The organism is Mycobacterium sp. E1214 (assembly GCF_001666755.1).
Classification (GTDB): domain Bacteria; phylum Actinomycetota; class Actinomycetes; order Mycobacteriales; family Mycobacteriaceae; genus Mycobacterium.
Genome location: NZ_LZJC01000067.1, coordinates 1 through 57,671 on the forward strand (window position 1 = coordinate 1; position 57,671 = coordinate 57,671).

A 57,671-nucleotide genomic window follows, 5' to 3' on the forward strand; every position below is an offset into this window, starting at 1 on the left:
GTGTTGTCCTTGTTCGCCCGCAGCGCGTCGAGTTCCGTCGCGTACACCTGCTCCACCCGGGCGCCGCCCCCGCCGCCCTAGGACGTGGCAAACCCGCTCGGCGAAGCGCACACTGGCAGGAACGGCACGAGCGGGCGAGGAGGTCGCGTGGGCGAGCACGGTGCATTTGGATTCGATCCCGAAGACTTCGACCGGGTGATCCGGGAGGGCAGCGAGGGGCTGCGCGAGGTGTTCGAGCGGCTGGGCAAATTCGTCGGCGCGCCCGGCCCGCGGTCGGGGTGGTCGGTCCTCTTCGACGACCTGTCGCGGCGGCCTCGCCCGGCGCCCGAGACCGCCGGTGAAGCCGGTGACGGGGTGTGGGCCATCTACACGGTGGACGCCGGCGGCGGCGCCCGGGTGGAGCAGGTGTACGCGACGGAACTCGACGCGCTGCGGGCGAACAAGGACAACACCGACCCCAGCCGCAAGGTGCGGTTTCTGCCCTACGGCATCGCCGTCAGCGTCCTCGACGGCGACACCGACGACCGGCCTGAGGGCCCGCGCGCCGACTAATTCGCCAATTCGCCGGCCGATTTCGGCCGGTTAGGTAACTTCTGTTCGTGCCCGAGTTGCCGAACCGCCAGATCGTGCTCCGCCGCCGCCCGTCGGGACTGGTGCAGCCCGCCGACACCGAGACGATCACCGCGCCGGCACCCGAACCCGCCGAGGGCGAGGCGCTGCTGCGCACCACCTACGTCGGCATCGATGCCGCCGCCCGCACCTGGCTCGACGATCAGCCCAGCTATCTCCCGCCGGTCCAGCTCGGTGAGGTCATCCGGGCGGCGGGGATCGGCGAGGTCGTCGCATCCCGGTGCGACGCCTACGCCGTCGGCGACGTGGTAACCACGCTGACCGGCTTCCAGGAATACGTGCTCATCCGCGACGACCTGTTCAGCACGCCGATCCCCGGTGAGGACGACCAGTTGGCGATCATGTCGGTGTACGGGCCGACCGGCGCCACCGCGTATTTCGGGATGACCGACATCGGCAAGCCCACCGAAGGGGAGACCGTCGTGGTCTCGGCCGCCGCGGGGGCCACCGGGTCGGTCGCCGGGCAGATCGCGAAGATCGCGGGCGCGCGGGTGGTCGGCATCGCGGGCGGCCCGCAAAAGTGCCGCGCGGTGGTGGAGGACTTCGGCTTCGACGCGTGCATCGACTACAAGAACGAGGACGTGCCGGCGGCGCTCAAACGGCACTGCCCCCAGCGCGTCGACGTCTATTTCGACAACGTCGGCGGCCCCATCCTCGACGCGGTGCTCGGCCGGCTGGCGTCACGCGCGCGGGTGGTGCTGTGCGGCGTCATCTCCAGTTACCTGACCGGCGAGCACCCCGGCCCGGCGAACTACGTCAACCTGCTGGCCAAGACCGCGCTGATGCAGGGCTTCAACGCCCTCGACCAGTGGGGCCGGTTCGACGAGGCCTTCACCGCGCTGCGGCAATGGGAGTCCGAGGGGCGACTCAAGCACCGGCAGACCGTCTTTGAGGGCATCGACTCGTGCGTCGATGCCCTCAACGGCCTGTTCACCGGGGTCAACATCGGCAAGACGCTGGTCAAGCTCAGCGAACCCGGTTCCCGGTAGCCGGGGCGGGCGAGCTCAGCCCTCCCCGAGCGCGCGGTGCAGCGCCTTCTTGGCTTCCGTCAGCGCCTCCAACACCGTGGCCTGCGCCTGGGCCAGTTGCTGCTTCTGCTCGTCGGTGCCCGTCCAGGCGATGGTGCGGGCCAGCCCGGCGATCTCGAACAGTTCCTTGCGGATTTTAAGGGCGTCGCCGAATTTGGCGGCACGGCCGAGGAACGCGTGCGCGGTCTCGCTGCTGACGCCCCGCCAGGCCAGGATGTTGCGGCCCAGCTCGGTCAGCGTCGCCACTCCGTTTTCCACCGTGACGGCGCCGCGACCGGCGAGGATGCCGATTGCCAGCTCTGCCACGTCCTGCGGGGGAGTGAACGCGCCCTGCGTCGCGTCCGTCACCCGCTGCACCACCTGTGCCGCGTCGGCGGGACCGTCGAGCAGCAACGCCGCGGTGACGAACGCCGCCCGCTTGAGCCCGTGACGGCCGTGCTTGCCGAATCCCGGGCCGTGCTGCCCGAACGCCGGGCCGCCCCAGCCGAACCCAGGGCCGCCGAACCCGGGACCGCCGAAACCGGGGCCACCACCGAAACCGGGGCCGCCGAAACCGGGCCCACCGAAGCCGGGCCCACCGAAGCCGGGACCACCGAAAAATCCACCAGACATTGCAGTTCCTTTCGTTTCATCCGCAGATATCAACCTCCTTGATACCACCGACTGACGCGATGTCAACGACGTTGATGGTCGGTGGGTGTCACCGCAGGTCGACCGGCGCGGCCGCGGGATCGGACCGGCGGGGCGGGATGCGAACGACCCCGGTGCGTGGTTTAGTAACACCGTTTGCGAGAGTTTCCTGGGGGTATCGCGCCCGGTTGCAGGAACGGCTTTCACGATTGGTGGGATGTAGATGGATCGTCGCAGCATGTTGTTGACGTCCGGGCTCGGCATGCTGGGGGCTGCGATGCGACTCCCGCAAGCCTGGGCAACCCCGTCCGCACCGGAGGCGCCGCCGTCGGCCGGGGGCGGTGGCCCCTACATCTTCGCCGACGAATTCGACGGGCCCGCGGGCTCACCTCCCGACCCGAGCAAGTGGACCATCCAGACGTGGCAGGACGATGTGTTCCCGCCCGTCGAGGGCATCTACCGCGACGACCGCCAGAACGTGTACCAGGACGGCCACTCCAACCTCGTGCTGTGCGCCACCCACGACTTCCTCAGCAACACCTATTACAGCGGCAAGCTGCGCGGCACCTTCCGCAGCATGATCAACCAGACGTGGGAGGCGCGGATCAAGCTCGACTGCCTGTTCCCCGGCCTGTGGCCGTCGTTCTGGGGGGTCAACGAGGACCCGCTGCCCGACGGTGAGGTCGACATCTTCGAGTGGTACGGCAACGGCCAGTGGGCCCCGGGCACCACGGTGCACGCGGCGTCCAACGGCAAGACCTGGGAGGGCAAATCCATCCCCGGACTGGTTGACGGCAACTGGCACACCTGGCGGATGCATTGGGGCGAAGAGGGATTCGAGTTCTCTCGGGACGGCGCCGAGTACTTCAAGGTGCCCAACAAGCCGATCCACGTCGCCGGCGGCGCTCCCGACGATTTCCGGTGGCCGTTCAACATCCCCGGCTACTGGATGACCCCGATGTTCACTCTCGCCGTCGGCGGCGTGGGTGCCGGTGACCCGGCGGCGGGCCAATTCCCCTCCTCGATGCTGGTCGACTACCTCCGAATCTGGTGACTACCGCTCGGCTTTGAGCACCTGCACCAGGTTGAACTGCCAGCGTTCGACCAGCCGGAACCCCAGATCGTGGGGGACCCCGAAGGCGGGCGTGGGGCCGTAGACCGGACCGGGCGGCAGCGCCGGGCCCTGCTCGTGTGCCGGCAGCGACGGATCCGCCTGCGTGATGATCCAGACAACCCCGCAGTGGCTCAACGGGGTTGCGACCACCTCTGGGATGAGGTTGGTGTCGAAGACGTCGTTGCGGTCGGTCGCCCGCTGCCACAGCGTGAGGTCGACCAGCTTGCGGTACGCGTCGGGGCGCGCCGCCAGCAGCGGGCGCATCGGGGCGGGCATGAAGGTGACGGTGTCGTTGACCAGTAGGCAGTCACCGGCGGCCGCCTTGGCGGTGATCAGGTCGGCCACCTGACTGTAGTCCATGCCGTATTTCGCGTACGGATTCAGCTGTGTCCGAACGTAGTTGGGTGCCGCGGCAACGGCGAACAGGCCGACCAGGGCGGCGGCCCGCCAAGGTCTCGAGGCGACGGCGCCGACACACACCCCGAGGACGAGCGCCACCGCAGGACCGGTGAAGGTGAGGTAGCGCGGCGTGTAGATCGGATGGACGACGGTGGAGAAGACCACGATCACCGCGGTGGGCAACGCCGCCCACGCCGCCCCCAAGAGCAACAGCTGTCGCTCTCCCGCCCCGACGCCGGTCGCCCACAGCCACCGCGCGATCGCCGCGGCGATCACCAACGCCGCGAGGACCGCAAAAAGAGGGTCACGTTCGAAGTACTGCTGGACGACGACGTCTTCGATGGTCCGGTGTCCGACGGGCGCCACCCATTTGATCTGCGGGGTCTGCCTGACGACCCGAATCACGAACGGCACCAGGGCGACTAGCGTCAACGCTGCCGTCGCCGCGAACGGAGCGAGGCTGCGCCGATACCTCACGACGTAGCCGGCGTGCACCAGGATCAGCAGGGCCAGATAGACGTCCAGCAACATCGATGCCGCCAGAAAAATGCCGTAATAAGCCCAGCGCCAACGGCTTTCCTGTCGCGTCAGCCCGACCAGCAGTATCGTCAACCACACCGCTGCGGCCATCGAGACGGCGTACGGGCGCGCTTCCACCGCCGCCCATGTCGAACGCGGCAGGATCGCGGTGAGCACACCGGCGCTGACCGCGACGCTGCGCGACGAGAACTGCTTGCCCAACACCACAATTCCGGCCGCCGCGGCGCCCATCGCCAGCGCGCTCGGGGCGCGGGACCAGAACTCGGTGGGTGGAACAATCTGAAACCAGCCGTGCATGAACAGGTAGTACAGGCCATGGACGGCGTCGACATTGCCGAGCATCCGCCACAGTTGGCCGACCGAACGGCTGTAGGCGGCCGAGACGGTGGCCGCCTCGTCGTACCAGAACGACGGCCGGGCCGCACCGGCCAGACCTATTGCGGCGCCGAGGACTCCGATGAGCAGCGGGTCCAGCAGCGCGGGGCTTCGCCTGGTCTCGCTGAACACCTCGTCATGGTGCCAGAAGCGGGGTGTGGGTCAGCTAAGCAGCCAGACGTGCCAGAACCCGTCGGGGCCCAGGCGGCAGTCGTACCGGCTGTACAGGTGGTCGTTGTGCGTGAGCTCGACGTGCGGGGCGTCGGCCATGCAGCCGGCGTCGCTCGAGTAGATGCCGTCAACTTCGATTTCGTCGGCGTTGGCCGTGCCCGCTCCGGCGGTCAGAAGCCCGCCGAACGCCAGCAAGCCGGCAGCCATAACTCGGTTCATTTCGGGGTCCCCTCGGCCGTCTCTGTCCCGTGCGAGGCGACTATATCCAGCCGGTGAGGCCGACGCGCGGTAAACGATCCAACTCCAGTTATTCGAACGTATGATCGAACGATGGCTCCGTTCGCGTCGATCGGCTACAACGGCCAACCCCTGCGCCACCCGTTTCACGTGGTGCGGCCGCCGGTCGCGGTGCTGGTCGACCTGACGGTGTTGTTCCCGCGCGAGCCACACCGGTCGGGCCGCTATCAACCCAACGGCCTGCAGTTGCACAAGGTGGTGGAGGGGTGGCTGAGCTGCTGGGGCTTGTGCGAACAGGGCGACTGGTGGGGGCTGGTGACCTATCCCGTGGTTTACGGCGCTCAACGCAAGACCGTGACGCATTGGATTCCCGCGTGGGTGCTGCGCCGCAAGGGGCGATGACGCTTTGCCGGACCCCGCCGCGACCCACGCGGTAACGCGTGACGCTGTCCGTGCCGCTACCTTCGCGCCATGGTCGACGGCGGTGTCCGGCGAAGCGGTGCGCGGGCGACGGCCCAATGCGATGATTGCTGCCCGTGGACGCAAGTTGGGCCCCCGTGCTCACCAAGCTGGTGGCGCTGGCGGCGGTCATCGCGCTCTCGCCCATCACGATCATCCCGGCCGTCTTGGTCCTGCACGCGCCCCGGCCCCGGCCGACCAGCCTGGCCTTCCTGACCGGCTGGTTGCTCGGCCTGCTCGCGCTGACCGCGGCGTTCGTCAGCGGCTCGGAGTTCCTCACCGGCTTTCACTCGACCCCGCCGAAGTGGGCGTCCTGGTTGCGCGTGGTCCTCGGCGCGGCGCTCCTCGCGCTGGCGGGCTTTCACTGGTTCACCCGGCACCGCCACCGCCGCATGCCGCGCTGGATGCGGTCGTTCTCCACTCTCACGCCGGGACGCGCGGGCGCGATCGGCGCCGCGCTGGTGCCGCTGCGGCCCGAGGTACTCATCCTGTGTGCCGCCGCGGGGTTGGCCGTCGGCAACAGCACCCTTGGCGCCGCCGCCCAGGTGGCGGCCGCCGGCCTGTTCGTCGTCCTCGCCGCGTCGTCGGTCGCGGTCCCGGTCGTCGCCTACGTCGCCGCCGGGGACCGGCTCGACGCGACGCTGCAGCGCCTCAAGGCGTGGATGGAGGCCAATCACGACGCGATGATGGCCGTGATCTTGTTGCTCATCGGATTGGTCGTGCTCTACAACGGGATTCGCATGCTGGTCTAACTACCGGCGCGCTTCGGCGCCGCGTCGGCACGGCAATGGAAGGATGCCGCCATGGCAGGAAGTTGGGGCACGGTCTTGACCGGGCTCGTCCCCCTCGGGCTGGTCATTTCGCTGTCGCCCCTCACGGTCATCCCGGCGGTGCTGGTGCTGCAGGCGCCGCGCCCCCGGCCGAGCAGTCTCGCGTTTCTGCTGGGTTGGCTGCTGTCGTTGGCCGCGCTGACGGCGGTATCCGTCGCCGCCTCCGGTCTGCTCGGTGGCCTGGACAAGGCACCGCCCCGGTGGTCGTCGTGGCTGCGGGTGGTGTTCGGGGTGGCGCTGATCGGCTACGGCATCTACAAGTGGGTCACCCGGCGCGCCCACACCGAGTCCCCCGGCTGGATGCGGTCTTTCGCCACCATCACCCCGGCCCGCGCGGCCGTCACCGGGGCGGTCCTGGCGGTGGTGCGCCCGGATGTCGCGCTCATCTGCGTACCCGCCGGGTTGGGCATCGGCACCGCCGGGCTGGGTCTGGCCGGTGACTGGGCCGCCGCGGCGTTCTTCGTCGCCGTCGCCGCGTCGAGCGTCGCGATCCCGATCCTCGCCTACCTCGCGGCCGGGAGCCGGCTCGACGACCCGCTGGCACGGCTGAAGGACTGGATGGACCGCAACAACGCCGCGCTGCTGGCGGCCGTCTTGGTGCTGATCGGGGCGATGGTCTTCTATCACGGGGTGCACGCCCTGCGGTAGCCGCCGTCGGCCAGGCCGGCCTCTTCTTCGAACTCGTTGACCACGCCGAAGCTCAACTCGCGCAATAACTCCCGGCCGTAACCGGAGAGCATGCCCAAGTAGCCGCGGTCCGCCCACTGCCGGCAGTGGCGCTCCTCGTGGTGCAGCACCCGATCCAGGGCGAGTCCGCTGGGCCGCGGCGTGCCGTCCCGATCCGCGTACCACGCTCGCCCCGAGCGCACGATCCGGCGCAGCTGATCCTCCCCGTCGGGCACCCCACCGACGTTGACCATGAAGATGTCGCCCCAGGTGGTGCCGGCTCGCGCGCTGAACAATCGCTGAATCCAGTTGCCGCCCAAGCCCATCAGGATGCCGTTGGGCGTGCTGGCCAGGCGGCCCCCGTTGCGATGCACAAACCCGACGTCTCGGCCGTAGGTCCAGTGATTGTCGTTCTGCCGCTTGGCGATTCGCGCCACTTCTGCGGCGGCGTACGGGGTGGCGGGAAAGTCGGTGGGCCCATCGCCCGCCTTGCCGTAGCCGGTGCCCGCGTTCACCACGTAGGTCATCAGCGCCGCCTCGCGGGCGTGCTGACCGGCGATGCCGCGCGGCAGGACGAAGAAGGATTTGCCATCGGGATCCCGGACCTCGGTCAGCGCGTCCAGCACCCGGAAGCTGGCCGGGCTGATCCCGTAGCGCCGGGTGATCTCGTCGACGACCGAGGGGGCAACGCCGCACCGCTCGGCGTTGTCGTGCCATCTCGTCCAATAGCCCTGTGCGTCCATCTCCAAGCACCAATTTAGGGTGTAACCAATGAACAGGCGGCCCTGGCAACGCGCGCGCGGCATCAAGCAGATCACCCGAGGGCTGGGCACGCTGGACCGGGAGGTGTTCGACGCCGTCGCCGCGACCGACACCCCGCTGCTCGACACGGTGATGCCGCCGCTGACCCGGGCCGCCGACCACTCGAAATTGTGGTTCGCGATCGGGGCCGCGCTGCTGGCCAGCGGCAACCAGAGCGCACAGCGCGGCGCGCTGCGCGGGATCGTCACGCTGGGCGTGTCCAGCCTGGTCACCAACCAGGTCGCCAAGCGGATCCGGCCGCGCCCCCGCCCGGTCTATGACAAGGTGCCCGCGATCCGGCGGGTGCGGCGGCCCACGTCGAGCTCGTTGCCCTCCGGGCATTCCGCCAGCGCCGCCGCGTTCGCCGTGGGGGTGGGTCTGGAGAACCCGCTGCTGGGTTTCGGGCTGTCGTTGCTGGCGGGGTTGGTGGGCCTGTCGCGGGTGGCGACCGGCGTGCACTACCCGGGCGACGTGGTCGCCGGGTTCGGTATCGGCTCGGGCATCGCGGTCCTGGGGGGCCGGTTGGTGCCGCCGATCGTCGAAACCGCGCTGCCGCGAACGGAACCCCTGCGGCTGCCGGCCCGCCCGCGGCCCGACGGCGCGGGTGTGGTGCTGGTCATCAACCCCGCATCGGGTGGCGGCACCGGCGCCCGCGTGGTCGACGAGGTGCGAAAGGCGCTGCCGCAGGCTGACATTCGCGAGCTCAAGCCCGACGACGATCCGGCGCAGGTGTTGCGTGGCGCCGCCGCGGATGCCGAGGTGCTCGCGGTCGGCGGTGGTGACGGCACCGTCGCGACCGCCGCGGCGGTGGCCGTCGACGCCGGGCTACCGCTGGCCGTCTTCCCCGCGGGCACGTTCAATCATTTCGCCAAGGACATCGGCTGCGACACCGTGGCCAAGACGGTCGACGCGATCCGCCGCGGCTCCGCGGCCTACGTGGATCTGGTGTGCCTCAACGACTCCGAACTGGTGCTCAACACCGCCAGCATCGGCGCCTACCCGACCTTCGTCGAGCAGCGCGAGAAGCTGGAGAAGCGCATCGGCAAGCCGCTGGCCGGTCTGTACGCGATGTTGCGGACGCTGCGCGGCGACGCGCCCGTGCGAATCCGCTACGACAACAAGACACTGCAGACGTCGCTGTTCTTCCTGGGCAATTCCGTGTACCTGCCCACCGGGTTCGCCCCGTCGCGACGCACCCGCATGGACGACGGCCTGATCGACGTGCGAATCCTCGAGACGGGCCGGCGTTGGGCACGGACCCGGATCTTGACGGCGTTGGCGCTGGGCCGCCTGGAGCGCAGCCCGCTCTATCGCGAACTGCAGGTGCCCGAATTCACGTTCAGCACTGTGGATGGCCCGACCGTCATCGCCCGCGACGGTGAGGTGGGCGACGAATACCGGGAGGCGCGTTTCACCGCGAAATATCGTGCGCTGGCGGTGTTTCGGCCGCTGCCGGGTTAGGGACGCCCTCCTACGCCGGCCGAGGCGTCCGCGCGATCACTCATCTGGCACAGCCGGCATCGTGCGTGATGCCCGTCTGGCGCGCACGAATCTCACGGTGAACAGGCACACGAGTGGCGTCAAAGCCACACCGAAGGCCAGCATTTCCAGGCCGTCACTGTGATGCAGCCGCTGCATGGCCGCCGGCGAGTAAACACCGCGGATGATCGCATCGGGACTGGGATGCGCGGTGGGAGGCAGCGTCAGTTCGGGTGGTGTGTCGCCGGGATGGTTCAGGTGCTCCACCGAGTGCCCACCACGCAGCCCGTTGACGTGCAGCACTGAGCAGGTGTCGGAGGCGCGCATGCGATGCGTCTCGCAGTAAGGACCTGCCAGGTATTGGTACGCGAGCAAGTAAGCCAGCAGGGTCATGCCGTAGATGAATACAAAAAAGCTGCCGAGGAACGCATATCCGATAGCCGTCGATAAGCGCCTGCGCCGCGCCTGGACGACCTGCGCGACACGCCGTACCTGCTCTTCCCCTTGCATCCGTACTTCATCATGACGCGTGAATGCGCGTTGTGCGACGAAGTCCGATCAGACGCGTATCCGTGCGGTACGAAGTGACGGCTCTGTTTCGTTGCTTGGCGTTAGCCAACTTGCTCCGCGTGCCGATCAAGGCATGCGCGCCGCTAGGCGTTCGGGCACAGGTCGCGCAGGGCGAAGATGACCACGTCGGCGGCCTGGCGGCCGTTGATGCCACCGTTGCCTTGGTCGGCGTCGGAGCGCTGCAGCGCCAAGCCTTCCAGCTGCGTCGGCGATGCGCCCCACGACAACTGCTGGCACAGGTCCGCGCCCATCTGCAACAGCGCATCGTCGCCACCGTTGATGGCGTGAATGTTGGCGTTGTGCAGGTCGTTGAGGAACGAGGTTTGGTCGGCTTGTGCCGGACCGGCCCAACCGATCCCGCCGATCACCAACGGCCCGGCGACCAGCGCCCCGCCCACCAGCCGGCCATACAGCGTCCGTCCCGCCATGGCTTTGTCTCCTTTGCCCGCGCCCGATTCGGATGATGCGCTTTTCGCGAAAGCTCATCAAAACACGCCGCGCACACTAAGTCCCGCGAATGAACGGTGAACGACGAGCGGCCGGCCGGCGGGCCACCGTTGTGGTTGCGGCCCGACGTGACCGCGCTGGGCGCGCGGCACATCGGAGCTGCCGCGTGGCAATCGCCGTCGCGGCCTCAGCGCGTGCGGGTCGCGCCGCGCGGCTAACGGGCGACAGGCGCGTCAGGCGTCGGGGCAGAGGTCGCGCTGGGCGTAGCCCACGACGTCGTCGGCCTGCTGGGGTGTCAGCCCCCCGGCGCCTTGTCTTGCGTCGGAGCGTTGCAGCGCAAGGCCTTCCAGCTGTGCCGGCGGGGCGCCCCACGACAGTTGCTGGCACAGGTTCAAGCCGGCCTGTAACAGCGCGGCGTCACCGCCGGACGTGGCGTGGATGCCATCCCGGTGCATATCGCTCAAGAAAGCCGACGCGTCGGCGTGCGCGGGTGTCGCCCAGGCGATCGCGACGGCCGTCAACGGGCCGCCCAACAGCGCCGCGCCGCGCAGCGATGTGGCGATGAGCCGCGGTGAAGCCACAGTGCCGTCTCCTCTGCTTGTCAACAGTTTCACTCAGCGTGTTCACTTTTATGAAACCTTATGTTCATGTTGAGTGCACTCGGAATTTCCTGTGAATGAGCTGCGCAGAGATTTGGTCGGCGCGAGAAAAAGGGCCGCGCTCGCGCGTGGCCCTTTAGAAGGGAGGCGGCTAGTACTTCAGTTGGCCGCGATCGACGGGCACCTGGCAACCCGACAGGGTGGCCGAGCCGCTACCGGCCAGCCAGGCAATTACGTCGGAGACTTCTTCGGGCATCAGCAGGCCGAGCCGCTCGGGATCGGTGACGCCGTGCGGTTGCAGAGGCATCGGGGAGAGGCTGTGCAGGTAGTGCGGGTAGCGGCCCAGGATGTCCGACATGCCTTCGAATCCGGTCATCGGGGTTTTCACCGCGTAGGGGTGCACGGAGTTGACCCGGATCCCATATTCACCCAGCTCGAGGGCCAGGGCGTTGGTCAAACCGACGAGCCCATGCTTGGAGGCGGAATAGTGGCCGTTGCCCGGAGTGGCCTTCAATCCCGTCGATGAGCTCACCACGATGATCGAGCCGCCGTTTCCCGCGGAGATCATCGCCGGCACCGCGGCGCGGATCGTCCGCCATGTCCCGCTCAAGTTGACGCCGATGACGGTGTCCCACTGCTCCTCGGACATTTCCCACAGCCGGTTCCAGCTCAGGACTCCGGCGTTCGCCACCACGATGTCGAGCCGCCCAAGCTGAGCGACACCGTCCGCCACAACCTGCTGCAAGGCCGTCAGGTCACGAATGTCCACCTCGTGAGTCAGCACGTCGCGGCCCGTCGACTTCACCGCGCGCGCCGTTTCAGCCAATTCGTCGGCGGTCGCGGGTGGGTAGGCGATGCTCGGCGACGCCGAACCGCACAGATCGAGGGCGATGACGTCGGCTCCCTCGGCCGCCAGCCGCACCGCGTGCGCGCGGCCCTGCCCCCGAGCGGCGCCGGTCACCAGAGCCACCCGTCCTGCGAGGCTGCCGTCACCTGGTGGCATCGGAATCCTTTCCCGTGGCAAGGAGTCGACCGGGCCATGACATCGCGCCCCGCCGGACACCCGTATCACGGCTCGCCGCCCGATCGGGTTCACTCTCATCTGGCGGCGCGCCGGCTCGGGCGCCTCAGTCGCCGCTAGCGCTCGCCATTCGCGGCTGGCGCGGCGTCGCGCGTCCGATTGACCCAGCTCACAACGGGTTTACGGAAGCTGTTCGAGTTGTGATGGCGTCGTGACGTCACCTTTTGGATACGACGCGGTGCGGCGCGTGTCGTGTCGCGGTGTGACTGCTGACAATTGGCGCGGTCGGGAAACGACTTCGGTACGGCTATGCGGTTCTGCTGCACCGACGATTGCGAACTATGTGAGCGCGAATATAAGGAGAGTTGACGCTGATGGCGATCGTCGATCGGTTCAACATCAAAGTGGTTGCCAGCGCGGGCTTGTGCGGAGCGGCCATAGCGTTGAGCCCGGACGCGGCAGCCGCCCCACTGATCACGGGCGGACACGCGTGCATCGAGGGGCAGGCGGGTGAGGCGCCCTTCGTCGCTGGTGCACCGGCGGCCGGCGGTGCGCCCGCCGCGGCCGGCGCCTGCGCGGCGCCCCTCACCGATATGTCCGGCGTGCCGCTGGCCGTGCCCGGCCCGCTGCCGCTGGTGCCCCCGGTGCCCGTCGTGCCGCCGGTGCCCATCGCGCCGCCGATACCCGTGGTGCCCGCCGGTGCGCCGCTGGTTGCGCTCGCCGGCCCGGCGGATGGGCTCCCAGCCGCCCCGATCATCGACATGTCCGGCGTCAAGGACGTCACGACGGGTCCGGCGCCGTCCGGTGGTCCGGTGCCCGGTCAGCCGGTCCCTGCGGGGCCTGCGAGCTGACACCTCCGAATTCACCGACGGGCCCGCTGGTTTGACGCCAGCGGGCCCGCCTTTTTTGTTGGGCGCAGCGCCATCGTCATCGGCGAAGCAGCAGCCGCTAATGGCTTGCGGAGTGGTCCCGTGGTATCGGCCTTCGGCGCAAGGCGTGCGCCTCAGTCTTGGCAGGCGGCACGGGAGCGCAGCTGAGGTGTCGCGCAGCCGCGCGGGGTTCGATCCGCATGAAAAAGCCCCGCACCCGTGTTGCGCTTGGGTGCGGGGCTTTTCGGGTCGGGCGCTCGCTAATCCTGCACGATCACGGGATCACCGACGTTGACGTGGTTGTAGTACCACTCGGCGTCATCGGGGCTCAGGCTGATGCAGCCGTGGCTGACGTTCTCGAGCCCCAGTGACCGTAGGGCCCACGGCGCCGAGTGCACGAACAGGCCGCGGCTGGTGATGCGGACGGCGTAGTCAACAGTGAGTAGGTAGCCGTCGGGGTCGTCGACGGGAATGCCCACGCTGCTCGAATCCATGGTGATAGAGCGCTCTTTGGACAAAACTGTGTAGGACCCGACGGGCGTCGCGAACTCCGGGCGGCCCATCGACGCCGGCATCACGCCCTGCTCCCCGAAGTGGGGGCGGTGGTGCGGCGCGGGAAGCTGGGTCGGCGGTCCCGCCTCGACGCCGTCGATGCTGACGGTGAACGTGTGCTCGGAGATGCTGGCCGTACCGATGACCGCGGGACCCGTCTTGATCTCGGAGGTGGCCTCACCCACCGTCAGCGCAATCGTGCTGTGCGCCGGCCAATATCGGTCGGGCACCCACTGCACGACCTTGTTGTCGAGCCACTGGAATGTGCCGGTCATGGTGGGCGTCGACTTCACCTCGACGGCCCGCTCGGCGGCGCGCCGGTTGGCAACGGGGGCGGTGAACGTCACGACGACGGGGTGGGCCACCCCGACCGCTTGGCCCCGTGCCGGCGAGATCGACGCGACGGTGAAAGTCGGTGACTGATTCGCCGCGGCCACGCTCAGCGCGGCCGGGCCCGCGACCACACTTGCCGCGATACCGAACACCACAAGAACACACCGAACAACCGCCCGCATGGCTCCCATTCCTTCTAACTGACAGAGTTGTAATACCGATGATGGTAAATCCCCTCTGACCTGCGGAAGCGCAAGGGCGCGTGTGTATTTCGGTAACGCGTCGATCACGGTTCGGCAACGGCGGTTTAGGCGCGGAGACGGGCCGAACGTCGAGGTCAGGCGCTAAGAGCGCGCCCGCAGGTCAAGATCAGGACAAGGTGCGGACCTCGCGGAAATGACGTGTTTCGGCTGCACTGCGTCGCCGTCCGGCGCGCGCTAGTGGTGGACCCCGGCGCTGACCGAGCCGCCGCTGCTACCGCCGGGCGCGCTGCCGGTGCCGCCACTGCGCGGGCCGCCACCGGGCTGGGTGTTGCCGCCGGAACCGCTTGGGCTGCTCGGTGTTTGGCCGTCTGCAGGCGCTCCACTGCCGGGGTGCACGCCGGGATTGTGTGCCGTTCCTTGCCCGGGTGGCGTCTGATGGGCGGCCGGTGATTGCGGTGGGGGAGTCTGCGCTGGGGGCCGGGCGGGTGGCGGTGCCTGGACGACGGGTGGGCTTGCCGGCGGATCGGGCAGATGGATCGGTGGCAGGGGGACCGGTAGCACCGACGGCATGACCAGCGGGGCCGGCGCCGCGGGAACGGGAACGGGGGGCACGGCGGCGCCCGGAACGTCAGGCGGCGGTGCCACCGGTGGTGGCGTCAGCGCGATGGGCGCCGACGGCGCGGGCGTGACCGCCTTGGCGGTGACCACAGGCTCGGGTGCGAGTACCTGCTCGGCCGGGGCCACCAGATTGTGCAGAGGGGCGGGCAACATCCCGACTGTCGTGTGGACCCCGACCGTCAGGGCCACCTCCAGGGCCAGGGCCGCGCTGAAGCCGGCCACCGCAATCGCGCTGCCCACCAACAACTTTGGCCTGCGGACGGCTGTGGCGCGGTTGGGCAGGACGACGGTGGGGGCCTGGGCGCCGTCGTCGTCGACGGCGCTGTACGCGTGGCCATCGGGTCGCCCGCCACCGAGGTGTGGGAAGCCGCCGGTGTCAGGGTCTTGGGCGTAGGCCAGCGCGGTGGTTGACGTGGTGAATGCGTGCGCGGACGCCAGCGCGGCCCCGCGGGCGAGCGCGGTCTCCGGCTGCCCGGGGGCGCTGACCGCCAAATTCGTCGCCTCCTGCAGGCTCCGGGCGAGGGGGCCGACGTCGACGCCGTGGCCGATCACCATCAGGCCACCCGGGCGGCCCGGCCCTTCGCCGAGCCCGGCCACCATGTCGGCGAGTGCGTCGGGGGTAAGGACGGGTGTCGTGTGGACTTCGGAAGCGGACCCGTCAGAGGTTTCGACCACCGCCAGCGTTGCGATGTCGGGTTCCACCAGCAACATCGCTGTGTTCTCGTAACCAATTGCGGCGCCTGCAGATTGAGCCAGCGCAGCGGCGGCCACGAATGCCGAGACGAGCATGACGTTTTCGACCTTATGGGCGGCCAGCGCATCGCGCAGCGCCGCAGCTGCCAGCTGGTCGGTGCAGGCGACCCCCACCGAGGACACTGCGATGCCGGCGCGGTTCGCGTCGTCGCGGGTGCCGACGACGGCGGCGATCACCCGATCGGAGGCGCTGACCGTCGGCGCGTCGTCGACAAGGAATTCGTTCTCGTCAATCGTGGTGCCGTCGGCCGATTCGCCCTGCACGAGGACCAGTCGAACCGAATCGGGCGCCAGCGAAACGCCGAGCACGATGTCCATCTCGCCCTCCCAGGCCGTGGCGACTAGCGAAGGCCCGCGCGGGGTATGGGGCCTTATAGCAATGGTCGGGAGCGAAGCTGTATGTGATGTCTGGTGAACCTAGGTGAACATTAAGAGCTCGGACTCGGCGTCGACGGTTCAGTGGACTGTTTTCACCAGCCGCGCTGCGCCAGCCGATGGGGCTGCGGGACTTGCTCGACGTTGATGCCAACCATGGCCTCCCCCAAGCCGCGCGACACCTTGGCCAGCACGTCGGGGTCGTCGTAGAAGGTGGTGGCCTTCACGATCGCGGCGGCGCGCTGGGCGGGATCGCCGGACTTGAAGATTCCCGAGCCGACGAACACCCCTTCAGCGTAGCGCTGGTCACCGAAGGCCCTGTTGAAGCGTGACCGGTTTTGGTGAATTTTCAGGCGGCTTCAAGCCAGCTAACGTCAAAGGCGGACTCGACGCGGAGGATCGGATGAATGCCCGGATGGTCGCCATTGGGTGCACGCGACTCGCTCCTGGTCCACCTAGTCAAGGACGCGGCGCCTTGGCCAGGAGTCGCATTGGGGCCGACGCGTGTAGCTGAAGGTTAGCCGCTGCTGTACTCCCGAACGTAGCTCGTAGCAACTCCGCCAAATGATCGAAAAGGACGCCGAAGTGTGCAATGGCACAAGACGTTGATCCGCAAATCATAAGGCGAGTTGGTGACGGGTGGCGTCAGGTCCACCAGGAGGCGGCTGCCGCGGTCGCCCGCTTGGCAGGTGTATTGCAAAGCTCGGCTGGGATGGCCGGCACCGACAGCGGGGCGCACGCCTGGGCCTCGAAGTACGACCCACTATGCGGCGGGTGTGACGGTGCCGCGGGGCTCATGGAATGTGCATCCGCAGCGGTGATCGCTGCCGGACAGGTAACCGACCTGCTGTATGCGACTGCTGTCAACCACCAGAATGCGGACGAACAGTCGGCATTCGACAACCGAAACCCTCCCGTCGTTGCACCCGAAAAAACTCCCGTGTTTCTGGAACCGGCTATACCCTCGGCCGAGGGCGGCCACGCGGATGTTCCTACCTGGTGGCACACTATCCAGGCCTACGTACAAGGCGAATTGTGGCCTAATGGTCATCAACACCAACTCCATAACGCCGCCCGCGCGTGGCGTGACTGTGGGGCGTCACTGCGCGCGGCAGCCTTCATGGGGAATAGCGCAACGCCTTATCTGAGCAACCAGAAATCTCCCGAGATACCCGCAGCAGTCGCCAACTGCAATCAAACTCGAGACGCGATGAACTCCGCGGCTGAAGGTTGCGACGTCGCGGCCAAAGCTTGCGACGATTACGCATCGGCAATCGATGCCGCCCATAACAACATCATTCACGAAATGGAATCGTTAGGCGCTACCGTAGCAGTGACCGAAATTGTTGCAGCCGTTTTGATTCCGTTCACCGCAGGAGCCAGTGAGGCCGTGTCAAAGGTCGTCGACGTCAGTCGACTGGCCGCTACAGGAGCGCGAATTGCGGAATTTATCCGTGCGTTTCGTGCGGCGGCCGAATTGTCGGCTCTGCCGACCGTAGCAGCGGCGGGTGCCGCCGCGCGCTCTATCACTGAGTTAGGGCCACTCCTTGCGGCGCGCGCGAGCACCTTCGCGGCCGAAACGGTGGGTAGGGGTGGTGCTGCGATCGACGCTACCGAGGCAACGACGCTCTCAGGGCAGAGTGTCGTGGATAAGCTCGAAAGATACTTGCTTAATCCAGACCATCCCGATGGGGGACCGAAGGCTAAGTGGTTCGAGCAAGCGTTAGGCTTCACCCGGCAGAATGAATCTGAGCTCGCCAAGCAGATTGTCTTCGACCCCAACCGGGCAGTGATCACAGGTGTCACTCAGTATGGCGTCAAATATAATGAAGTGATTCCGATCATTGGAGCGAACGGGAAGGCAATCAATGTAACATTTGCCTGGCTCCGAGGAAATGACGGCGTTGTACGCCTTGTGACAGCGATCCCCACTAGTAGATGAAAGATCGAGACGGATGAGGCCTGAAGAATATGACGTGGTGCAATTGCTTCGGCCCCTGCCGCAATATAACCTTGTCGCTGGCACACAAGGAACCGTCGTTATGGATTACACCAAAAGTTCGAGTAAGGACCTCCCTGCAGCCTTCGAGGTCGAGTTCTCTGACGCCGACGGTATTACGCAGGCCCTAGTCACTCTTTCGGAAGATGACCTCGAAGTGGTGTGGCGTCCAGATCGAAATCCGATGTAGTTCCCCTCGCAGACATTGATTGGGACTACTACCTTCGCGCCGGCCCAAGGTCCTTAAATTTGGCAAACGCTGGGTAGCCTCGCGATTGCCATCCCATACCAGTCACGGCCACATGACGGTGTTATGTTGAACAGTCCTAATATAGTTGCGACGTGCTATTTCAACGTTCTTCCGAAGTGCATCAAGGCCCTCCCGCATCTGACTGTCAGCTTTTAGCCATTTCTGGTGATATTGACGTTCGGCATTGGCGCCTTGACCCGACCAGGCGCCACTCAGCTCAGCTACGCATGAATTCACTTCCGTTGCAATCTGCTCGGCTTGCGAATCGAAGATTGCGAGCCGCTCGACGAAGTGTGCTAGAGCTTCAAAGTCGACCGTGTAGCGCCGGCTCATAACGTTGAGCTCTTTGAATTTAGAGCTGCAAATGCTCTGGCCGCAAGCGTCTCGTGATCTAACATGAGTTCTAGCGAGCGTAGAAGCGAATGAGAGTGCTCAGAAAGCAGTGACGCAACCGCCGTGGCTCCCTGGTGCCACTCTTCCCAGGGCGGCCCGTATGCCGATGCCGCCACACCTTGCCACGACGCAAATAAGTCGCGCCAAGCGCTGGTGATGCTGTCCAGTTCCGCCTGCAGATCCTCGGCTTTGTTCGCAAGAATCTGGGCGGCCGAGGCCATCGTCTCGAGTCTCATCGTCAACTCGCCTGGCACCAGGGCCTCCCTCCGTTAGGCAATTACGAGTCAAGCGAAGGCTGGCCCAACGCACAAATCACTTGCTGCATCGGCGAGATTGAGAGGCACAGCACGGGCCGCGGCAGAGACGATTCACCGCTGCTCAAGATGGAGCCGATGACGGGAATCGAACCCGCGTATTCAGCTTGGGAAGCTGCTTTGGGGCATCTCGCGCCGTTCGCTAGCATCCGCAACTCTCCGACATTCGGCATATGTATGCAGCTAGGCGGAGGTTTGTGGCCGATCTCGGCAGAGTTCCGGCGGGTTGCGAATTAGCTGTGTAGACCCTCGGTGACGGTCAAACCGCGGTCACTCGCAGCAAACCTACGCGGATATCGTCGCCCTGGCAGCATTTACGAGAAATCGAGGTAGGCGGGAGAAACCGGCGGTGCACGGATGAATTGGTACGAAAAAGCTTTACAGGCCGCCGATCGGATCGACTCCGGCCACACGTCGCCGTGGAAGCTCGCAAGCACCTACGCGCTGCTCTCTATCGCACAGAGCCTGGCGTCGCAGCCAGGGACACCGGCCTCCGCCGCGGCCGAGCAGTCAGGCAGCGAGCTTCTGACGGTGAACGAGGTTGCTGAGATGACGCGCCTAACGCCAGCCACGCTGCGGTGGTGGCGGTCTGTTGGCCATGGTGGGCCGAAGTCAATCAAGCTTGGTCGCCGTGTGCTGTACCGCCGCACCGACGTCGAGAAATGGATGCAAGACGCCAGCGAGTAGTCCGCCTCTTCTACCGGAGCTTGGGTCGCCCGCCGACGTCGCCAAGTACTGCATACGACTGTTGATTCGCTGGCGCAGAAGCGCTATCTCGGCACAGGAACGAAGTTCATCAAGTCGGAAACAAGGTGCTTTACCGCTGGTCCGACGCGTTGAAGTGATGGAGTAGAACACTCCACAGCGCACCGACGATCCGCATTGAAATTGGTGCGCGCCGTGCGGTCGGTGCTCGAAGCACCAAGGCGGAGTATGTCCTGCACTCCTACGGTGGGCTTGACGTAGGGGTTAGCAGCGCGCCGCTACCAGTCGAGGATGCGGACGATTTCGTCATACACAGCTTGTAAGAGCGGAGAACTGGATGGCAAGCGCCCAAGTTCGATCCTCTGAAGGTCAAGGATGAGATCCGATGTGACGATCTCCTCGTCTGTCATGTGCAATTCTGAGCGCACCCTGTTGACCCAATACTCTTTCCAAGTCGTATCGGTCTTGCTCGGGTCCTCATCGCCCAGAGCGGTCGCTAACGCCTGCTCTGGAGAGGAGCCAGGCAGGTACGCAAGGTGACTCGCAGCCCAAGTAAGGCACGCGATGAGATTGGGTATGTCGCGACTGTGGTCTGAATCGGAGTGGAGATTCGGTTCGGCCGCGTGGAACTGAAGTCGCCAGAGGGTGTTCAATTCGTCGAGGTCTTCGCCTCGCGCCGCAATGGCGTCCATTGCATCCAAGGATGTGTTGCGCGTCGCAGGCGATTGATCTCCGTCCAGAAGAATCGCTGCTTTCTCGAACCCGCCGATTGCAAGCGAGGGGAGGACGTTCTTGATTACGCCCCCCGCGCCTCCCGGGAACGGCACAACGTCCAGCGTGTCCAATTTCTTGGGCCCGTGGCGGCGGAGTGCAGCTCGTGCGATTTCCGCGGCGAGTTCGTCCTCAACGATAAGTCTCGGGCGAGAGCCGATGATCGTGTGTCCGAGATGGGCAAACGCCTCCGTCGGTGAGCATGAATCGGCAATGAGGAGGACACGGTGCCGCGTCGCGTCATAACCGAACACTTTGATCGCCTCGGGGGGAAGACCTGAAGCTAGCGCCGGCGAGTGGGTCGAGATAATCACCTGATGGCAATGGTGGAGGGTCTCCGCTTCGATAAAGTCCATAAGCTTCCTCTGAGCGCCAGGATGGAGGGATACCTCCGGCTCGTCTAAGAGGATTAGGGATCGCTCGGGGGCGCTCCTTATCGCGTCGACGAGCCGGATCACGGCATACTCGCCGCTACCTGCGTGTGCCTCTGAGTAGGCAGCCCCGTCACCTTCGAGATGCAGGCGCACAGTGTAGCCGTCCGGCCCGAAAAATTTGTGCTCGATGATGTCGATTTTGACCAGCGGCCTGCCGAGGATGGTGGCGATTGCGTTGACGCTGGTCGCATCTAGTTCGCGGACCGGCTGGATCAATCGTCCGCGTTCTTGTTTGGGAAGGCTTCCGCCGCTTAAGGCGCGGGCGATCCACTTAGACCTCAGGACGACTCTGTACCGCTTCTGCGTCGCGTCGGGCGTCCAGTGGCTGAAGGACTGATGGTGAATGTACTTGTCGAATGCGCTGAGTTCCGATCGGAAATCCAGGTAGACGACGTGCTTCTTCACCTGATTCCAACGGTCGCGATTCTTTGAGAGCCAAGCATCGAATCCTGTCGCCGGGATCGACGACATTCCATCTCCCTTAACCCGCTTCGTTGGTTCCCAGTAATCCGGATCTCGTTTTCCTCGCAGCTGTCTGGGGACTTCCGCAGAGCGGTACATCTTCGAACCGCGGTACTTGCGACACTCCGCGCTGACACCCGATTGGTCGAACCTGTATTTGTAGATGAACCGGTGGGTTGCATTGCCGCGGGGGCCACGATCAATGTCGTCGACCTCGGTCGAGAACCAGAACTGCGCGAGGCTCCTACCCTCAGGCGCTGCAGAGATCGCCTGGAGGACGGACGATTTGTTTGCCCCGTTTGGGCCTATGAGCGCAGTGATGGGCCAACTGAGCGTCAGTCGTAGTCCATCTTCAAGGGATTTGTACATAGGAAAGCGAATTTCCTCGATATAAGGCAAAAAATCTGAGGTGTTGGTGAGCCTCGCCGCGATCTTTTTCTGGGTTTCGTTCATGGACGACAGGAAGTGAGGCTAGAGGCTCTCGAGGAGCTGGCGCGCGATGGCCGTCCCGAGCGGAATCGGTACTGCATTGCCGATCTGGCGGGCAATGGAAATCTTTGAACCAACCCACCTGTAGTTGTCGCGAAATCCCTGGATACGTGCCGCTTCGTGGTGTGTCAATGCACGGTGCTCGGTCGGGTGAAGATAGCGACCCTTCTCTGGCTTGAAGAACTCGGTTCTAATCGTGACCGATGGCTCGTCCCAGCGAAGCCGTCCCATGACGTCGCCCGAACCTGTTCGGTGCTTCTTCCAACACGGCGGCAGTAAGTGGTTCGGGATGTCGAAACGGTTCCCGCCTGGGGGGATCTGGGCGAAGCGTTCCAGCGAACGAATTTCGTACTGACGTGTGACGTGGAGATCAGTCGTCGTGAAGGTCCCGGGAAACTCCCTGTCCCAATACTCTGTCGAGCGGCTGGGCAAATTTTTATTCGTGACCGATTCGGCGAGGCCGCCAAACACATCTTTTACGTTGAGCCGCATGTCGGATGGGTGGGTCGGCGCGGGAAATCCCGGGAACGGCAAATCGCGGTGATTGCCTATCAGAATCACACGCTTACGTAGTTGCGCAGCTCCGAAGTCGGCGGCGTTCAGGACAGCGGCCTGGAAAGTGTAGTTGCCCAACCGACCGCTGGGATGACATTGGCGTTTGAAGCGCTTGAATTGATCCGACTTGAGGAAAGCAGGAACATTCTCCAGCAGAAAGTATTTTGGTTCCGCTCTGCGAATCGTATCTGCGTAACGGAGCCAAAGTTGGTTACGTTTGTCTAGGACGTCCTGCTTGCCAAGCGCGGAAAAGCCCTGGCACGGCGGACCACCGATTACTACGTCGGCGGGAGGGACGTCCTCGGTTTTGAGCCAGTGTTCTATTCTCCCGGCGAACACGACGTCATCGCCGTGGTTCTCGGCATATGAAGCGGCGGCCGCTAGGTCACTCTCTACCGCACGGACGGTTTCGAAGCGGTCGGATGCTTGCGCAAACCCCTCACTAAGACCGCCTGCACCACTGAAGAGGTCGAGCACGCGGATCTTGGCACACGAAGACGGCTGAGAGCTCGAACCCACGCGATGAACATAGCCGGCTCCACCGACGAGTTCACAGGATGTGTCAGGATCGAGACGAGGTCGAAAGCTAGTCTCGATGTGTGCTCAATGTAGGCGCACCGACAGACGCAACAACTTCCGCGCGCATGTCGCGGCAGCGAATACGGGATACGGACGCAGAGATCTCCCTGCGCAGGCTTCTACACGCTCGGGGCTTCCGGTACCGCGTAAATCAGCCGCTTCCCGGGCTTCCGCGTAGGCGCGCTGATCTGACGTTCCCAACTCGACGAGTTGTCGTGTTTGTTGACGGTTGTTTCTGGCACTGTTGTCCGGAACATGGAACTCAGCCGAAGCGAAACGGCCGCTGGTGGGCAGCCAAGTTGATCCGGAATGTCGAGCGTGATCGGGAAACCGACGAGCACATGGCGGCGCTTGGCTGGCAGGTCATCAGAATCTGGGAACACGAACTCCCGGAGGCTGCCGCCGACAAGATCGAACGGGTACTTCGAAACAGTACTTTGGCGGTTTCGGACGGTCCCAAGGTGTAGCCGCCGACCGTGCGGTATCAGAGGTTGAGTGCCTGGATAGGCCACTGGGGGAGAATTGAAGAACGAGGATCTGTCGGTAGCGAGCGCTGCTCGGATGGCTTGCGGCTACCGAAGGCAACTTCGAAAAGTTGAGGCCCCGAGGAGGGGACGGAGTCGGCGTGACGACTGACAACGATGTCATTGATCGAATCAAGCTGGCTCCTGACGCGGGGTTGGTGAAGAGTCTTGGCGCCAATCACACGCTCGAATCGGCGATCGCTGACATCGTCGACAACAGCGTGGACGCGGCGGCATCGAAGGTGTCGATCCGGTTGCTCACGAACTCGGAACGCCTCGTCCAAGTTGAGGTCCTTGATAACGGTCATGGAATGGACGACAGGGCGATTACGAGGGCGATGACCATCGGTCATCAACGTGAGTACGTCGAGACCGACCTCGGGCACTTTGAGATGGGGCTGAAGGCTGCATCGTTCGGCCACAGCGATGTGCTCACCGTCTGGTCGACCGCCGCGGGAAGTGCTCATGCCGGCCGCCGGATCCGCCGCGCCGACTTCTCAAAGGATTTCTCGTGCGAAGTTTTGACATCCGACGCAGGTGCGGCGGCGGCCTCGCACCGAGCAGAGACCTTCGGAACCGACGTTGGTACATCCGTCATATGGACCCAGATCCGCAGCATCTACCGCGGACGGAATGAAGCCGAAGCGCGTTTGTGGCTCGCCAATGCAGAGCAGGCGCTCCGATCTCATCTTGGACTTGTGTTTCATCGATTAATTGAGAACGGCCGGTTGCAGATAGAGGTGCTCGCCGACGAGCGGGACCAAATCGGGTTAGGGATCGGCGTGCCGATCACACCTATCGATCCTTTCGGATACGCAACATCAGGTCACCCGGGTTACCCCAAGCAGTTGGTGGCGACAGCAGGTGGAGCAAAGGTACGAATGCAGTGCCACATCTGGCCCGCGAAGTCCGATATAACCGGCTTCCGTATTGCTGGTAAGCAAGGTGGAAGTTTCCAAGGGTTCTACATATATCGAAATGACCGCCTGCTTCAGGCTGGTGGATGGTCCGACACCGCGATTCCCGGCCCCGCCCGTCAATTGGCTCGGGTTGAGCTCGACGACGCGTCGGCTATCGGGTCATTCGTGACGATGAACCCGGAGAAACACGGTCTTAAGTTTGAACCGATTTTTCACGATGCAGTCAGTCATGCGGTGGCCTCAGACGGCACCACGTTTGACCGATTCTTAAGCGATGCCGAGTCCATTTATGTCGAATCGACTCGGAGACGTCGAGTACGCAAGCCTGCCATTACCCCGGATAAGGGGTTTGCGCCCAAGCTCCGGAAGATCATATGTAAAGAGTTGCCAATGATTGAAGGCGACGCCCTAGGCCTGCAGTGGCGCCGCATGCCGGAAGGAGAGTTCCTCGACGTCGACCTGCCGAACAAAACACTTTGGTTGAACAGCCGATATCGCTCGCTTTTTGCGCCGGAGGGCGGCAGCCTCAACGATGCTCCGGTCATGAAGGCGCTGCTCTATCTCCTAACACACCATGTGTTCGAGGGTCAGTACTTGGGCGCGACGGATCGTGACCAAATCGCGCTGTGGAAAAGTGTTCTCGGGGCTGCGGCAGTGGCCGAACAGCAAATGCGTGACAGGCGTCAGGAAGGATGACTGCGATGGGCGACGAGCTCGACGACGCCCGTCATCTCACCTACTCCAACCTCGACACATTATGGAATGCTGGCGCACCACTCGTCTTGCCTGTGCAAGGAAGCCCAGCATGTGAGTTACGAATCGATCCCGTCTCTCGTTGTATCACTCTGAGCACCGGGTACCAAACTCCGGAGCCCGATCTCACAATGTTGAAGAACATCAGCTTCGAAGCTGTCACTGCCGGTGACGAAGACTTGGCGGAAATCACCGTTCGTGTCGCGGGAAACGTTCACGGAGCGTATGGACTCCTTGCAACGATTGCCGACGGTCTGCAAATCGCGAAAGCGCCACTCGCAGTGGCGGTCTCGGCGAGTGTTTCTCGGTATAAGGACGTCCTCGCCGCGCGTACGGGCCTCACTGCTCACGAGCAGGTTGGACTTTTTGGCGAACTCCTATTCCTTGAGTTCCTCATCTGCGGCAGTGGCGGCGCGGGTCCGGCAGTATCAGCCTGGCAAGGGCCGCTTTCGGAGGAGCACGACTTCGTCTTCGACGAAGTAAATGTGGAGGTCAAGACCACGGTTTCTGAGCGGCGCCGCCATATAATTGCCGGCTTGTCGCAGCTCGTTCCCGTCCGGGGAACACCGCTCAGATTGATCTCAATTCAGATCACCCGAGCAGCTGGCGAGGCTGCTCGGACGCTTCCGTCGCTCGTTGCGCATGTACGCAATATGGCGGGTGGGCACGTCGTGCCACTTGATCACCGGTTGGAGGCTCTCGGCTGGAGGGCTGAAGATGCCGACCTTTACCCCACCCACTGGGCTCTACGGACTCGGCCTCGTGCCTACAGCATCGACGGTGACTTTCCCGCTATGACGCCCGAACGCATCGCGCCTGCCATCCCAAACTTCGCGCTTGTGTCGGACGTTACCTACACAGTTGATGTCACTGATCTGGATTACGACTCCGTTCCCGGTGCCCTCAGCGGGTTTGTTGAAGATAAGGAAACCTGACGACGTGGTTTACCAACGCCCCGAGTGGGCCGACTCCTTGAAGAATTTGCTTTCTGGGATGGCCGGTGGTCGGCCGAAGCCTCTGCTCCAAGGCCTTGGTTACTTCGCCGGGGCGGTTGTCACATCCTCCGAGCTAGCGGACTATCTACTCAACGTCGATGAGAACGACACGGCCCTCATACAACTGCGACTCGCCCTGGCGGGATGGGACGCCGACAAGGACGCCCACTTCTTGGACGCCGACGGGTTGCTGACGCCACCTCATTCGGAGGCTCGCAGGCACGCTATATATGCCGCACTTGATTTGGACGACGCCATTACCGGCGCTGTTGCGAAACGTGCCCCGGTCTACGAGAAGCCTGTTATCGAAATCTCGAAGAAATTCGAGCCGTGGTATGCCGAGGCCCGTAAGCTCCGGACGAGCGTCTATTGGGACGACTACGAGACTTACCTCCGCGACACCAAGCACTGGTCTGCCGAGGCCATCGCCTCACTCGACGAGACGACCACCGACGTGGTTGAGCGCCTCAGCGACCCGACACGGACCACCATCAAGCAGACCAAAGGCCTCGTGGTGGGCTATGTCCAAAGCGGAAAGACAGCCAACTTCACGGGCGTGGTGGCCAAGGCCATCGACGCTGGCTATCGGCTCATAATCGTTCTCACGGGAACCATTGAAATACTGCGCGCCCAGACCCAACGACGCATGGACATGGAGTTGATGGGCGTCGAAAACATACTGAAGGGCCAGGATCCGAAAGACCCACAGGTTGTCAAGGAGCTCGATTACCAGCAAGACACCGACTGGATCGACGGACATTTCCTTCAGCACGGACCAGCGCTGGACCAGGACAATGTCGTTCATATCGATCGCGTCACGACACACCGCAGTGACTACAAAAGGCTGCCGCAAGGATTAACGAAGCTCAAGTTCCATAAGTACGAGAAGGCTAAGCCGCTTAACGACCCAGTGAACCTATTCCGTTCGGACGCCTACGTTGCAGTCATCAAAAAGAACCCCGCTCCAATGAGAAAGTTGACCGCCGATCTAAAGCCAATCCAGGGCGATCTTGCGCAGCTTCCGGTGCTCGTCATTGACGACGAGTCTGACCAGGCTTCGGTTGATACTACAAATCCGGCCAAGTGGAACAAGCAGAGCGCAGCTGATCGCCACCGAACGACGATCAACAAGCTGATCACCGACCTACTCCAGCTTTGTCCTCGGGCGCAGTATGTCGGCTACACGGCCACACCGTTCGCCAACGTGTTCGTCGATCCTGATGACGAGCGTGACCTCTTCCCCTCCGATTTCGTCCTGTCACTACACCGTCCGCCCGGCTACATGGGGGTGCAGGAATTCCACGACGTTGGTAAGCGATGGGATGACGAACAGAAAACTATTGCGAACTGCAATGAGTTGGCCTACATACGTCCACTATCGGGTGACGCCGAAAACAACCCGGTTAGGCGCAACGCAGAACTACAGGAAGCTCTTGACGCCTGGGTACTGAGCGGCGCGATCAAGAAGTTCCGGGAGAGCGTGTCCTCCGTACCGTTCCGTCATCACACCATGCTGGTACACGAGTCTGTAAGGCGCGCAGAGCATTTGGCGACGGCAGACGACATCCGAACACTCTGGAAGGCATCGAAATTCACATCGGCGGAGGGGCTCAAGAGACTTCTCCATCTGTACCAGAGTGACTATCTTCCCGTCATGCACGCCCGCGCCAATGGCCTGCCAACGCCCGACTCGTTCGAGGAACTCAAGCCGCATATCGCATCCGCCATCTCTGAGATGACTAAGGACAATGACCCGATCCTAATTGTCAACTCCGACAGGGCGATTCAAGAGCAGCAGAAGAAGCTCGACTTCGAAGCCGAGAAGGTCTGGAGAATCCTCGTCGGGGGAGCGCAACTTAGTCGTGGCTTCACGGTCCAGGGACTCACAGTGTCTTATTTCCGTCGAAAGGCGGGGCAAGCCGATACACTCATGCAGGCTGGTCGATGGTTCGGTTTCCGGCTCGGCTACCAGGATCTGGTCCGCCTCTACATCCGACGTGACGAGCAGGTAGATCTCTATGATGCATTCGAAGCGTTATTGATGGACGAGGAAGCCTTCCGAGATGAGCTCCGCCAGTATGAAGGCCTCGACGACGACGGCATGCCGCTAGTCGAGCCGCGGCAGATCCCGCCCCTGGTCAGTCAACATCTCCCATGGCTCAAGCCCACAGCAAGGAACAAGATGTGGAATGCCATCATCGATTCCAAGGCGACCGCCGGCGGATTCCAGGACCGTTACGGCCTCCCTCCGCGTGGGGCGGTTGACAACGAGGAGAATCTTCTTCGAGTGGGTGTCCCTTTTCTTAAGGCAGCGGTGAACCGCGTCAACCTTGACTACACGCTGGCAAACGGCGAAACGGGCGTGGTACCAGTCAAGTTGGGCACAATCGACGCCACGCGGTTCCTAGATTTGTTCAAAGAACTTTCGTGGCACGAACAGTACAAACAAGTTATCGCACCATTCTCGAAGTTCCTTGAAAACGCGACAACAGACGGGCGAATCAAAGAGTGGGCCATCGTCTGGCCGCAACCTGCAAAGACCGTCGGACAGATAGATCTTGATGGTCTGGACGACGCCCCTGTGATCAAGCGAAACCGGCGCCAAGAGCGAATCGACTTCGTTGGCTCCGACCGTAAGCACAGCGACGCGGCTTTGCCTATAGCGAAAGGGGTTTCGGTCGCAGGACTGCCAGGGGCTGAAGGACGTGGTGTCGTTCTGATCTACTTGGCCGACGACCGGGGCGACGGCTCGGATGCGTTGTCGACGAAGAACGTCGTGCCGCTACTGTCGCTTGCCGCTCCGAAGTCAGCTACACCGCACAAGCGTGACCTCATCCAGTGGACCGTCCGGGTGCAGTCGAAGAAGGATGACGCGGCCGTGGAGATTTAATTCTGACCAGTCGCTGCCGATAGCCCTGAGGCGAGACCGCTCGGGCCTCTGATCGGAGCCAGCCGTGCACCCATAATCGAGTCATGCGAATAGGTGACGTTCTTCGTTATGGACTCCCCGAGGACCCTGTGCCTCAGACCGTCGACGGCATGCCGAACTTCTGGCATATCACCTGCACCGCGGGCGCAACCCGTGCACAACTTGAGCGGGGTATCAACACCATCCAAGAAGTAGCGTCGGACGATGGTGGGAGAATTCCTGCGATCCAGCTCGGTAGCAGCCCCCATAAGGCGGGGGGTCTGCTGCACGAGTAGGTGACAGTTTCTTCACGCGGCCTGGCTGGCCGGTGTGGTCATGATTGCTTCTTATTCGATCGGGGTCAACCGTCCGAGAGCGATTTGGCGGCGGCGTCGATGGTAGGTGCGTTCGATCCAGGAGACGATCGCGATGCGGAGTTGCTCGCGGGTGTCCCATCGTCGGCGATTGAGGACATTCTTTTGCAGCAGACTGAAGAAGCTCTCCATAGCGGCGTTGTCGCCGGCCGCTCCGACGCGGCCCATCGATCCGACCATGTCGCAGCGGCTCAGTGCGTGGACGAATCGTCGACTTCGAAATTGACTGCCCCTATCGGTGTGAAGGATGCAGCCGGCGACCTCACCGCGGCGTGCCACCGCACTGTTTAGGGCCTGAGTGGCCAGTCGTGACTTCATCCGAGAGTCGATCGAGTAGCCCACGATCCGGTTGGAGAACACGTCTTTGATCGCACAGAGGTAGAGTTTGCCTTCGCCGGTGCGATGCTCGGTAATATCGCTGAGCCACAACTGGTTTGGAGCATCGGCAGTGAAGACGCGGCCTGCCAGATCGTCGTGAACGGGCGGGCCGGGCCGGCCGTTCTTGCCGCGCTTCTTTCCAAACGCACTCCACCAGCCGTTGTCGGCGCACATCCGCCAGGCGGTGCGTTCAGCCATCGGGTGGCCGGCGTCGCGGGCCTCTTCGACAAGGAACCGGTAGCCAAACTCCGGGTCGTCGCGGTGGGCGTCGAACAACGCGTTGGCACGTTGCGCGGCAACGTATTCGGCGTCGGTTACCGGATCGGCCAACCAGCGGTAGTAGGGCTGGCGGGCGAGCTTGAGGACCCGGCACGTCACCGCGACGGGAATCCCCTTGGCGGCGAGCTCTTTCACGAGCGGGTAAATCCTTTTCCCGGCAGATTGGACTGCGACAAATACGCCGCCGCGCGGCGCAGCACCTCGTTCTCCTGCTCGAGCAGCTTGATCCGTCGACGGGCCTCCCGCAACTCCGTCGACTCATTCGTCGTCGTGCCCGGCTTAGCGCCGTCATCGACATCGGCCTGGCGCATCCATTTCGACAGCGTGATCGGATGCACCCCGAAATCGGCGGCGATCTGCTCGAGAGTCACCCCGGCATCGCGGCTGCGGGCGACCCGGACAACGTCGTCGCGGAACTCCTGGGGATAGGGCCGTGCCATGTTGACATCCTCTCAGCCCACCCAGTCCGGGCAAGCGAGCTCGGTGTCACCTATTCGTGCAGCAGACCCAAATAAGAGCATGAGTGGGTGTCGTTTTGTAGAAGGACACTGATCGATAGGGAACGCAGCCTCGCCTCTCGAAAATTTGAGGGATGACAAGGGATCCGGGAAGCGTGTAGACGCATCCGCCGCTCGGTCGAACGAAGTACGGGCCTCAGTCGCTTCGGCTAGCTGCTTCCGGCAATTCCGAGCGGACCCTATAACTCGAATCATCCCGCAAGGTCTGGACTACGTCGCTTAGTTCCTCGCGGTCCTGAGATGACAAGTCGCTGCGGTTCATTAGCTTCCTAAGCGCGATCGCCAAATCCGTCCGAACGTTTGTGACGGAATCGGACGCCAGACTGCCGATCGCATCAAAATCAAGAGACGGCAAGAAAGGCAGTAAGGCGGCAGCAAGTTGTCGCATTTCGACATCGGCGCTGTAGACCATAGATTGCCATGGCAAGTTTGGCGCGAAGCCAGCCTTACTCAGACGGAAGGCGGTGTCAGCGGCAGCCACAGAGTCACTTCGACGTCCTGAAACGATGAGCCTCTGCGCCGCCCGCCAAACCTGGTGTTGGCGTTGGGCATCGGTAGCCAGCACGGCGAGAGCCTTCAGCGTCGACCGTCGGAGTCTGTCGGTGGGCCCAGTGACCCTGAACCATGAGCGCGGGTTTCGAAACCTCGCCTCCATGATGTCGAACGCGTTCGTCGCGGCCATTGGCCCTTGCGCCAGAGGCAGTAGCCCATCGAATACTCGGTTGCATACGTTTTGTGAAAGGTCCGGCGCGAGGTGAACGAACGCGACGGCATAGCTCGCCCTGTTAGCTTCTATGTCCTGCTCATCGAGGGCGCGATGTAGATAGTGCATCGCGAGTTCTTCGCGGCGTTGCGGCGGTAGACACTTCGAAATGATCGCAGGTTCCTCGACCCATGCGAGTCTCCCGACCGAATTGCGGGTATATGCCACCGGACTACGTAATTCACGTTCGACAATCGCGTCGGCCGATGCAAGAAGCGAAGGTGACCGGTTGCCTATCGCAACCAGTGCCATCGTCGCATTCATCCTTCGGATACGGTTCTTAGGGATGTCCTCGGTTGCCTCAAGAAGTGCCACCAAGCGTGCTTCAATCACCTGGAGGGCTGTCGATAGAGAATTGGCGTAGTCGACGATTATGCTCGCTACGTCATCGACCTTCTCGAACGCAACGGCGATCCGCTCTGCCACCTGTGGGACATACTCTCGATTTGACGCCCCGAGCTCGACCAGGATGCGAGCAACTTGGTCGTCGACTGGTCTGCCGGTGTGCTCGGGACGGGGGAGAATCTGGTCAATCTCTTCTAGCAGTTCGTTAACGAGCGCGGTCGGAAATCTTGGTGCCAGCTCTTGCAACAGCTTGTAAGAGTTGACGTATGTGTCAGGGCCAAGAAGGGTAAATTCGCCCTTCTTGGCCTCGGTTAGGGCCCTCTGACTTCAGTCGGAAACCTCGTCATCAGGAATCAGATCCGCTTCTTCGGCGACGACGCGTAGGGCAACTGCCCGCTGTCGATTCGGCTGTTGTTCGCTTACGTCTTCGCGGCAGTCGTGAAACCTCGTGAGTTTCTCCGCAACTTCAGCGGCCCGCTTTAGATCGCCGCCCCTGATGAAGTGGCCTATCGCCATCTCGGGCTGATCGAGTTGTGCGTGTAACCGCCCAGTCAAGACGTGCGACTCGAGCTCTTTGCGTACTGCTCCTAGCACGATGCTCCGTCGTCGAAACCGTCCTAGGGCACTCCATGCACGCCGTATCGAGCCGCCTCCGCCCTCCGCTTCCACAAGGCTGGTCAGAGCAGTTAACTGCAGGTTCTCCGCCTGAATTAGTAAGCTCCGCCCATCGGCTGCCCGAAAAGCTTTCTCCTGCTGTTGAAGAGCCGCGAGTTCGTTCAAAAGTACCGAGTCGCGCAGCTGCATGACGTGCGCAGCAGACTCCGCCCAGTCTGCCGCATCCTCCCAAATCTGCGCGTCGGTGCCGCGGTCGATGGCTAGCCGAAACTCGGCTAGCGCCAGACCAAGCTGATTGGTCCAGTACAATTGTCGGGCGTGCCGTGCGTGAATCAACGCCGATAAGTCAGCCGCATACCGGACGCCAGCAGGCTCTGCTTCGGCGAGCATCTGTCGCCAGAGGGCCTCATCTTGAGTTGCGTCCGCAACAGCCAACAAAAGTCGTGTGCTCAACCCGATGTCATGAGATGTGTTGGCATATTGCAATAGCTGGTCCCGTGCAGCTGCGATCGTCGTTTCACGACCGTCGGCTAAACACGACTCCGCTGCATACACAGCCCATACTGTCCCACTGGGGTCGCCTGCTTCGGATGCGGCGATTGCTAGTCCAAGCAGCTTTTGGGCGTCCACATCGCCGTACTGCCAACGCTCTAATGCCTGTACGACATCGATTCGTGCAGCAAGCCACGCCGGTGCGTTGTCGTTCCTAGCAATGCTGTTCCATGCCTGAACTGGTTCGTGTAAGCCTATCCCTCGCCCAGCGGATAAATAATCTGTGACTAGCGGCATCCAGGCATCGGCCGCGCTCACATCACCAGCACGCGTCAGCAGTTCCGCACGCTGCTTCATGAATGGCAATAATTCCTCTGTGTAGCCATTCGTTCCTATTCGCGAAATGAGAATTGAGAGCCTTGCAGCCGCCTCTGCAGGGGCGCTCACCTCCAACGATTGAATGGCGGCGTACTCTTCCTCAAGTCCTAACGCCTTCAATGGACCGGCGATCAACACGACTGGGTCCACCTGGATCGTGCTCACGCGGCTCTCAAGAAACTGCCGTAGATCGCTTAGGCTTTCGCTGACCTCGCGTACGTCTTCGCCAACGCCCCGCAGGTCGTTACCAACGTCGCCGACTGCTTCGCTAATCGCGCGAAGTCTGTAGGCCAAGAGGCCGGTTTTTTGGTCGGTGGGCAAGCAGTTCGGTATCTCGGCTATGAGTATCTGCGCCAGCACTCGGGATCTCACCGACTCTTCTTCTTTGAAGACGTCGCGGGCGATCTCAAACGACAACGATGCTGCGCCAACATCGTCTTGCTCAAACATTGCGGCGACGGCGCGATCGGTCCTAATTAGCTGCCTGAGACGACGCCGATGGCGCATGTTCAAGGGAGGGCAGTCTGGGTTTTCCCGAGCCCGGCGGACGACAAGCTCTTGTGTGGCTGGCTCGCTCATCTTTTTGATAAGCACCAGGACGCCCGGGAGCGCCAGACCTTCAACGATGCTCATCAATCCTCCATCGGCGCTCGTCGCTCACGCTGACGAAGCGGAAGTGGGTCTACGTAGCGGACCGCCGCCCCAATTCAGAAATTTCTGTACGTCAAGGCTACGGACCCGGGCTGACCGGCTAGCAAACGATTTCAGCAATGGGCATCGCTGGGCCACGGTCAAACAACGGTCAAGAACGGCCATCACGGGTAGCCAGACTGGGCATTTTATGACGTTGAACTGCGCTTATGTGGAGCCGATGACGGGAATCGAACCCGCGTATTCAGCTTGGGAAGCTGATGTTCTGCCATTGAACTACATCGGCGCTGTTGCTCAGGAAGGCTAGCATCCGGCGTCCGGCTAGCAGATAGGCTCTTCGGGTGCTGCTCTCCGATCGCGACCTCAGGGCCGAAATGACCGCCGGCCGGTTGGGCATCGAGCCGTTCGAGGACAAGCTAGTGCAGCCGTCGAGCATCGACGTCCGCCTCGACTCCCTGTTCCGGGTGTTCAACAACACCCGATACACCCACATCGACCCGGCCAAGCAGCAGGACGAGCTGACCACGCTGGTCGAGTCCGCCGAGGGGGAGCCGTTCGTGCTGCACCCCGGCGAGTTCGTGCTCGGCTCGACGCTGGAGCTGATCACCTTGCCCGACGATCTCGCCGGCCGGCTGGAAGGCAAGTCGTCGCTGGGCCGACTGGGACTGCTGACGCACTCCACCGCGGGGTTCATCGACCCCGGATTCAGCGGGCACATCACCCTCGAGCTGTCCAACGTCGCGAACCTGCCGATCACCCTGTGGCCGGGCATGAAGATCGGTCAGCTCTGCATTTTGCGGCTGACCAGCCCCGCCGAGCATCCCTACGGCAGCTCGCAGGTGGGCTCGAAGTACCAGGGCCAGCGCGGGCCCACGCCATCGCGCTCTTATCAGAACTTCATAACGTCTACATAGCTTCTGAGGCGCCCCCGCGAGGCCCTCCTGCGCGATACTTAGTTAGCCGTGGTTCATAACCTCCGCCTGGCTACGGTTCATCGCGCAAGACCTTTGGAGGGGTTTGTTTTGGAAATCGTGCTCGGGGTGTCGATGGCACCGGCATCGGTCCAAATGGTGGTCCTGGAAGGCGAAAACGCCGACGGCGCCACGGTCGACGAGGACGTCATCGACGTCACCGCCGCCGACGATGCGCCCACCATCAGTGCGCCCGACCGGGTGATCTCGGCCATCCTCGGCACGCGCGAAGGCGCGACCGACGCCGGCCTTGAGCTGTCGTCGATCGGCGTGACGTGGACCGACCCGCTGGAAGCTGCGGTGCTGCGCGACGCGCTGGCCGCGCACCGCATCGAGAACGTAATGCTGGTCTCGGCGTTCCTTGCCGCCGCGGCTTTGGCTCAAAACGTCGGTGGCGCAATGGGTTACGAGCGCACCGCGGTGCTGTTCGTCGAACCCGACACCGCGACGCTGGCCGTGGTGGAGACGTCGGACGGCTCGATCCCCGACGTCTACCGGCAGCAGATCTACGCCGACTCCTACGACGAGGCGGCCACCCAGCTCGGTGGGATGGTGGCCGGGCTGGAGAGGCTGGAGTGGATCCCCGACGGCGTGGTCCTGGTCGGCTCCGGAGTCGACATCGCGCCGCTCAAGCCGGCGCTGGAATCGACCACCTTCCTGCAGGTCAGCGTTCCCGGAGAACCGGAGACCGCTTTGGCCCGCGGCGCCGCGCTCGCCTCGGCGAACGCGCCGCTGTTCGCCTCTTCCACTGCCGCCCTGGCCTATGCCCAAGATCCCGGGACCGGAGCGGTGGACCAGTATTCGCTGCCTGAGTACCTCTATCTGCCGGTCGGCCAAGCGCCGGGGGACGACGAGCTCGCCTACAGCGCCGTCCCGGACGAGGACGCCGACTCGCCGACCGTCGTCATCGAGAAGCTGTTCGCGCCCGAGGAGAGCCAACCGCGGCGCAGGCCGGTACTGCTGGTCGGCAGTGGGTTGGCGGTGGTCGGCATCAGCGCCGTGTTGGCCCTCGAGATCGCGCTGGCCATCGGCATCCGCACGACCGGAACCGTCGCGTTGCAGCCGACTCCGAATCAGCACCTCATCGTGCCCACCGAGCAGGCGCCGGCGCCCGCAGCACCCGTGCAGGCTTCCGCGCCGAGGCCGAATATCGGCGCGCCCGTCCCGATGGGGGCGCCCCGGCTGTTGGGTCCGGCGGCCGCCGCGCCGCTGCCCGCGCCGTTGCCGGCCGCGGCCATTCCCGCTCCGGCCGCGATCCCCGCCCCGGCGGCTCCCATTCCGGTTCCGGTGCCGGTGGTGATCCCGCCGCTGATGCCCGCTATTCCTGCGCCGCAGGTGCGCGTCCCGTTCCTCAACCCGCCGGCCATTCAGGCGCCGCAACCGGTGCTGCCGCAACCGCCCAACCACTTCCCGCAGCCTGAGCCGCCTCAGCTCGGCGGCTCGGGTCAGCAGTGGCCGCCCAGGCCCAACGGCCCTGGCGGTCCCGGCGAGGGGCACAACCCGCCTCCCGGGGAAGGCGGCCCGGGTGGTCACGGTTCGGTTCCCGGTGAGGGTGGACCGGGTGGTCATGGTTCGGTTCCCGGTGAGGGCGGACCGGGTGGTCATGGTTCGGTTCCCGGCGACGGTGGACCGGGTGGTCATGGTTCGGTTCCCGGTGAGGGTGGCCCGGGTGGTCACGGTTCGGTTCCCGGCAACGGCGGTCCCGGCGGTGGTCACACGCCGACGCCCGGCAGCGGTGGTCCCGGTGGCCACGGCTCGCCGCCCGGTGATGGTGGCCCTGGTGGCCATGCGCCCGCGCCCGGCGGGGGTGGTCCCGGCGGTTTCGGCGGCGGGCACGCGCCGGCGCCCGGTGGCGGAGGTCCCGGCGGTTTCGGAGGTGGCCATGCGCCCGCGCCCGGCGGGGGTGGCCCCGGCGGCTTCGGTGGCGGTCACGGCGGCTTCGGCGGTGGTGGCGGAGGCTTTGGTGGCGGTCACGGCGGCTTCGGCGGTGGCGGTGGCGGCGGGTTCGGTGGCGGTCACGGCGGCGGTGGCGGTGGCGGACACCGCTAGCTGACCGCCATCCAGCGCTCAGCAAGCACTCAGGGCGCGCGAGTAGATTGGCGGCCCGGGTGTGCCGAGGTACGCGGAGGCGGGAGTTACTCAGCCCAGCGGTGCGCGCCTGTTGGCCGTGCGCGGCTTCAGTGGAAGTCGGTGGTGACCGCCGGGAGGGGAGTGCCCGGGTCACCGTCGGGTGATTGCAGCAAATACCGGGGGGTGAGTGCAGCAATGGGGGGCATCGTGCTTGGCGTCTCGATGGCGCCGACGAAGGTGCGGATGGTCCTGGTCGAGGGTGAAAACGCGGATGGCGTCACCGTCGACCAGGACAACTTCGACGTCGACGGGGACGCCACTCGCGCCGGCGCGCCCGCCAACGTCGTCTCGGCCATCATGGGCACCCGAGAAGGCGCCGCCGAGGGCGGCTACCAGCTGCTGTCCACGGGCGTGACCTGGACCGACCACGTCGAGGCGGCAATTCTGCGCGACGCCCTGGTCGCCCACAAGATCGAGAACGTCATGCTGGTCTCGGCCTTCATGGCCGCGGCCGCACTCGCCCAGGCCATCGGCGACGCCGTCGACCAAGCCCGCACCGCGCTGCTGTTCGTCGAGCCGTACACCGCCACGTTGGCCATCGTCGACAGCGCCGACGGCTCGGTGTCGCAGGTACTCCGCAAACCCCTCGCCGACGACGAAGGCCAGGCCGTCGCCGACCTCGCCGATCTGGCCTCGGGCGCGGAATCGCTTGACGCGGGCCCGCAGGGCATGGTCCTCGTCGGCTCGGGCGTCGACATCCCGCTCATCAAACCGGTGGTGGAGTCCGCCACCTCGTTGCAGCTGTGGGTGCCCGACGAGCCCGAGATGGCGCTGGCTCGGGGCGCGGCGTTGGCGTCCGCGCACGCGCCGCTGTTCGCGTCGTCCACAGCCGCGCTGGCCTACGCGCAAGACCCGGGAACGGGCGAGTTCGCCCCGTGGGCCTTCGCAGCCACTCCCGTTGACACGGGTAACGCGCGGCCGAACGTCGCCTACAGCGCCGTCCCGGATGAGGACGCCGACGCCCAGACCGTCATCGGGCTGGACCCGGACGCGCAGCGCCGCAGATCCATCCTGTTGGTGAGCAGCACGCTGGCCGTCGTCTTCATCGCCGCCGTGGTGGCGCTGGAGATCGCGCTGGCGATCAGCATCCGGCCCACGGTCGCGCTGCGTCCCAGCCCAAACGAGAACATCGTCGCGCCGGCCGTGCCCGAACCGGCGCCGCCCGCGCCGGCACGGCCGCAGCTGTCGGCGCCGAGGCCGCTGGCCGCGCCGCACCCGTTGAACCCGCCTGTCGTCGCCCCGGTGCCCGCGGCGCCGCCGGTTCCCGTCCCGGTGCCCCTGGTGCCCCCGCCGGTGTTCGTACCGGCACCACACGTGCCGCTCGTGCGGCCCCCGGTGCCCGGCTTCGGGGGCGGTCACGGCCCGCTCGGTGGGCGCGGTCCGTTCGGCGGGTTCGGGGGCGGCCACGGCCCCCTCGGCGGGCGGGGCCCGTTCGGGCGGCCCTTCGGCGGGGGTCACGGCCCGTTCGGCGGCGGCCACGGCCCGTTCGGCGGCTTCGGGGGAGGCCATGGCCCATTCGGTGGCGGCCACGGGTTCGGTGGTTTCGGCGGCGGCCACGGCTTCGGCCACCGATAGTCACTTCAGCGAGATTGACTTAGGGGAAATGCGGTGGAAGTCGTACTTGGCGTGTCGGTAGCGCCCGAGAGCGTTCGCCTGGTGCTCGTCGAGGGTGTCGGCGCCGGCGGGGTGAGCGTCGATCACCGCGCCTTCGAGGTCGGCGGCGACTCCTCGGCCCGCGCCGCGGCGGAACAGGTCGTCGCGGCTATCGAGGGGACGCGGGACAGCGCGGCCCAGGGGGGATATCGCCTCGCCTCGAGCGGCGTGACTTGCACCGACCCGGCCCGCGCGGCAGCCCTACGAGACGCGCTGTCGGCCCGAAGCGTGGGCAACGTCGTGCTGGTCTCGGCCGTCACGGCCGCCGCCGCGCTGGCCCAGGCGGTCGGCAGCGCCACCAACTGGGCGCGGACCGCGCTGCTGCTCGTCGAGCCGGGCACCGCGACGCTGGCCCTCGTCGACACCCGCAACGGTTCGGTCACCGGCGCCCGCCGCTACCCGCTGCCCGACGGAGACGACGCCGCCCTGGCCCGGCTGGCGACGGTGGTCTCGGGCGCCGAATCGCTGGACGTCCGACCGGACGGTGTCTTGCTGGTCGGTTGCGACGTGGACATCCCGACGATCAAGCCGACGCTGGACGCGGCGACGTCACTGTCGGTGATGACGCCCGAAGAGCCGGACATGGCACTGGCGCGTGGCGCGTCGCTGGCCGCGGCGAACGCCCGGCTGGGCGCGCCCCGCACACTCGCCATGCCGTCCGCCCGGTTCGACCCCACCGCCGCGCCGCAGCGCGCCTACAGCACCGCCGACGCGGACGCACCGACGGGCTCCAACGTCGAAGCGGACGCGCCGCAGGCTGCCGATGCCCGCGGGCCGCGCGGCCGCCGAACGGTGCTGGCCGTCGCGGCGGTGACGCTCGTCTTCGTCGTCGGCGTGGTGGCGCTGGCGCTGGCCTTGACGGTCGGCGTGCACCCGCACTCCGACCCACGCCCCGACACCGGCAGAACGGTCGTCGCGCCGGCGCCGCCGCCGCAGAACCCTGCCCCGCCCGCGTCCCCGTCGGCGGCCGCGCCGCCACCGCAAGCACCCCCGGCGTCCCCGCAGCCGACGCCACACGAGGGGGAGCACCAACGGTTCGACGACTGGCTGCACCGGCACCTGGGGCAGTCACCGTCGGGCCCGTAACGGCGCCCGCCCGCTGCGCCCGGGGCGCGTAAACTTGGGCAACTAGGGGAATACGGGTGGGGATTCAGCGTCGCGGCACGCTGTCGCTCAATGCAGCGGCGACGCCCCCATAGTCACTGCTGGCAAACGACCATGGAGGAGCTATGGACACCGTTCTCGGCGTGTCAATGGCGCCGACGGCAGTCCGTATGGTGCTGGTCGAAGGCGAAAATGGCGATGGCGCCACCGTTGACGAAGACAACTTCCACGTCGCGTCCGATGACGACGCGGCAACGATAAGCGCGGCTGACCAGGTCGTGTCGGCCATCCTGGGCACCCGCCAGGGAGCCGCCGAGGGCGGCTACCAGCTGGCGTCCACGGGTGTGACTTTCACCGACCCCGTCGAGGCCGCCGCACTGCGCGATGCCCTGGCCGCGCACAAGGTCGAGAATGTGATGCTGGTCTCGGCCTTCCTGGCCGCGGCGGCGTTGGCCCAGGCCGTCGGCAATCAGACGAACTACGCGCAGACGGCGCTGCTCTACATCGAGCCCGAGACGGCGACCCTGGCGGTCGTCGACAGCGCGGACGGCTCCATCGCCGAGGTGCGCCGCGAGCCGCTGCCCGCCGACGACGAGGCGGCGGTGGCCCAGCTCGCCAGCATGGTGTCCGGCGCGGAGAACCTGGAGACCCGCCCCGACGGCGTGTTCGTGGTCGGGTCGGGCATCGACCTGCCGCTGATCAAGCCGGCGCTGGAGGCCGCCACCTCGCTGCCGCTGATGGCGCCCGAGGAACCCGAAACGGCCCTGGCCCGGGGAGCGGCGCTGGCGTCGGCGAACGCCCCGCTGTTCTCCTCGTCCACCGCCGCGCTGGCCTACGCGCAAGACCCGGGTACCGGCGCCATCAATCCGTTCGCCGTGGCGCCCGGCTATTTCGACACGCCGGGCGACGCCGGCGAGGAAGCCCTGGCCTACAGCGCCGTCCCGGACGACGTGGACGACGACCTGTTCGCTGCCTCACCCACCGCGGCGACCGAGCTGGTCGGCACGGACTACCCGGAACGCAACTCGTTCCGGCTGGTGGGCAGCGTGGTTGCGGGCATCTTCGTCATCGGCGTGGTCGCCCTGGTGGTGTCGTTGGCCATCGCCATCCGGCCGACGGCCAACGTGCGGCCAAGCCCCAACCAGAACGTCGTCGTCGCGCCCACCCGGCCCGCACCGGCGGCCCCCGCGCCCGCCCCGGAAGCCCCGGCGCCCGCACCGGCGGCTCCCGCGCCCGCTCCCGAGGCGGCCCCGGCTCCGGCGCCCGAGGCTCCGGCTCCCGCGCCCGCTCCCGCACCGGAAGCGCCGGCACCCGTTCCGGTGCCCGAGGCGCCGGCTCCCGCGCCAATCCCCGTTCCGGCGGCGCCGGTCCCCGCGCCGGTGGCGCCGGCGCCCGCACCGCCCCCGGTGGCGCCCGTGCCCGTGCCGATTCCGCTGCCGATCCCCGGCATCGGCGGAATCCCGGGCATCGGTGGCCCCGGCTTCGGTCCGCCCGGCGGTGGATACGGCCCCGGGCCGCATGGCGGCGGCGGATACGGGCCGCCCGGCGGTGGTGGCTTTGGACCGGAGCCGCATGGCGGCGGCGGTTTCCCCGGCTTCCCGGGTGGCGGGGGTCACGGCGGCTTCGGCGGCGGTCACGGCGGGTTCGGGCGGCGTTAGCCTGCCGCGAGCCATCTGTCATCTGTAGTTCGCCTCCCGCTCAACCGCGCGAAGCGGTCAGCTCACGCCGGAGACCTAAATTGGTGCTATGCGTTGCACCGTCTTTGGCACCGGTTATCTGGGCGCCACGCACGCCGTCGGGATGGCGGAGCTGGGTCACGAGGTCATCGGGGTCGACATCGATCCCGGCAAGGTCGCCAAGCTCGCCGGGGGTGACATCCCCTTTTACGAGCCCGGGCTGCGCAAGCTGCTGACCGAGAACCTCGCGGCGGGTCGGTTGCGTTTCACCACCGACTACGAGGTGGCGGCCGACTTCGCCGACGTGCACTTCCTGGGTGTCGGGACGCCGCAGAAGAAGGGTGAGTACGGCGCCGACCTGAGCCACGTGTACGCCGTGGTCGACGCGCTGGTGCCGCGGCTGAGCAGGCCGGCGGTGCTGGTAGGCAAGTCGACCGTGCCGGTGGGCACGGCGGCCGAGCTGCAGCACCGGGCGGCCGCACTGGCCCCGCGCGGGGTCGATGTCGAGATCGCCTGGAACCCGGAGTTTCTGCGCGAGGGCTACGCCGTGCACGACACGCTGCATCCCGACCGCATTGTGCTTGGCGTGCAACAGGCTTCGCTGCGGGCCGAGGCCGCGGTGCGGGAGCTCTACGCGCAGCTGCTCGCCGACGGGGTGCCTTTCCTGGTGACCGACCTGCAGACCGCCGAGCTGGTCAAGGTCTCCGCCAACGCATTTCTGGCGACTAAAATCTCGTTCATCAACGCCATCTCCGAGGTGTGCGAAGCCGCCGGCGCCGACGTCGGCCTGCTGGCCGATGCGCTCGGCTATGACCCGCGCATCGGACGCCAATTCCTCAACGCCGGTTTAGGATTCGGCGGCGGCTGCCTGCCGAAGGACATTCGCGCGTTCATGGCGCGCGCCGGCGAGCTCGGGGCCGACCAGGCGCTGACCTTCCTGCGCGAGGTGGACAGCATCAACATGCGCCGGCGCAGCCGGATGGTCGAGCTCGCTACGACGGCGTGCGGCGGTTCGTTGCTGGGCGCCAACATCGCCGTGCTCGGCGCGGCGTTCAAGCCCGAATCCGACGACGTCCGCGACTCACCCGCCCTCAACGTGGCCGGCCAGCTGCAGCTCAACGGCGCTGCGGTCAACGTCTACGACCCGAAGGCGCTGGACAACGCGCAACGGGTGTTCCCGACCCTGAATTACGCGGCGTCGGTCGAGGAGGCCTGCGACCGCGCGGACGCGGTCCTGGTCCTGACCGAGTGGCGGCAATTCGTCGACCTCGACCCCGACGTCTTGGCGGACCGGGTGCGGGCCCGCACCGTCGTCGACGGGCGCAACTGCCTGGACGCCGCCCGGTGGACGCAGGCGGGCTGGCGGGTGTTCCGCCTCGGCGCACCGCGCCCGGAGTAGGCGCTTTCCGGCCCACCGCGCCCGGGCGGTCGTTCCGGCGCGTGTCCGGATCCGATCGACATCTGCCTCGTCTGATCCTGGTCGCCACGGGCGTCAGCGCGCAGGATCGCGGGGTGACTTCATCAACGGCACGTTGGACACGCGCGCCCGCCGAGGGTTGTGACACCCGCCAACCGGCGAGACGCCCATCGCCGCGGCGATCGGCCTGGCATGACTGACCGGGTGGTCCTGATCGTCGGCGGCGCCGGTGGAATCGGTTGCGCCACAGCCGAAGTCATGGCAGCGCGTGGTGCCCGCATCGTCTTGGCGGACATCGACGGTGCGCGGCTCAGCTCGGTGGTGGCCTCGTTGGCTTCCGCCGGCGCCCTGGTCCGAGGGTACGAGGTCGACGTACGTCAGCGCCCCGAAGTGGCCGCGCTGATCGACACGGTCGTCGAAGAATTCGGCCGCCTGGACGTCATGATCAACGCTGCCGGAGTGATGTACATGCGGCCCCTCACCGAGCTCAACACCGACGAGTGGGATCACTCCATCGACCTGAATCTCAAGGGCACGCTGTGGAGCATCGCCGCGGCGCTGCCGGTGCTGCTGGCTCAACGGTCCGGTCACATCGTCACGCTGGGCTCGATCCACGGGCTGAAAGTGATGGCGGGGGGCGCCGTGCATTCGGCGTCCAAGTTCGCCGTGCGGGCGTTTAGCGAAGGCCTTCGCGCCGAACTCGCGCACCACGGCGTGCGGGTGACCACGGTGATGCCGGGCGCGGTGGCCACCGGAATGGAAACCAAGACCACCGGAACCGAGCGAGAGCGGCTGCGAGACATCTACGCCAACGCCATCCCGCCGGCCGCCGTCGCGAACGCCATCGCCTACGCGGTCGAACAGCCCGCGGCCGTGTCGGTGAACGAAGTGGTGATCCGACCGACGGTGCAACAGATCTGACGGTCAGCAGAGCTGCTCGGTCGATTCAGATGGTCGGGCTGATCCGTTCGTCGACACCGACCAGTGTCTTGCCGTAGATCTCGTAGCCCACGGTGGGCTGCAACCCGGCGTGGCGGGCCAGCGTATTGGCATCACGCCAATACTGCTGCAGCACGGTGGATTCCGCGAAGCTGCCGGCGCCGTGAACGCTCACCAGAATGGTCAGAGCGTCGACGACCTGCTGGGCTGCGTAACCGATGCGCGCCCTGATCTCGGCCCGGCCGGGGTAGTCGACGGCGAGGTCCCTTGCGGCGGCGGTGTCCAACGCCGCGGCCATCTCGTAGGCGTGCATCCGCGCGGTCCGGATCATCAGCGCTGCCTGAGCCAGCTGGATCTGCAGGCCCGCGGAGTCGCTTTGCCGAGGATAGAGCGTGTTCGACAACGGCTTGCTCGATGCCCGAGCCGCGACGAAATCCAACGCCCCCTTCGCCATCCCAAGCAGCGGCCCCAACATCGTCAGCGTGCCAAGAGCCGTGAAAGGCATCCGGTGCATGGTTTCCAGCTGAGACGACGGTGCGCAATGCCCCAGGCGTTCGAAGGCCAGGGTCCGGTATTCGGGCACATACAGGTCGTGAGCGACCAAGGTATCGCTGCCGGTGCCGCGCATACCGATCGTGCGCCAGGTCTTTTCGACCCTCAGCTCGCACGCGGGCACGCAGCACAGCAGTCTTTCCGACGCCCCGCCCGTCTCGGCGGTGACACCGAACACCGTCCAGTCGGCGTGTTGGGCACCCGAGCAGTACGGCCACCGTCCCGAGATCCGCAAGCCCCGATGTTCCCGTCGTGCCGAACCGGGCGTCGTGGAACCGGCGAAACGCGCGTCCGGGTTGGCACCGAAGATCTCGTGTTGGCACTGCGGGGCGAACTGGCCCGCGAGCCAGCTTCCGATGGCGTTGATGATCACCGACCACGCGGCGGATCCGTCCGCTTCGGCGAGTGTCTCGCTGACGCGGAGCACCGTGACCGCGTCAACGGCGTGACCGTCGAAACGCTTCGGCGTGAGTAACCGGTACATACCTTCGCGCAGCAGCGCCTCAGCGACAGCGTCGGGCAACCGGCGCAAGGTCTCGCCGCTCGAAACCTGCTCTCGCAGCAGAGTTTGCAGCCCACGCGCTCGGTCGACAAGAACGTCGTGGGCATCGTCGGTGTCGCGAACTGACGTGATCGTCATGACATCCATGGTCGGTACAGCGGCAACCCACGGCCATGACCAATCTCCTTGGGCGCCTGAGCCGCGGACTCCCGTGACGGCGCTGCGCGCACTTGTGGGACATCGTCGATCGGGCCCCGGTTGTCGAGACGTCGGCTCCGGTGAGTCGCCAATGCCCTCACCTAGCGTCGACAACGCGGCGGTAGGCCTGTCGCACCGCGCCCGCTGAACTCAGCGCCGCCGCCGGATCGCACCACCACGAGACGTTGGCCGGATCCGATCGATGCCGGCCACGAGAGCGCTCACCGGTGATGACATTGCACCGCAGACTCGAGACATGACGTTTGCAAGAGGAACTTCAAGCTTCGAGACGTCGGACGGATTGGCGATGCAACTCGTCGGCGGCCCGACCGCGGTACTCGACTTTGGCGGGGTGCGACTGCTGACCGATCCGACGTTCGACCCTCCCGGCGACCACGTCATCGGCACGCGGAACCTGGTCAAGACGGACGGTCCCGCCGTCGCTCCCGACGCGTTGGGAGCGATTGACGCCGTCCTGCTGTCACACCACCAGCATCCCGACAACCTGGACACGGAGGGCAAGCGGCTGCTCGCACGGATCCCGTTGGTGCTCAGCACGGGGGCCGCGGCGGAAAGCTTGGGCCAGACGGTGCGCGACCTGCCGGTCTGGCGTCATCACGTGTTGCCGCGCCCGGGCGGCGGCGAGGTCAAAGTCACCGGTGTGCCGGCGCAACACGGCCCGGCGGGTACCGAGCACCTCACCGGCGAGGTCCGCGGCTTCGTCCTCTCCGGTACTGACTTGCCCACCGTGTACGTGAGCGGTGACAACGCGTCCCTGGCCGTCGTCCAGGACATCGCCGATCACGCCGGCCCCATCGACGTCGCCGTGTTGTTCGGCGGCCGCGCACGCAGCCCGCTGATGGACGCCTACCTGACGCTGAGCGCCGATCAGGTCGCTCAGGCCGCCGAGATGCTCGGCGCACCGGTCGTCATCCCGTTGCATGTCGAGGGTTGGCAGCACCTCACGCAGGGGATCGAAGCGGTCTCAAAGGCATTCGCGCAGCGTGGAATTCACGATCGGCTCGTGGTCTTGACGCCCGGAGTCGTCACCACGATCGTGAAGGGTCGACTGGCCCGGTCGTCGTGCTGACGACTGCCGGCCGGGCCACCGTTATCGGCTGGCACCACGAATCACCGCGCGTGCCCGGTCGCGCGGAGCTTCGTGACGGTAGGCGGGACATGTGGCGCCGCGGCGGGTAAAGACGGTCGCCGTCTTGATATTCGACGGCGTGCCGATGTTCGAGACCGCAGTCCCTCTCAGCGTCTTCGGGGTGGACCGCAGCAGCAGCGGTGGCCCGCGGGTCAACCTGTTGTCCGTTGCCGCCGAACGGCAACCGCTGATCACCACCGGGGGCATCAGCATCGAGGCTCCGCACCGCCTCGAGCGCCTCCCCGAGGCCGACATCGTCATCGTGCCCGGCTGGCGCGGGCCGCAGCACACCGTACCGCCGCCAGTGCTGCGAGCGGTGACGGCAGCCCACGCGCAGGGCGCCGTGCTCGTGGGCCTGTCGATGGGCGCCTACGTCCTCGCAGCGACGGGCCTCTTGGACGGCCGCCGGGTGGCCGCGCATTGGTCCTTCGCGCCGGCGCTGGCCGCCAAACACCCGCGGATACAGGTCGATCCCGCGGTGCTGTACGTCGACGACGGTGAGGTGATTACCAGCGCGGGAACCGCTGCTGGGCTGGACGCGTGCATTCACGTGGTCGCGCGGTTCTGGGGTGTCAAGGCCGCCACCGCGATTGCGCGCCGCATGGCCGCACCGCCGCAACGATCCGGGGCAGCGGCCCAACTCATTTCCGAGGAACTTCGGTTCGGTGATGATGGCACCGATGTCAGCGAGATGACGGAGTACATCGTCCGCAACCTGGACCAACAGATCGACATCACGAAACTGGCGGCGCGATACCAGTTGAGTCGCCGCTCATTTGACCGGCGCTTCAGGGCCGCGACGGGGCTGTCTCCGTTGCAATGGATTCTGCACCAACGCATTCTGCGCGCACGGCACCTGCTCGAAGACACGGACCTGACCGTCGAGGCGATCGCACACCAGATCGGGTTGTCCAAAGCGGTCTCCCTGCGGCCGCTTTTTCACCGCGTCGTCGGCGTCAGCCCCCATAGCTATCGCGCCACGTTCCGTACCGGTTCCGGCGAAGATTGACAGCTGCGCGTGCACCGCGGCAGCGGCTGGCCACCGCCGCGGTTGTCAGACTGCCGCACTGCGGTGCAACCGATGGTAGGGATCATCGTTCGGAAGCCATTGCGATTCGGCGGAATAATCGATCGGAGTCGCGTTTTGCGTGAGAGCGTCCACTAAGGCGAGCACTGCCGGTCGGTCGTCGTCGCAGCGTCGCACGAGCGTCCACGTCCACAGCGGCGACGGGTTCACGACGCGCCGCAGCGACATGTTGTGCGGCAACACATCCGCCCGTGCCTTGGGAGCACTGAGCACCGGGCAGCCCAGGCGTTGTACGTGCTCGAAGAACCTGCGGCCGACGACGCCCCCGTCCCGGATGAAGACGACCCGCGCACCGGTGCGGTCCGCGAACTCAGCGGCGTAACCGTTCCAGGCCGACCAGCTCACCGCGTCCTCGTCGATCAACACCGCGGTGTCTTCGGCGCACACCGGCCGCCCGTCAATTCCAGGCGAAACCGCCTGCAGCGGCTCGGTTTCCGCGAGTTGCCCGGCGAGCCCCGCCGCGCCCAGGTCGGCGGCTGTCACGTGGCACAGCGCCACATCCAGCGTGCCGGTCGCCACGCGGGTGACCTGTGCGGGTGAGGGCATCACCCACGCATCGAAGACCACGGGGGCGACGGCACCGATCATGTCCGCCCACCCCGGCGGAAGCTGCTGCACCAAGCCGAAACGGACGGGATCTGTACCTGCCATGCCGATCGCCCGTCTGCGTAAGTCATCGGCCTGGGCAAGCAGCGCGCGGGCGTGGGGGAGCAGGTGGGCCCCGATCGGGGTGAGCCTGACCGCGTGTTGATTGCGTTCGAACAGTCGCACCTTGAGGTCCCGTTCGAGCGCCTTGATCTGCTGGGACAGCGACGGTCCGGCGATCCTGAGGCGTTGGGCGGCTCGTCCGAAATTGTTCTCGTCGGCCACGGCGACGAAATACCGCAATTGGCGCAAATTCAGGCTGCGTACGGGATGTGGCAAGGCGCCCCGGCTACCTGTCCCGCCCGAGGCGCGGCTGCGCCGCCGACGGCGCCCCGAACTCCGGCGCCGGCGTGTGGCCACCAATCATGCTGTGACCGTACTGAACTGAGCCGCGACACTGAAGATCAGATTGGGACACCATCGGATCGAATCGCGCCGCGGGAGACCCGCGGCGGTCGGGGAACTCATTTCCACCACAACCGGACCCGTACCGTGGCGGCGCCCGCCGAGTAGCCTGAGCGGGTGGACTTCGCCGATGCGTTCGTAGAGGAGAACCGCGCGTTCGCGCAGCAGTTCCGCGAGGTCGACGACTCGCTTCCCGTGCCAACCTGCCCGGGATGGACCATGGGCCAACTGTTGCGCCACGTCGGGCGCGGCGACCGGTGGGCGGCGCAGATCGTGCGCGACCGGCTCGACAGCTTCCTCGACCCCCGCGCGGTGGAAGGCGGCAAGCCGCCGCCCGACCCCGCCGACGCGGAGTCCTGGCTGCACGGCGGTGCGCAGCGGCTCATCGACGCGGTGGAACACACGGGCGCTGAAACGCCCGTGTGGACGTTTCTCGGGCCGCGCCCCGCGGGCTGGTGGATCCGGCGCCGCCTGCACGAGGCGGCCGTCCACCGCGCGGACGCGACGATCGCGCTCGGCAGCGGGTACGCGCTGCGCGCCGAGGTGGCCGCCGACGGGATCACCGAGTGGCTGGAACGGGTGGCCATTCAGGCAGGCGCCCAAGGGGCCCCGCTGCCGCTCGAGGACGGCGACACGCTGCACCTGCACGCCACCGACCCGGGCCTCGGCGAGGCGGGCGAATGGACGGCCCGCGTCGACCGCGGGCGGATCGCCTGGTCGCACGAGCACGGCAAGGGCGCCGTCGCGCTGCGCGGCGGGGCCACCGAGCTGTTGCTGGCCATCCTGCGCCGCACACCGCTCGACGAGACCGGCATCCAACTCTTCGGCGACGAGGGCGTGTGGCGGACCTGGTTGGACCGTACCCCCCTCTAGCCGCCGGGCCGCACGGTAATTTGCACACCATGACCACATCGGAAGTCGCGACCGTCCTGGCATGGCATGACGCGCTCAACGCCGCCGACATCGAGACGCTGGTGTCGTTGTGCAGCGACGACATCGAGATCGGCGACGCGCACGGCGCCGCGCAGGGCCACCAGGCGCTGCGCGACTGGGCCACGTCGCGGCGGGTGAGCGCGCAACTGGGCCGGCTCTACGTGCACGACGGTGTCGTCGTCGCCGAACGCAGCGGCCCGGACGAGACGAGCGACGCGTTGGCCTTCCGCGTCGTGCACGACCACGTCACGTCGGTGTTCCGGCACCAAGACCTGGCCGCGGCGCTGGCCGCCACCGAACTCACCGAGTCCGACGTCATCGATTAGCACCCGACCGGGGCAGTAGGAGCCACTCATGCGGGGAATCATCTTGGCCGGCGGGTCGGGCACCCGCCTGCATCCGATCACCACCGGCATCAGCAAGCAGCTGCTGCCCGTCTACGACAAACCGATGATCTACTACCCGTTGTCCACCCTGATGATGGCGGGGATCCAAGACATCCTGGTCATCACCACACCCCACGACGCGCCCGGCTTCCAGCGGCTCTTGGGCGACGGCTCGCAGTTCGGGGTGAACCTCACCTACGTGACCCAGGAACGGCCCGACGGCCTGGCCCAGGCGTTCGTCCTGGGTGCTGACCACATCGGCACCGATTCGGTGGCATTGGTGTTGGGCGACAACATCTTCTACGGGCCGGGCCTGGGCACCAACCTGAGCCGCTTCCAGAACATCGACGGGGGAGCGGTTTTCGCCTACTGGGTGGCCAACCCGTCGGCCTACGGTGTCGTCGAGTTCAGTGCCGACGGCATGGCGCTCTCGCTCGAGGAGAAACCCCAGACGCCGAAATCGAACTACGCCGTGCCCGGACTGTATTTCTACGACAACGACGTCATCGAGATCGCGAAGGGTCTGAAGAAGTCGGCTCGCGGCGAATACGAGATCACCGAGGTCAACCAGATCTACCTCAACCGCGGCCGGCTGGCGGTCGAGGTGCTGGCCCGCGGAACGGCGTGGCTCGACACCGGCACATTCGACTCCCTGCTCGACGCCAGCGATTTCGTCCGCACGCTCGAGCGGCGGCAGGGCCTGAAGGTCAGCGTCCCCGAGGAAGTGGCGTGGCGGCGGGGATGGATCAGCGACCAGCAGCTCGCCGAGCGCGCGCAGACCCTGCTCAAGTCCGGCTATGGAGGGTATCTGCTGGATCTGCTGGAACGGAGCCGCTTCTAGCAGGTCGGGCCAGCACGGCGGCGATCGCCGTCGTCAACGGCACCGACAGCGCCAGGGCGACCCCGCCGACCGCCGACCGGGCGATCTCGATGGCCACGCTCTCACTGGTCAGCACGTCGGTCAGCGAGCGGTTGGCGACGCTGAACAGCAGCAGCAGCGGTAGCGAACTGCCCGCATAGGCCAACACCAGGGTGTACACCGTGCTGGCGATGTGATCGCGGCCCACGCGAATGGCGCCCAGGAAGACCGCCCGGCGCGAGCCGCCCAGGTGCGCCAGCTCGAACACCGTGGAGGCCTGCGTCACCGTGACATCGTTGAGCACACCCAGCGAGCCGATGATGAAGCCGGCCAGCAGCAACCCGCTGATCGACACGCTGCCCAGGTAGGCGCTGACGGTGGAGTTCTGTTCGTCCGACAACCCGGTCAGGTGCGCCAATTCTACTGCAGCCCAAGATAATCCGGCCGCAAGCAGGAGCGCCGACAGGGTGCCGAGCAGCGCGGCGCTGGTGCGCAGGTTGACGCCGTGCGCCAGGTAGATGACGGCGTAGAGGATGGCGGCCGACGCCACCAGCGCCACCGGCACCGCCGGCGCGCCGTCGCGCAGCGCCGGCAGCAGAAAAACCACCAGCACCAAGAAGGCGACCACGATGCCCACCAGCGCGAGCAGCCCGCGCCACCGCGCCACCACCACGATCACCACCGCGAACGCGACCGCCAATGCGACCAGGGACCAGCCCCGCTCGAAGTCGTAGAAGGCGTAGCTGGTGGCGCCCTGGTCATCGACCTGCCGGACGAGCCGGACGCGATCGGCCGCCGCGAATTTCGGCTGGCCGGGGCCGGGCGAGGACTCCAGCAAGGTGGTGGCGCCGGCGTTCGGCCCGGAGTCGATGGCCACCAGGGTCAGCACGCAGCGCCCCGCTCCGGGAGGGGCGGGTTGCGGCGCGGTGGTGAGGACCTGGCTCACCGACGGGCTGCCGCAGTCGCCCAGCCCGCTGGACACCACGTGCCCGGCCTGCGTGCTGACCGCGCCGCCGGCCGCGTTCTGCAGCGGCATCGGGATGTCGACGTGTTGGCGGCTGGGCCATAACAGGACGGCGCCGGCCGCGACGGCCACTCCGATCGCGATCAGCAGCCCGACGACGATACGGGCGGGCAGCGGGTCGACGGCGGCGGGGCCGGACAGGCTGTGCGAGTGCGAGTGCGTCACCCGGTCCACCGTAGAGGCGGCGGCTGCGAGGACGCTTACTGGCGATAGCTCACCAGGAAGTTGCCCAGCCGCTCGATGGCGGCCGCCAAGTCGCGGGCCCAGGGCAGCGTCACGATGCGCAGGTGATCCGGTGCCGGCCAGTTGAATCCGGTGCCCTGGGTGACCAGGATCTTCTCCGACAGCAGCAGCTCCAGGACCAGCTGTTCGTCGTCGCTGATGTCGTACACCTCGGGATCCAGGCGCGGGAACGCGTACAGGGCGCCCTGCGGTTTGACGCAGGACACCCCCGGAATCGCGTTGAGTTTCTCCCAGGCGACGTCGCGCTGCTCGAGCAGCCGGCCGCCCGGCAGCACCAGGTCGTCGATGCTCTGGTGGCCGCCGAGCGCCACCTGAATCGCGTGCTGGGCGGGGACGTTCGGGCACAACCGCATGTTGGCCAGCAGGTTGATGCCTTCGATGAAGCTGCTGGCGTGGTCGGTGGGGCCGGTGATGGCGAGCCAGCCGGCGCGGTAGCCGGCGACCCGGTAGGCCTTCGACAGCCCGTTGAAGGTCAGGCACAGCATGTCGGGCGCCAGGGTGGCCACATTGATGTGCTTGGCGTCGTCGTAGAGGATCTTGTCGTAGATCTCGTCGGCCAGCAGCAGCAGTTCGTGCTTGCGCGCCAACTCGACCATTTGGGTGAGGCTTTCGCGGCCGTAGACCGCGCCGGTCGGGTTGTTGGGGTTGATCACCACCAGCGCCTTGGTGCGCGGGGTGATCTTCGATTCCATGTCGGCGATGTCGGGCTGCCACCCCTGGGTCTCGTCGCAGAGGTAGTGCACCGGCGTGCCCCCGGCGAGCGACGTCGACGCCGTCCACAGCGGGTAGTCCGGCGACGGGATCAGCACCTCGTCGCCGTTGTCGAGCAGGGCCTGCAGGGTCATCGTGATCAGCTCGGACACGCCGTTGCCCAGGTAGACGTCGTCCACGTCGAAGCGGGGGAAACCCTCCACCAGCTCGTAGCGGGTGACTACCGCCCGGCGCGCCGGCAGGATGCCTTGCGAGTCCGAGTACCCCTGCGCGTACGGCAGCGCCTGGATCATGTCGCGCATGATCACGTCGGGCGCGTCGAAACCGAACGGCGCCGGGTTGCCGATGTTGAGCTTGAGGATGCGGTGACCCTCGGCCTCCAAACGCGCGGCCTGCGCGTGCACCGGCCCACGGATCTCGTACAGGACGTCCTGAAGCTTGGACGACTGCGCGAACGTACGCTGCCGCTGATGGGCGGACGCGTGCAGAGGCAGTTGGTGAGTGGTCACGCCGTCAATGGTGCCACCGTTGTCCACTGAAATTCGCCGACTAGCGTCAAATCCCCAGCTCAGCGCTTACCCGGTGGCCGGGCGCCGCGCGCGATGCCCAGGCCCTTGACCGGCGGTCCCGACGGCGCCTGATCGCCGTTCGCCGACTTGGACTTGTTGTCGTCCGGCGTGGGCGCCGCACCGGCCCCGGGCTGCTCCTCCGGCGGCTTGGTGCCCTCACCGGGCGACTCTTTCGTCGGCTCCGACGCCGGCTTGGGCTCGGTGCCCGCCCCCGGCTGCTGCTCGGGCTCCGGCTTGGTCGCCTCCGCCTTCGCGGTCGCCGGGGCCGCTTTCTTTGCGCCGGGCCGCTTGGCGCCGGCCGCGATGCCCAGGCCCTTGACCGGCGGCGCGGGCGCCGCGGGTGCCGCGGGTGCGTTTGTCGCCTCCGGCTCGGCCGTGGCGCCCGACTCGGCCGGTGCTTCGGTGGCCTTGGCGGTGGGGGCCTCGGCCTTGGCGGCCGTCTTCTTGGCGCCCGGTCGCTTGGCGCCGCCGGCGATGCCCAGGCCCTTGACGGGAGCGGCCGCAGCCGCCGGCGCCTCGGCGCCCTTCGCGTCGGAGTCGGCCGGTGCTTCGGTGGCCTTCGCGGCGGGCGCCTCGGCCTTGGCGGCCGTCTTCTTGGCGCCCGGTCGCTTGGCGCCGCCCGCGATGCCCAGGCCCTTGGCGGGGGTGGCCGTCGCCTCGGACTCGGCGGGGGCCTCCGTGGCCGCGGCCTTGGCGGCCGGCGGACCGGCCTTCTTGGCGCCCGGTCGCTTGGCGCCGCCGGCGATGCCCAGGCCCTTGGCCGGAGCAGCCGGTGCGGCTGCCGTCTTCGCCGCGGGCGCGGCCGGCGCCTCCTCGGCGGGTGCCTCCTCTTCCGCCTCGACCGGAGCGGTCGCGGTGGTGGCCTTGGGTTCGGCCTTGGCGGCCTCCTCGGCGCGCTTCTCGGCTTCCTTGGCGGCCGTGCCCTTCTCGGGCAGCGTCGCCTTGTCGTAGTCGAGCGACCCGAGCAGGATCTGCGCGACGTCGAGCACCTCGACGCCGCTGCGGCCGGCCTCTTCCTGGCGGTCGTTGACACCGTCGGTCACCATCACGCGGCAGAACGGGCAGCCGGTGGCGATGGTGGCGGCGCCGGTGGCCAGCGCCTCGTCCACGCGTTCGTGGTTGATGCGCTTGCCGATGTGCTCTTCCATCCACATGCGGGCGCCGCCGGCGCCACAGCAGAAGCTGCGCTCGGCGTGCCGCGGCATCTCGGTCAGGGTGGCGCCCGCGGCCCCGATCAACTCACGGGGCGCCTCGTACACCTTGTTGTGCCGACCCAGGTAGCAGGGGTCGTGGTACGTGATGTCTTGGGACACAGGGGTCACCGGCACCAGCTTGTTATCCCGGATCAGCCGGTTGAGCAGCTGGGTGTGGTGCAGCACCGAGTAATTCGAACCCAGCTGCCGGTATTCGCGGCCCAGGGTGTTGAAGCAGTGCGGGCAGGTGACGACGATCTTGCGGTCGACGGTCTCGACGCCCTCGAACAGCCCGTCCAGGGTCTCGACGGCCTGGGCGGCCAGCTGCTGGAAGAGGAACTCGTTGCCCGAGCGGCGCGCGGAGTCGCCGTTGCAGGTCTCCCCGGTGCCGAGCACCAGGTACTTCACCCCGGCGATGGCCAGCAGCTCGGCGACGGCCTTGGTGGTCTTCTTGGCCTTGTCGTCGTAGGCGCCGGCGCAGCCGACCCAGAACAGGTACTCGAAGCCGTCGAAGCTGTCGACGTCCTCGCCGTACACCGGGACGTCGAAGTCTACCTCGTCGATCCAGCTGGTGCGGTCGCTGGCGTTCTGACCCCACGGGTTGCCCTTGGTCTCCAGGTTCTTGAACAGCACCGAGAGCTCGGAGGGAAATTCCGACTCCATCATCACCTGGTAGCGGCGCATGTCGACGATGTGGTCGATGTGCTCGATGTCCACCGGGCACTGCTCGACGCAGGCGCCGCAGGTCACGCAGGACCACAAGACGTCGGGGTCGATGACGCCGCCCTGCTCCTCGGTGCCCACCAGCGGGCGGGTGGCCTGCTCGGGCCCCGAACCCATCACCCGGCCGAAGCCGGACTCGGGGACGTGGTGCGCCTCGGCGTGCTTTTCACCCGCCAGCTTCTCACCGAGCCCGCCTTCGGGGGTGTTCTCGGTGGGAGATTCCTTGTCGCCCAAGATGTATGGCGCCTTGGCCATCCAGTGGTCGCGCAGGTCCATGATGACGAGCTTGGGTGAGAGCGGCTTGCCGGTGTTCCAGGCCGGACACTGCGACTGACAGCGACCGCACTCGGTACAGGTGGCGAAGTCCAGCGCCGCCTTCCAGCTGAAGTCCTCGATCTTGCCGCGGCCGAATTCCGCGTCGTCCGGCGGGTTTTCGAAGTCGATCGGCTTCCCGTCGTGCTCGAGGGGCAGCAGCGGACCCAGGCCGTTGGGCAGCCGCTTGAAGATGACGTTGATGGGCGCCGTGAAGATGTGCATGTGCTTGGAGTGCAGCACGATGATCAGGAACGCCAGCATGACCGCGATGTGGGCCAACAGGGCCGTCGTCTCGATGATCTCGTTGGCGGGCTGACCGAGCGGACGCAGGATCTTGCCGAACAGCTGGGACAGGAAGGCCCCGTTGCCGTAGGGGAGCGTGCCGTTGTTCACCGCGGCTCCGCGCACGAACACGTAGGTGAAGACGACGTTGAAGATCATGAACAGCACCAGCCAGGCACCGCCGGTGTGCGAGCCGTAGAACCGGGACGAGCGTCCGATCTCCTTCGGGCTGCGCATCAACCGGATGATGGCGAAGGTGACGATGCCCAGGAAGACGGCGGTGGCGAAGAAGTCCTGCAGGAAGCCCAGCGCGTCCCAGCGCCCGATGATCGGGATGTGGAAGTTGTCCTGAAACAGCAGGCCGTAGGCCTCGATGTAGACGGTCAGCAGGATGAAGAAGCCCCACATGGTGAAGAAGTGGGCGAGGCCGGGGATCGACCACTTCAACAGCTTGCGCTGGCCGAAGACTTCGGAGATCTCCGCCCAGACGCGCTTGCCGGGGTCGTCGGTGTGCCCAGGGGCCGGCTTGCCGGAGGTGATGAGCTTGAACAGCCACAGGACTCGGCGCGCGGCAAGTGCGGCCACGACCAGGGTCATGCCCATGCCCACTACCAGCCTGATGAGCATCTGCGTCGTCACAGAAGGTCTCCCCAATAAATAGTCACTTCGGCCTGCACTTTGTTTGCCTGCTCAGCCCCGCTCATAGTTACATCTCCCGGGCTTTGAGCGCGAGAAAGGCTGCCCTAACTCGCCGTTCATCAATGCCTCTGGCCTGCTGCGTTGAGAACCCGCCGGGGGATGTGACGTTGATCGGCGTGACCGGCGCCACCCTGTCGCCGGGTGAATGGCTCCGTTCACTGCAGCGCGAATACCCACTCCCGGAGCGAAATAGCGAACGCGTTCCGGCGCGTCAACGCCGCCACGGCGGCTCGAGACGCGGGAACAATGGCCGCTCGCGCGGCGGGGGCGGTTCCGTCGTGGTCACCTGCGCCGTGGTGGTCGGCGGGGCGCTCGTGGTGGTCGTCGTGCTGGGCGGTTCGGTGGTGCTGGCCGGCGGCGGCGCAGCGGTGGTGGTGGCCGGCGGCTCGGAGGACGGAGCCGGCGCGGGGACGACGGTGACCGTGGTGGTGTTGTCCGGGCCCGTGACGGTCACTGTTTGCGGTGTCTGCGGGGGAGCTTCGCTCGGCGCGGTGGGAGCGGGCGTGGCGGGGTGGTTGTCGGTGAGCAGGACGTTGATGGCCAGGGCCAGCGCGACCAGCACGGCCAGGACGGCGCCCGCCACTCCCAGCACCAGCGCGGTGCGTTTGTACCAGGGCAGCCCGCCACCGGTGTCGTCATAACGCTCGTCCGAGGCGTATTCGAATTCCCGGGCCTCGTTGGCGTATTCGCCCGTGGCGTCGCGGCCCGTGTAGGGAACCGGCTCGTCGGAGTCGTCGGCGTCTTCCGACCATGCGAGCGCACCATCGACGTCGGTCGCCTGGGCGGCGCGGGCGGCCTGGGTCATGTCGATCGCGCCGGCGGGCACCATTTCCGTCGGCATGTCGACGGCGGGGGCCGCGGTCGTCGGGGCGCCCGCCGCCGCTTGCGGCCCGCCCACCCCGGCGGCCGGTCCCTGACCCCCGAGCGCCGCCGCGCCGAGGGCTGCGCTGAACGCGGGTTGCGCCGCGCTGTGCACCGACACTCCGAACCGCTCCGACAAGCGCGTGTTGACCAGCGGAATGCTGGCACCACCGCCGACGGTCGCCACCGCGCTGAGTCGCTGAACGCCGTTGTGCCGCAGCGCTTCCGCGACGAAATCCAGGAGACCGTCCAGGGCCGGCCTGATCAGCTGTTCAAGCTCGGCGCGGGACAGCTGGACCTGGTCGTCCGCGGCGCGCGCCACGGTGGTGACGGTGTCGGTGGACAGCCGTTCCTTGGCCCGCCGGCATTCGCCCAGCAGCCTCGCCTGGGAGGCGATGCGTCCGCTGCTGCCAATGTCGGCCATGGTGCGGTCGGTGGCCTGCACGTGGTCGAGGAGGAGCTGATCGATTGCGTCGCCGGAGAAATCGGTGTGCCGCGTCGAGCGGCCGAGGTGGGTGAAGCTCGCCGAGGCGTCCACCAGGGTGACGGTGGTCCCGCCGGCACCGAAGTCGCACAGCGCGAGCGTGCCGTCGGAGGGGAAGCCCGGCGTGGTTCGCAGCGCCGCGAGCGCGGCCGTCGCGTCGGAGACCAGCACCGGGGCGACGCCGTCGCGCGCGAGGTCGGCTTGGGCGAAGAATTCTTCCCGCAGCGCGGTGAACTGGGCGTCGGACCAGTAAGCGGGCACCGCGATGGTGATCGGTTGACCGTAGCCGACAGTGCGGGCCATGGCCTCGATCGCTTCGACCGTCAGCACCTCACCCAGGTACTTGGTCCCGTCGGCGGCCACCAGCGGAGCCCGGTCGCCCACCCGCTCGACGAACCCCCGCAAGACCAGCCCCGG

50 protein-coding genes, 1 tRNA gene and 2 pseudogenes (1 of these 53 running past the window's edge) are annotated in these 57,671 nt (G+C 66.2%); 27 read left to right on the forward strand and 26 right to left on the reverse strand.

Translation table 11 applies throughout. The features are described 5' to 3' along the window. A pseudogene (locus A5700_RS26900) lies at positions 1-68 on the reverse strand (hypothetical protein); the annotation flags it as partial. 79 nt (positions 69-147) lie between these two features. On the opposite strand from A5700_RS26900, the gene A5700_RS07465 reads away from it, so the two are divergent. Both A5700_RS07465 and A5700_RS07470 read left to right on the forward strand, forming a co-directional pair. Next, a complete protein-coding gene (locus tag A5700_RS07465) occupies positions 148-552 on the forward strand; it encodes a hypothetical protein (protein ID WP_068072152.1) in 405 nt (134 codons plus the stop codon). A gap of 47 nt (positions 553-599) precedes the next feature. Further along, positions 600-1,619: an NADP-dependent oxidoreductase gene (locus A5700_RS07470; RefSeq protein ID WP_068072155.1), complete on the forward strand. Its 1,020-nt coding sequence runs from the start codon at positions 600-602 to the stop codon at positions 1,617-1,619. A gap of 15 nt (positions 1,620-1,634) precedes the next feature. Here A5700_RS07470 and A5700_RS07475 read toward each other — a convergent pair whose 3' ends face one another. Then, positions 1,635-2,270 carry a hypothetical protein gene (locus A5700_RS07475; RefSeq protein ID WP_068072158.1) on the reverse strand — a complete coding sequence of 212 codons (636 nt, stop codon included), beginning with the start codon at positions 2,268-2,270 and terminating at the stop codon, positions 1,635-1,637. Between the two features lie 241 nt (positions 2,271-2,511). Between A5700_RS07475 and A5700_RS07480 the strand changes: the two genes are divergently transcribed. Then, complete coding sequence (locus tag A5700_RS07480) at positions 2,512-3,342, forward strand: family 16 glycosylhydrolase (protein WP_068072161.1); 831 nt, start codon at positions 2,512-2,514, stop codon at positions 3,340-3,342. Here A5700_RS07480 and A5700_RS07485 read toward each other — a convergent pair whose 3' ends face one another. Together A5700_RS07485 and A5700_RS07490 are read right to left on the reverse strand one after the other, a co-directional pair. Further along, positions 3,343-4,848: a glycosyltransferase family 39 protein gene (locus A5700_RS07485; RefSeq protein WP_068072163.1), complete on the reverse strand. Its 1,506-nt coding sequence runs from the start codon at positions 4,846-4,848 to the stop codon at positions 3,343-3,345. 30 nt (positions 4,849-4,878) lie between these two features. Beyond that, positions 4,879-5,094 carry a hypothetical protein gene (locus tag A5700_RS07490; RefSeq protein ID WP_231973861.1) on the reverse strand — a complete coding sequence of 72 codons (216 nt, stop codon included), beginning with the start codon at positions 5,092-5,094 and terminating at the stop codon, positions 4,879-4,881. A gap of 123 nt (positions 5,095-5,217) precedes the next feature. On the opposite strand from A5700_RS07490, the gene A5700_RS07495 reads away from it, so the two are divergent. The 3 genes from A5700_RS07495 to A5700_RS07505 all read left to right on the forward strand — a co-directional run bounded on the left by A5700_RS07495 (position 5,218) and on the right by A5700_RS07505 (position 7,061). After that, a complete protein-coding gene (locus A5700_RS07495) occupies positions 5,218-5,526 on the forward strand; it encodes a hypothetical protein (RefSeq protein ID WP_068072170.1) in 309 nt (102 codons plus the stop codon). A gap of 155 nt (positions 5,527-5,681) precedes the next feature. After that, on the forward strand, positions 5,682-6,335 hold the full coding sequence (locus A5700_RS07500) for a GAP family protein (protein WP_197502893.1): 654 nt from the start codon (positions 5,682-5,684) through the stop codon (positions 6,333-6,335). A 51-nt stretch (positions 6,336-6,386) separates the two neighbouring features. Continuing rightward, positions 6,387-7,061: a GAP family protein gene (locus tag A5700_RS07505; protein WP_068072177.1), complete on the forward strand. Its 675-nt coding sequence runs from the start codon at positions 6,387-6,389 to the stop codon at positions 7,059-7,061. Here A5700_RS07505 and A5700_RS07510 read toward each other — a convergent pair. After that, a complete protein-coding gene (locus A5700_RS07510; RefSeq protein WP_068072181.1) occupies positions 7,037-7,822 on the reverse strand; it encodes a hypothetical protein in 786 nt (261 codons plus the stop codon). The genes A5700_RS07505 and A5700_RS07510 overlap by 25 nt on opposite strands. Before the next feature lie 28 nt (positions 7,823-7,850). On the opposite strand from A5700_RS07510, the gene A5700_RS07515 reads away from it, so the two are divergent. Then, positions 7,851-9,341 carry a bifunctional phosphatase PAP2/diacylglycerol kinase family protein gene (locus A5700_RS07515; protein ID WP_068072183.1) on the forward strand — a complete coding sequence of 497 codons (1,491 nt, stop codon included), beginning with the start codon at positions 7,851-7,853 and terminating at the stop codon, positions 9,339-9,341. Between the two features lie 36 nt (positions 9,342-9,377). Here the strand turns inward: A5700_RS07515 and A5700_RS07520 are convergent, their stop codons facing one another. The 4 genes from A5700_RS07520 to A5700_RS07535 all read right to left on the reverse strand — a co-directional run bounded on the left by A5700_RS07520 (position 9,378) and on the right by A5700_RS07535 (position 11,978). Then, positions 9,378-9,869, reverse strand: coding sequence for a hypothetical protein (locus A5700_RS07520; protein WP_068204598.1), 492 nt, complete (start codon positions 9,867-9,869; stop codon positions 9,378-9,380). Between the two features lie 143 nt (positions 9,870-10,012). Continuing rightward, entirely contained in the window at positions 10,013-10,357 is a 345-nt protein-coding gene (locus A5700_RS07525) for a DUF732 domain-containing protein (RefSeq protein WP_068072187.1), read from the reverse strand. A 252-nt stretch (positions 10,358-10,609) separates the two neighbouring features. After that, the gene (locus A5700_RS07530) at positions 10,610-10,957 is read right to left on the reverse strand and encodes a DUF732 domain-containing protein (RefSeq protein WP_068072190.1); all 348 of its coding nucleotides are present in this window, start codon (positions 10,955-10,957) and stop codon (positions 10,610-10,612) included. A 169-nt stretch (positions 10,958-11,126) separates the two neighbouring features. Next, entirely contained in the window at positions 11,127-11,978 is an 852-nt protein-coding gene (locus A5700_RS07535) for a mycofactocin-coupled SDR family oxidoreductase (RefSeq protein WP_068072193.1), read from the reverse strand. A 383-nt stretch (positions 11,979-12,361) separates the two neighbouring features. On the opposite strand from A5700_RS07535, the gene A5700_RS07540 reads away from it, so the two are divergent. Next, positions 12,362-12,847: a hypothetical protein gene (locus A5700_RS07540; RefSeq protein WP_082959871.1), complete on the forward strand. Its 486-nt coding sequence runs from the start codon at positions 12,362-12,364 to the stop codon at positions 12,845-12,847. A gap of 278 nt (positions 12,848-13,125) precedes the next feature. On the opposite strand, the gene A5700_RS07545 is transcribed toward A5700_RS07540, so the two are convergent. From A5700_RS07545 to A5700_RS07555, 3 genes and pseudogenes are all read right to left on the reverse strand, one after another. Further along, positions 13,126-13,932, reverse strand: coding sequence for an Ig-like domain-containing protein (locus tag A5700_RS07545; RefSeq protein WP_068072200.1), 807 nt, complete (start codon positions 13,930-13,932; stop codon positions 13,126-13,128). Positions 13,933-14,187: 255 nt separating this feature from the next. Continuing rightward, on the reverse strand, positions 14,188-15,642 hold the full coding sequence (locus tag A5700_RS07550) for a hypothetical protein (RefSeq protein ID WP_068204601.1): 1,455 nt from the start codon (positions 15,640-15,642) through the stop codon (positions 14,188-14,190). Positions 15,643-15,794: 152 nt separating this feature from the next. Further along, positions 15,795-15,995 (reverse strand): annotated as a pseudogene (locus A5700_RS07555) (pyridoxal 5'-phosphate synthase lyase subunit PdxS); the annotation flags it as partial. A 416-nt stretch (positions 15,996-16,411) separates the two neighbouring features. Between A5700_RS07555 and A5700_RS25990 the strand changes: the two are divergent. Next, complete coding sequence (locus A5700_RS25990) at positions 16,412-17,641, forward strand: DUF6883 domain-containing protein (protein WP_156671122.1); 1,230 nt, start codon at positions 16,412-16,414, stop codon at positions 17,639-17,641. Positions 17,642-17,654: 13 nt separating this feature from the next. Then, the gene (locus tag A5700_RS25180; protein WP_082960582.1) at positions 17,655-17,888 is read left to right on the forward strand and encodes a DUF4926 domain-containing protein; all 234 of its coding nucleotides are present in this window, start codon (positions 17,655-17,657) and stop codon (positions 17,886-17,888) included. 102 nt (positions 17,889-17,990) lie between these two features. On the opposite strand, the gene A5700_RS25185 is transcribed toward A5700_RS25180, so the two are convergent. Continuing rightward, a complete protein-coding gene (locus A5700_RS25185) occupies positions 17,991-18,281 on the reverse strand; it encodes a WXG100 family type VII secretion target (protein WP_082960583.1) in 291 nt (96 codons plus the stop codon). Next, the gene (locus tag A5700_RS25190; protein WP_255377900.1) at positions 18,278-18,577 is read right to left on the reverse strand and encodes a WXG100 family type VII secretion target; all 300 of its coding nucleotides are present in this window, start codon (positions 18,575-18,577) and stop codon (positions 18,278-18,280) included. The genes A5700_RS25185 and A5700_RS25190 overlap by 4 nt, the downstream gene beginning before the upstream one ends. Positions 18,578-19,012: 435 nt before the next feature. Here A5700_RS25190 and A5700_RS25195 point away from each other — a divergent pair, with 435 nt between their 5' ends. Continuing rightward, positions 19,013-19,342, forward strand: coding sequence for an AlpA family transcriptional regulator (locus tag A5700_RS25195; protein WP_068072211.1), 330 nt, complete (start codon positions 19,013-19,015; stop codon positions 19,340-19,342). A 296-nt stretch (positions 19,343-19,638) separates the two neighbouring features. Here A5700_RS25195 and A5700_RS07560 read toward each other — a convergent pair whose 3' ends face one another. Next, positions 19,639-21,480 carry an ATP-binding protein gene (locus tag A5700_RS07560; protein WP_082960585.1) on the reverse strand — a complete coding sequence of 614 codons (1,842 nt, stop codon included), beginning with the start codon at positions 21,478-21,480 and terminating at the stop codon, positions 19,639-19,641. An 18-nt stretch (positions 21,481-21,498) separates the two neighbouring features. Beyond that, positions 21,499-22,548: a DNA cytosine methyltransferase gene (locus tag A5700_RS25200; protein ID WP_082960586.1), complete on the reverse strand. Its 1,050-nt coding sequence runs from the start codon at positions 22,546-22,548 to the stop codon at positions 21,499-21,501. A gap of 122 nt (positions 22,549-22,670) precedes the next feature. Here A5700_RS25200 and A5700_RS25205 point away from each other — a divergent pair, with 122 nt between their 5' ends. From A5700_RS25205 to A5700_RS07570, 4 genes are all read left to right on the forward strand, one after another. After that, positions 22,671-23,117, forward strand: coding sequence for a very short patch repair endonuclease (locus A5700_RS25205; RefSeq protein ID WP_255377899.1), 447 nt, complete (start codon positions 22,671-22,673; stop codon positions 23,115-23,117). Between the two features lie 158 nt (positions 23,118-23,275). Continuing rightward, the gene (locus A5700_RS07565; protein WP_068072216.1) at positions 23,276-24,790 is read left to right on the forward strand and encodes an ATP-binding protein; all 1,515 of its coding nucleotides are present in this window, start codon (positions 23,276-23,278) and stop codon (positions 24,788-24,790) included. A gap of 5 nt (positions 24,791-24,795) precedes the next feature. Beyond that, complete coding sequence (locus tag A5700_RS25210) at positions 24,796-25,782, forward strand: PD-(D/E)XK motif protein (protein ID WP_082960588.1); 987 nt, start codon at positions 24,796-24,798, stop codon at positions 25,780-25,782. Beyond that, positions 25,712-28,732 (forward strand): Z1 domain-containing protein, encoded by a 3,021-nt coding sequence (locus A5700_RS07570; RefSeq protein WP_231973863.1) that lies wholly within the window; start codon positions 25,712-25,714, stop codon positions 28,730-28,732. The genes A5700_RS25210 and A5700_RS07570 overlap by 71 nt, the downstream gene beginning before the upstream one ends. Positions 28,733-29,097: 365 nt before the next feature. Here the strand turns inward: A5700_RS07570 and A5700_RS07575 are convergent. From A5700_RS07575 to A5700_RS07585, 4 genes are all read right to left on the reverse strand, one after another. Further along, a protein-coding gene (locus A5700_RS07575) for an IS3 family transposase (RefSeq protein WP_156671123.1) occupies positions 29,098-30,221 on the reverse strand; the annotation gives its coding sequence in 2 pieces (ribosomal slippage) (positions 29,098-29,934 and positions 29,937-30,221; 1,122 coding nt in all). Between the two features lie 214 nt (positions 30,222-30,435). Further along, positions 30,436-31,488, reverse strand: coding sequence for a hypothetical protein (locus tag A5700_RS25995; RefSeq protein ID WP_156671124.1), 1,053 nt, complete (start codon positions 31,486-31,488; stop codon positions 30,436-30,438). Between the two features lie 246 nt (positions 31,489-31,734). Then, positions 31,735-33,525 carry a hypothetical protein gene (locus A5700_RS26000; RefSeq protein WP_156671125.1) on the reverse strand — a complete coding sequence of 597 codons (1,791 nt, stop codon included), beginning with the start codon at positions 33,523-33,525 and terminating at the stop codon, positions 31,735-31,737. Positions 33,526-33,755: 230 nt separating this feature from the next. Then, positions 33,756-33,829: transfer RNA gene (locus tag A5700_RS07585), tRNA-Gly, on the reverse strand. A 55-nt stretch (positions 33,830-33,884) separates the two neighbouring features. On the opposite strand from A5700_RS07585, the gene dcd reads away from it, so the two are divergent. From dcd to A5700_RS07620, 7 genes are all read left to right on the forward strand, one after another. Then, positions 33,885-34,457, forward strand: a complete 573-nt coding sequence (gene dcd, locus A5700_RS07590) for a dCTP deaminase (RefSeq protein ID WP_068072225.1) — start codon at positions 33,885-33,887, stop codon at positions 34,455-34,457. Between the two features lie 108 nt (positions 34,458-34,565). Further along, positions 34,566-36,563: a hypothetical protein gene (locus tag A5700_RS26560; RefSeq protein WP_068072226.1), complete on the forward strand. Its 1,998-nt coding sequence runs from the start codon at positions 34,566-34,568 to the stop codon at positions 36,561-36,563. Positions 36,564-36,779: 216 nt separating this feature from the next. Continuing rightward, the gene (locus A5700_RS07600; RefSeq protein ID WP_068204604.1) at positions 36,780-38,219 is read left to right on the forward strand and encodes a hypothetical protein; all 1,440 of its coding nucleotides are present in this window, start codon (positions 36,780-36,782) and stop codon (positions 38,217-38,219) included. 33 nt (positions 38,220-38,252) lie between these two features. Further along, complete coding sequence (locus tag A5700_RS07605) at positions 38,253-39,383, forward strand: hypothetical protein (protein ID WP_068071283.1); 1,131 nt, start codon at positions 38,253-38,255, stop codon at positions 39,381-39,383. A gap of 143 nt (positions 39,384-39,526) precedes the next feature. Next, the gene (locus tag A5700_RS07610) at positions 39,527-41,059 is read left to right on the forward strand and encodes a hypothetical protein (RefSeq protein ID WP_197502865.1); all 1,533 of its coding nucleotides are present in this window, start codon (positions 39,527-39,529) and stop codon (positions 41,057-41,059) included. A gap of 88 nt (positions 41,060-41,147) precedes the next feature. Then, positions 41,148-42,476, forward strand: a complete 1,329-nt coding sequence (locus A5700_RS07615; RefSeq protein ID WP_068071281.1) for a UDP-glucose/GDP-mannose dehydrogenase family protein — start codon at positions 41,148-41,150, stop codon at positions 42,474-42,476. Positions 42,477-42,686: 210 nt separating this feature from the next. Next, positions 42,687-43,415 carry an SDR family oxidoreductase gene (locus A5700_RS07620; RefSeq protein ID WP_068071279.1) on the forward strand — a complete coding sequence of 243 codons (729 nt, stop codon included), beginning with the start codon at positions 42,687-42,689 and terminating at the stop codon, positions 43,413-43,415. 25 nt (positions 43,416-43,440) lie between these two features. Here the strand turns inward: A5700_RS07620 and A5700_RS07625 are convergent, their stop codons facing one another. Next, positions 43,441-44,625 (reverse strand): acyl-CoA dehydrogenase family protein, encoded by a 1,185-nt coding sequence (locus tag A5700_RS07625; RefSeq protein ID WP_068071294.1) that lies wholly within the window; start codon positions 44,623-44,625, stop codon positions 43,441-43,443. A gap of 316 nt (positions 44,626-44,941) precedes the next feature. On the opposite strand from A5700_RS07625, the gene A5700_RS07630 reads away from it, so the two are divergent. Together A5700_RS07630 and A5700_RS07635 are read left to right on the forward strand one after the other, a co-directional pair. Continuing rightward, positions 44,942-45,775, forward strand: a complete 834-nt coding sequence (locus A5700_RS07630; RefSeq protein WP_082960538.1) for an MBL fold metallo-hydrolase — start codon at positions 44,942-44,944, stop codon at positions 45,773-45,775. 91 nt (positions 45,776-45,866) lie between these two features. Further along, positions 45,867-46,844 carry a GlxA family transcriptional regulator gene (locus A5700_RS07635; RefSeq protein WP_068071275.1) on the forward strand — a complete coding sequence of 326 codons (978 nt, stop codon included), beginning with the start codon at positions 45,867-45,869 and terminating at the stop codon, positions 46,842-46,844. A 45-nt stretch (positions 46,845-46,889) separates the two neighbouring features. Here the strand turns inward: A5700_RS07635 and A5700_RS07640 are convergent, their stop codons facing one another. Beyond that, the gene (locus tag A5700_RS07640) at positions 46,890-47,846 is read right to left on the reverse strand and encodes a LysR family transcriptional regulator (protein WP_304442427.1); all 957 of its coding nucleotides are present in this window, start codon (positions 47,844-47,846) and stop codon (positions 46,890-46,892) included. Positions 47,847-48,089: 243 nt separating this feature from the next. Here A5700_RS07640 and A5700_RS07645 point away from each other — a divergent pair, with 243 nt between their 5' ends. Genes A5700_RS07645 through rfbA form a run of 3 tightly spaced genes read left to right on the forward strand, consistent with a single transcriptional unit; the run spans position 48,090 to position 50,132 of the window. After that, a complete protein-coding gene (locus A5700_RS07645) occupies positions 48,090-48,845 on the forward strand; it encodes a maleylpyruvate isomerase family mycothiol-dependent enzyme (RefSeq protein WP_068071273.1) in 756 nt (251 codons plus the stop codon). 29 nt (positions 48,846-48,874) lie between these two features. Beyond that, positions 48,875-49,231 (forward strand): nuclear transport factor 2 family protein, encoded by a 357-nt coding sequence (locus A5700_RS07650; RefSeq protein WP_068071289.1) that lies wholly within the window; start codon positions 48,875-48,877, stop codon positions 49,229-49,231. Between the two features lie 28 nt (positions 49,232-49,259). Continuing rightward, a complete protein-coding gene (gene rfbA, locus A5700_RS07655; protein WP_068071271.1) occupies positions 49,260-50,132 on the forward strand; it encodes a glucose-1-phosphate thymidylyltransferase RfbA in 873 nt (290 codons plus the stop codon). On the opposite strand, the gene A5700_RS07660 is transcribed toward rfbA, so the two are convergent. The 4 genes from A5700_RS07660 to A5700_RS07675 form a co-directional block, all read right to left on the reverse strand. Continuing rightward, entirely contained in the window at positions 50,077-51,339 is a 1,263-nt protein-coding gene (locus tag A5700_RS07660; RefSeq protein ID WP_068071287.1) for a YibE/F family protein, read from the reverse strand. The genes rfbA and A5700_RS07660 overlap by 56 nt on opposite strands. Before the next feature lie 35 nt (positions 51,340-51,374). Next, positions 51,375-52,664 carry a pyridoxal phosphate-dependent aminotransferase gene (locus tag A5700_RS07665; protein ID WP_068071269.1) on the reverse strand — a complete coding sequence of 430 codons (1,290 nt, stop codon included), beginning with the start codon at positions 52,662-52,664 and terminating at the stop codon, positions 51,375-51,377. 32 nt (positions 52,665-52,696) lie between these two features. Continuing rightward, positions 52,697-55,849 (reverse strand): heterodisulfide reductase-related iron-sulfur binding cluster, encoded by a 3,153-nt coding sequence (locus A5700_RS07670; RefSeq protein WP_068071267.1) that lies wholly within the window; start codon positions 55,847-55,849, stop codon positions 52,697-52,699. Between the two features lie 271 nt (positions 55,850-56,120). After that, positions 56,121-57,671: the 3' portion of an Hsp70 family protein gene (locus A5700_RS07675; protein ID WP_068071265.1), read on the reverse strand. The gene runs 153 nt beyond the window's last position; the window shows 1,551 of its 1,704 coding nt (coding positions 154-1,704); the start codon falls outside the window, past its right edge; its stop codon occupies positions 56,121-56,123.

Bases quoted from the DNA above. Each gene is read 5' to 3' on its own strand.
- A5700_RS07475 (WP_068072158.1), bottom strand. From the start codon at position 2,270: ATGTCTGGTGGATTTTTCGGTGGTCCCGGCTTCGGTGGGCCCGGCTTC.
- A5700_RS07480 (WP_068072161.1), top strand. From the start codon at position 2,512: ATGGATCGTCGCAGCATGTTGTTGACGTCCGGGCTCGGCATGCTGGGG.
- A5700_RS07490 (WP_231973861.1), bottom strand. From the start codon at position 5,094: ATGGCTGCCGGCTTGCTGGCGTTCGGCGGGCTTCTGACCGCCGGAGCG.
- A5700_RS07495 (WP_068072170.1), top strand. From the start codon at position 5,218: ATGGCTCCGTTCGCGTCGATCGGCTACAACGGCCAACCCCTGCGCCAC.
- A5700_RS07505 (WP_068072177.1), top strand. From the start codon at position 6,387: ATGGCAGGAAGTTGGGGCACGGTCTTGACCGGGCTCGTCCCCCTCGGG.
- A5700_RS07510 (WP_068072181.1), bottom strand. From the start codon at position 7,822: ATGGACGCACAGGGCTATTGGACGAGATGGCACGACAACGCCGAGCGG.
- A5700_RS07515 (WP_068072183.1), top strand. From the start codon at position 7,851: ATGAACAGGCGGCCCTGGCAACGCGCGCGCGGCATCAAGCAGATCACC.
- A5700_RS07520 (WP_068204598.1), bottom strand. From the start codon at position 9,869: ATGCAAGGGGAAGAGCAGGTACGGCGTGTCGCGCAGGTCGTCCAGGCG.
- A5700_RS07525 (WP_068072187.1), bottom strand. From the start codon at position 10,357: ATGGCGGGACGGACGCTGTATGGCCGGCTGGTGGGCGGGGCGCTGGTC.
- A5700_RS07535 (WP_068072193.1), bottom strand. From the start codon at position 11,978: ATGCCACCAGGTGACGGCAGCCTCGCAGGACGGGTGGCTCTGGTGACC.
- A5700_RS07545 (WP_068072200.1), bottom strand. From the start codon at position 13,932: ATGCGGGCGGTTGTTCGGTGTGTTCTTGTGGTGTTCGGTATCGCGGCA.
- A5700_RS07550 (WP_068204601.1), bottom strand. From the start codon at position 15,642: ATGGACATCGTGCTCGGCGTTTCGCTGGCGCCCGATTCGGTTCGACTG.
- A5700_RS25990 (WP_156671122.1), top strand. From the start codon at position 16,412: ATGGCCGGCACCGACAGCGGGGCGCACGCCTGGGCCTCGAAGTACGAC.
- A5700_RS25180 (WP_082960582.1), top strand. From the start codon at position 17,655: ATGAGGCCTGAAGAATATGACGTGGTGCAATTGCTTCGGCCCCTGCCG.
- A5700_RS25185 (WP_082960583.1), bottom strand. From the start codon at position 18,281: ATGAGCCGGCGCTACACGGTCGACTTTGAAGCTCTAGCACACTTCGTC.
- A5700_RS25190 (WP_255377900.1), bottom strand. From the start codon at position 18,577: ATGAGACTCGAGACGATGGCCTCGGCCGCCCAGATTCTTGCGAACAAA.
- A5700_RS25195 (WP_068072211.1), top strand. From the start codon at position 19,013: ATGAATTGGTACGAAAAAGCTTTACAGGCCGCCGATCGGATCGACTCC.
- A5700_RS07560 (WP_082960585.1), bottom strand. From the start codon at position 21,480: ATGAACGAAACCCAGAAAAAGATCGCGGCGAGGCTCACCAACACCTCA.
- A5700_RS25210 (WP_082960588.1), top strand. From the start codon at position 24,796: ATGGGCGACGAGCTCGACGACGCCCGTCATCTCACCTACTCCAACCTC.
- A5700_RS07570 (WP_231973863.1), top strand. From the start codon at position 25,712: ATGTCACTGATCTGGATTACGACTCCGTTCCCGGTGCCCTCAGCGGGT.
- A5700_RS26000 (WP_156671125.1), bottom strand. From the start codon at position 33,525: ATGAGCATCGTTGAAGGTCTGGCGCTCCCGGGCGTCCTGGTGCTTATC.
- A5700_RS07600 (WP_068204604.1), top strand. From the start codon at position 36,780: ATGGGGGGCATCGTGCTTGGCGTCTCGATGGCGCCGACGAAGGTGCGG.
- A5700_RS07610 (WP_197502865.1), top strand. From the start codon at position 39,527: ATGGACACCGTTCTCGGCGTGTCAATGGCGCCGACGGCAGTCCGTATG.
- A5700_RS07615 (WP_068071281.1), top strand. From the start codon at position 41,148: ATGCGTTGCACCGTCTTTGGCACCGGTTATCTGGGCGCCACGCACGCC.
- A5700_RS07620 (WP_068071279.1), top strand. From the start codon at position 42,687: ATGACTGACCGGGTGGTCCTGATCGTCGGCGGCGCCGGTGGAATCGGT.
- A5700_RS07625 (WP_068071294.1), bottom strand. From the start codon at position 44,625: ATGACGATCACGTCAGTTCGCGACACCGACGATGCCCACGACGTTCTT.
- A5700_RS07630 (WP_082960538.1), top strand. From the start codon at position 44,942: ATGACGTTTGCAAGAGGAACTTCAAGCTTCGAGACGTCGGACGGATTG.
- A5700_RS07650 (WP_068071289.1), top strand. From the start codon at position 48,875: ATGACCACATCGGAAGTCGCGACCGTCCTGGCATGGCATGACGCGCTC.
- rfbA (WP_068071271.1), top strand. From the start codon at position 49,260: ATGCGGGGAATCATCTTGGCCGGCGGGTCGGGCACCCGCCTGCATCCG.